Below are 52803 nucleotides of genomic sequence, written 5' to 3'. Positions count from 1 at the left end.
CGGAGACGTTGAGGGCGGCGATGACGCGGCCGCGGGAGTTGTGGATGGGGACGGCGATGGAGCGGAGGCCTAGTTCGAGCTCTTGGTCGACCAGGGAGTAGCCGTCGGCGCGGGCCGCGGTGATGGCCGGCTACGCCTTCGCCAAGAAGCGCTTCCCCGGCCGCGAGCTGATCTTCTGGGCCTTCCTGGCCACGCTGATGGTCCCGTTCCAGGCGACGCTGATCCCGTCGTACATCCTGGTCTCCCGGCTGGACTGGGTGGACAGCTACTGGGGCCTGATCGTCCCGACGCTGGCCAACTCCCAGGCAGTCTTCCTGCTCCGCCAGTTCATCAGCCAACTCCCGGACGAGCTCTTCGAGGCCGCCGAGATCGACGGCGCCCCCGAGTGGAAGATCTTCACGCTGATCGTGATGCCGCTGATCCGGCCGGCGCTGGCGACCCTCGGCATCTTCGTCTTCCTCTGGCACTGGAACGACTTCCTCTGGCCGCTCGTGATCGGCCAGTCGAACAACATGCAGACCCTGACCGTCGGCCTGGCCACCCTGCAGACCCAATCCGTCCCGATCAACCAGATCATGGCCGGCGCAACCATCACCGTCGTCCCCAGCCTCCTCGTGTTCGGCCTCCTCCAGCGCTACCTGACCGACAGCATCGCCATGTCCGGCCTGAAGAGCTAGGCGTCCAAGGGGTTCTGCACGATCCGGCCGACCAGGCCGGAGCCGATCGCGCGGCCGGCCGAGCTGGTCGGTTTGCGGTCGGCCTGCGCCTGGAAGCAGCTGAGGAACTCGGTCGCGAGATCGAGGCGGGGGTACCGCGCGAGGACCTCGGCGCGGCACTCCGCGGTCAGGACGTCGTGGTCCCGGCCGACGATGTCGAGGGCGGCCGCGCGGGAGATCAGGTACTCGATGCCGTTGTGCTCGACGAGCGCGGCGGCCCAGCGGTAGACCCGCTGCGAGTGGCTGAGCAGTGCGCCAGACTCGTAAGCGGTCGCCACCTCCAGCGCCGCCCGGGCTGCCGTGGTGTCGGGTACCGTAATGTCGTTCATAGTTCAACCATAGGCTCGGGGTAGCCCGTTCGGAGGGTCCAATCCGGCGGCGCGATCGGGGGCCAATCGTCAGGCGGGAGCGGGGCCATGCGGGCTGTCGTTGTTGGGGATCGCGAGGCCGGGGTCGACGGGCTGACGGTGGGCGAGCGGCCGTACCCGCATGCGGCCGAGAACGACGTCGTCGTCCGCGTACATGCGGCCGGCTTCACCCGCGGCGAGCTGGACTGGCCGGGGACATGGACGGACCGCGCCGGGCGGGACCGGGCGCCGAGTATCCCCGGGCACGAGGTCGCGGGTGTGGTGGCCGAACTGGGCTACGGAACGACCGGGTTGACCGTCGGGCAGCGAGTGTTCGGGCTGACCGACTGGACGCGGGACGGCACGCTGGCGGAGTACGTCGCCGTCGAGGCCCGCAACCTGGCCCCGCTCCCCGCCTCGATCGACTACGTGACTGCGGCCGCGCTACCGATCTCCGGGCTGACGGCCTGGCAGGGCCTGTTCGACCACGGCCGCTTGCAGCCGGGACAGAGCGTGCTGATCCACGGCGCCGGCGGAGCCGTGGGCTCGGTCGCCGTCCAGCTGGCGCGGGAGGTCGGCGCGCACATCATCGGCACCGGCCGCGCCGCCGACCGGAGCCGCGCGGCGGAGCTCGGCGTCCACCAGTTCATCGACCTGGAGAACGAGGACCTGGACGACGAGGTCGACGTCATCTTCGACGTGATCGGCGGCGCCGTCCGCGACCAGTCGCTGCAGTTCCTGCGCTCCGGCGGCACCCTCGTAACGATCGCCGACCCGCCCACCGTGCACTCGCAGTCCGGCCGCGACATCTTCTTCGTCGTCGAACCCAACCGCCCCCAACTCACCGAACTCGCCACCCGCCTCCAATCCGGCCGCCTCACCCCCTTGATCACCACCGTCGCAGACCTAGCCGAAGCCCCCGCCGCCTTCGCCACCCGCGGCCGCACCATCATCACCATCGCCCCGACCAACGGGTAATAGTCGACCGACAGCCGCCCGCCCACGCTCAGCCGCCGCGGGCTGACTGCGCCACTACCCGTTCGTCGGTACGCATCGGCGGGTAGCGTCTGGCGGCATGGGTCAGCTTGAGCGGGAGACGGTTGCGGCGGCCGGCGACGCGTGGGTGTTGTCGGCGGACGAGATGGCGGTTGTCGAAACCGCGGAGTACCGGCTGGTCCGCTTCCCGCAGCCGGCTGCTGACCCGCTTCAACTGTCCTGGGTACGCACGACGCGCCCGGCTGCTGAGGTTTTGACGGAGGCCGTCGTCCGGGCTCGGGAGTTCAAGCTGCCCGAGCTCTTCGTCTACGCCAAGATCAGCGCGCCGGACGGTCTGGCCGACGCTCTGCTGAGCCGCGGCGCCGTACTGGTCGACGCCTGCGACCTCCTCGCCATGCCGCTACCGGCCGACGTCAAATCCCCCGAACTCCCCGGCCTCGACATCCGCTGGCGCACGACGCTGGACGTGGCCCGCGATGCCAACGCGATCGGCGCGGAGGTCTTCGGCGGCCCGATCGCGGACGACGAGCTCCTCCTACCGCGCGTCGAAGCCGACCGCGCCGCCCAGGACCGCCTCACCTGGGCACAGGATCGAGCTGCCACGATGACGCTGACGTACGGCCGCACCACCACGAGCTCTCCGATCCTGCAGCGCCTCGGCTTCACGACCTATGGGCAGGAGCGGATGTACAAGCTCCCGCTCTAGATCCGGACCAGGATTTCGTCCAGGGGGACGAGGTCGGCCTTTCTGGTCTCGGCTTTGGGGTATCCGACCGAGAGGACGGCGAAGGCCTCCTCGCTGGTTGGCCGGCCGAGCATTCGGGCGAGGAGCGTCGTCATCACCGAGACCGGGTGCACGACCGCGCCCAGTCCGGCGTCGTACAGGGCCGCCATCAACAGGCCGACCGCGATCCCGACCGATTCGTCGGCGAAGTAGCGCCGCTGGAAGACGACCAGGAGGTACGGCGCTTCGACCAGCGGAGCCCCGTGGACCTCGGCCCGCTCCGCGATCTCCCGCCGTACTCCGGGGTCCGTCACGATCGCGAACGTCCACGGCAGCGCCGTCCCGGTCGGCGCGGTCGCCGCGGCGGCAATCGCGTCGAGCAGCACCTGCTCCGGCACCGGCTCGTCCGCCATCCGGCCGACCGCACGCCGTTGCTCGGCCCGATCCCGGAACTGCGCGGCCCGGCTCAGCGACTCGGCATGGTGCCGCTGGTACGGGACGGGCTCGCCCGGAAGCGGGTGATACGGCTCGTCCGGCGTCCAGCCGTCGAAAGCCCATGGGTCATGCAAGGTTGCCTCGTCTTCTCGGTCGGTTGCGCATGGCACCCAAGCTATGAACCCCGGGGGCCCAGCAAAAGAAGGCACTTCGAAGTGCCTTGCTCAGGGGCGCCAGATCCAGTTGGCGCGCGCGTAGAGCGGTTGCAGACCGGCGCGGACGAGGTTGTTGAGCGACGGGTTCGACTCCCCCGGCGCCGGCTGCCCCGCCTCGGCGACCACCCAGCGGCACCCGGCGTCCCGGGCGGCGTCGAGCCGGGCGGCGATGATCGCCGACTGCGCACCCCGATTGCGATGGGTCGGCGCGGTGGCGCCGGCGTTCACCACACCGACCGACTCGTGCAGATAGAGGTTGCCGCCGGCCACCAGTTGGTCGCCGTCCCACGCGGCGAAGGCCCGGAAGCCCGGGTGCGTCACGGTCGCGCCCAGCATCGCGGCCAGACCGCCGTCGACGGGCATCCCGAAAGTTTCGACGACGAGCCGGCCCCAGGCGTCGGCGTCCCGCGGCTCGACCGGCCCGACCCGGAGATCGGTCGTGCCGGCCGCCGGCTCGATCTCGTCGAGCGGCGACAGGAGCTTGGCGATCTTGCCGCCCTCGGTCAGACCGTGTTTCGCGGCGATCTCCGCCCAGTCGTCCGGGAGGAGATCCGGCGCGAACTGCAGCACCGCCACCGGCGCCTGCTCGGCGCGATAGATGTCGAGAATCTCCCCGACCAACTCCTCGGTGACCACGCTGAAGCCGAGCGCTTTGCTCCAGTAGCCGGTCGGATCGTGGCGCATCGACAGTACGACGCCGTCCTCGAGCCGGTGCGTGTTGACGCCGAGCGCCGCCGCGGCAGCAGCCGGCATCCCACTCTCGTACTGGAACATGAATTCGGCTTCACTTTGCTCGGCCAGCTGCGTCAGGCGGGTTCGATCGATGTCAGAGGTCATACGGACAAGATGCGGGCGCCCCGGCCCGAGTTCGATCGCCTTGAGGATTCTTTTTCGCGACCGGTACTTTGGCCCCGTGACCAGCCCTCCCCCGCTCGATCCGGCGTCCGAGCGGGCAACCGACGCCGAGCTGGTCCGGGCCGCCCAACTGGGCGAAGTGGAGCAACTCGGCCTCCTCCTCAGCCGTCACCAGGCCCCGATGCGCGCCGTCGCCGTCGCCTTCCACGGCCACCGGCCCGCCGCCGAGGACGCCGTCCAAGAAGCCGCCCTGATCGCGCTGCGCCAGATCGGCGCCCTCCGCGACCCGGCCGCCGTCGGCCCCTGGCTCCGCATGCTGGTCCGCAACGTTTGCCGGATGCAACTACGACGCCGGCCCGCGATCCCGGTCAGCGACCCCGGCGTCTTCCTCCCCGCCGCCCCCGACCCGGCCCAGCTGATCGACGCCAACGCCAACCGCGACTGGATCTGGACCGCGATCGGCCACCTCACCCCCACCCTCCAGCTCCCGGTCATGCTGCGCTACTTCACCGAAGTAACGGCCTACGACGACATCGCCACCCTCTGCGGTGTCCCCGTCGGCACCATCCGCAGCCGCCTGAACCAGGCCCGCAAGAAACTCGCCGAAGCCCTCCTCGCCACCGCCGTCCAGCCCCACGACAGCATCGCCGCCCTCACCGCCCAGCACCGCGAAGAAGCCCTCGCCATCCTCGAAGCCCCCTACACCGGCCAACTCGCCGCCGTCCTCGCCAACTCCTGGCGCCCCACCGTAGAAACCTTCTGGTCCACCGGCCGCCACACCATCGGCTACCACGACATGGTCGCCGCCATGGACCGCGACCTCACCGCCGGCGTCCGCCACCAACTCACCTCAGTAGTAGCCAGCCACACCACAGTCCTCTGGGAAGCCAACCTCATCAACCCACCCGAAGACCCACACCACTGCCCACCCGCCGTCCTCTGGGCCCTCCACCTAACCGCCAACCGCGTAACCACCCTCCGCCTCCACCACACCCCCCGCCCCACCTCCTTGCCGGTCCACCCGTAGTTGTGCAACCATATTCGAACGTTACGAACGCATGTTCGGAACATTCATTGGGAGCGCAATGACTGCTGAACTACTCGAATCGCAGACGTATCTGCCGGACGAGCACGAGCAACTGGCCTCGGTCGCGAGTTTCCTCGACGCACACCACCGCAAGAGCGGCGACTCACTGCGCTCCCGCTACCTACTGGTCGGCGCTGACGAGGGCGAGCAGATCGAGCTCCCGGAGTCACTGCACAAGGTCCTCGTCCAGGCTGTCGCCGCGCTCACCGCGGGCAAAGCCGTCACGATCTCACCGACCATGCCCAAGGTGACGACCCAGCAGGCCGCAGACCTCCTGGGTGTCAGCCGGCCAACGGTAGTTCGGCTGATCGACGCCGGTGAGCTGCGCTGCGAACGCATCGGCAATCGACGCAAAATCCTGCTCGCCGACCTCCTCGCCTACCGCGAAACCCGCCGGCAACGGCAGTACCAGGCCATCGCCGACACCTCGGTCGACATCGACGAGAACACCGACCCCGCACTGCTGAACGAACGCCTGAAGCGAATCCGGAAACAACTCGCCGAGCAACGGCGCAACTCCACCGGCAACTGAGAGTTATCGACGAGTGTTCGCCGCACTCCTCGATACCTGCGTCCTCTGGCCCAGCCGGCAACGAGACTTCCTCCTGAGCCTCGCCGTCGAGAATCTCTATCGCCCGCTGTGGAGCAGCGCCATCCTCGACGAGCTCCGCTACCACGAGATCGAGAAGCTCGTCGTCGACCGCGGCTATCTCCAACTCGACGCCGAGCGGCAGGCCGCACGCCTCATCGAACAGATGCGCACCAGCTTCGACGACGCCGAAGTACCGAACTGGCAACCCTACGAAGGCACCTTCGGCCTCCCCGATCCGGACGACGAACACGTCGTCGCAGCCGCCGTAGCAGGTCACGCGGGCGCGATCGTCACGGCCAACCTCAAGGACTTCCCACCGAAGCAGATGCCACCAGGCATCGAGGTCGTCCCCCGAACGAGTTCGCCGCGAACACGGTCGCCATCTCCCCCGAAAGCGCTCTCGAAGCCGTACTGAAACTGACCCAGAGACGCAGAAACCCACCAGTCTCCGTAGCCGACTTCCTCACCACACTGCAGCACAAGTACGCCATGCACGAAGCCGTCGCTCTGATCAACGAGATCCGCTAACCAGACGCGACTACCGCGTCTGCACCCCGACGACCACACCGAGTGCGGGCGTTGTCGTCCAGCAATCCGGCCCGCGCACCAGGCCCGAAAGCGCGTCGACCAGAGCCGACTCGCGACGCCACAGCCCCATCATGCGCGGCAGCGCAGCAGCCCGGCGGTAGCCGGCAGCTCCCGGGCGGCAGCCCGGGACGACGACTCAGGGCGGGAGGGGAGCGGGCGGGACGGGAGCGCAGCGCACGGCGCGCACGCGGGGAACACGCGGGCGACAGCCCGCAACACCCGCGCGGGAGCGCGGCGGCGTACGGGGATTAGAGGTTGAGGGCGTAGATGGTGGGTGGGCGGCCGGTGCGGCCGTGTTGTTGGGTGGCGGTGGGGACGGCGAGGCCGGCGCGTTCGAGGCGTTTGAGGACTCGGCGGGCGGTGCGGAGCTGGACGGCGAGGTGGTCGGCGACGTCTTGGGTGGTGAGGCCGTCGGGGCGGGTGGCGGTGAGTTCGCGCATGCGGGAGAGGGTTTGGGGGTTGAGGCCGACGCGGCGGGCGAGCAGGGGGAGGCTTTCGGCGCCGCGGGGGACGGCGGCGTGGTCGCCGGTGGGCTCGATGACGATCTCGATGTCGTCGGACATGGAGACGACGCCGGCGACGGCGCCGATGGAGCCGGCGCGGCCGACGGCGCGGCGGGCGAGGGCTTCGGCTTCGGCGGCGGTGCGGCCGACTCCGAAGCCGACGTACGCCGTGCTGTGGCGGGCGGCGAGGTGGTCGAGGAGGGGCATCCGGGTGAACTGCTCGGTGGCTTGTTCGAGGAGGCCGCGGGTGGTGACGACGAGGTGCCGGCCGTCGGGGAGGAGGGCAAGGCTGCCGCCGAGGGTGGTGAGGTCGGCGGCTAGGGCGTCGTCCGGTTCGGGGAGGTCGATGACGCCGAGGGCGACCTGGGCGTCGCCGATGTGCCGGCCGCTGGTGGTCAGCACCAGCGCCTGCAGGGTCGAGCGGATCGAGTAGCGGGACGGGACGAGCCGGACGGACGGCATCTCGGTCTCGAGCAGGTGGAACGCCGACCCCAGGCAGCTGATCGCGATCTTGGTGTCGTGCTTGGCGCGGGCGCCGCGATGGAAGGCGACGATGTCATCGGAGTTGAGCCCCGGCCGGTACGGCAACACCTGGATCTGATCGGTCGGCAGCTTCGCCTCGATCAGCGTCTCCAGCACTTCGCTGCGCCGCAGGGTGTCGATGGAGAACTGCGTGACGTTGTGCCCCAGCCGCAGCAGCTCGACCAGCGCCCGCAGCAAGGTCGCGCCGTCGTACGAGACGTACATCGCGGGCCGATCGACGACGCCGGCCTCGGTCGCGATCGTGTACGGGACGACGCCGGTGAACAGCAACGCGTCGACGCGGGACTGCGAGACGACGGCAACGGTCTCGCTCTCATGCCGATAGGCCAGCGGCTGCAGCGTCGCGCCGCTCGCGGGGCCGGTCGCGATCACCCGCTGGACGACGTCCTCCGGACCGACGACACCGACCACGACGGCCATCAGCGCACCGCGTCCAGAACACTGTGTATCCGCACGGCCACTCCTAGGTGACTTCCGGCCAGGCCCACAACGCGCACGATAACGCAGAGTGGGGTAACCCCTTGACGATCGTCGCCAGCTCTCTTAGTTTCGGTCAAGACCATAATAGCTGCCACCTGCTGGGCGGCGGTCGGCCGAGGACGAGGTGTGGTGGAGCGACGGAGGGAGCGCGCCACCGCACTGGCTGCGCTTCCTCCACTTTTCCGCCCTCGAGGAGCTACTGGTGGAGCTCCTCGAGGCAGCGGATGACCGCGTCACGTTCCGCGGGTAACGCCGGCCCGTACGGGTCGTACGCCGCCTCCTCCGGGATCAGCCCCTCCCACACCGCGGCCCAGATCATCCGCTGCACATAGCCCTCGATCGGCGCGTAGAACGTCACCGCGGCGAAGCGATCCAGCCGGTCCGATGCGGCGACGAACTGGGCAGCATCGCCAGCAGACCAAGCCCGCAGGACGGCGACCGACAGCTCAACCTGCGCAGCCGCGATCCCGACCAGAGCCGTGTCAGCACCCCACATGAACGACGGACCGTACATCCGGTCCTCACCGGTGATCAGCAGCTTCCCGCTGTCCCGCCCGGCCCAGATGGCGTCCTGACACCCGATAGCCCGGTCCAGCGTCGCAGTCTTGACTCCGAGCATCGCATCCAGGCTCAGCAGGTCCCGGATCAGCTCCGGCGAGTACGGGTATCCACCAGCCTCGCCGTGCAAGTAGAACCCGACCAACGGCAGCCCACTCTCCGCAGCGACCCGTTCGTGGAGCTCTACCGCCTTTGCGTGCCCATCCGGCAGTTCTCCCAGCGCTGCCAGCGGATAGACCATCACCGCGTCCGCACCGCCGTCAGCAGCCTGCAGCGCCATCGCCACAGTCAGATCGATCGCCTCACCCAGGCCATCGACGGACGCCGACCGCGGTACGCCGACACCGGCAACAATCGGCCGGTCCGTCGCCGCACGCCACGTCTCCAGCACCTTCGACCGGTCTGCGGCCGACAGATAGAGCCCACGACCGGTGTGCGCCCAGACGGCGATCCCACCAACGTCCTGGGCGGCGATAGCCCCGGCGTACGCCGTCAGTGCGTCGTACGCGACCACGCCGGCGGAGTCCATCGGGGTGAAGACGGCTGGGAGCACCGAGCCGCGCAGTTGGGAGACGAGGGGATGCATGTGACCTCTCAGACGTCGTGGCCGAGGCCAGGTCGGGTGGGTACGTCGATCCAGCCGTTGCAGTCGGCAAACACAGTGGGGGCCAACGGGTCCGCCAGAACCATCAACGGACCGACCAGGTCGGCCGCAACGGTCGCACCGGGTACGGCGGCCGCCAGATGCACGGCCGCGAGCGTCGCGACCCCCAGCTCAGGCATAGACCCGATTTTGACCGCCAGACCAGCCGCCTCAGCCACATGGGCGATCTGCAACGCCCTGTGCAGCCCACCGACCTTGAGGATCTTGATGTTCAGTACGTCGGCCGCACCGCGCCGTACGATCTCCAGCGCGTCGTGCAGTGAGTGCATGCTCTCGTCGGCCATCAGCCGGACGTCGAGCCGCTCCCGCAGCCGGACCATGCCCGCCAGGTCCCAGCGCGGTAGCGGCTGCTCCAGCAGCGTCATACCGGCCGCACTCATCTTCGCCAGGTACGGCAGTGCGACAGTCGCGTCGTACCCCTCGTTGGCGTCCAGACAGAGCTCAGCATCCGCAGGCAGCGCGGAACGAACCGCACGGATCAGCTCCAGGTCCTGAGCCGGGTCATGCCCGCCCTTGACCTTGATGTGCCGAAAACCGCGCGCTGCGTACTCCGCCGCCTCCGCGGCCATCTCGTCGAGCGTACCGAGCCCTACTACCCACGTGGTCTGCACACGGTCCCGAATGCTGCCGCCGAGCAGCGCATGTACCGGCCAGCCGCTCAGCCGGCCGGCCAGGTCGTGCAGTGCGATGTCGAGACCGCTCTTGGCCACGGACTGCCCGCGCAGAACGGCGTCCATCACCAGGTGGGCGCCGGCCCGGTCGAGCGGATCCCGGCCGATCAGGGCCGGTGCGAGGTGCTCCTCGATGGCTGCGGTGACGCCTGCCAGCGTCTCCCCGGTGTACGCCGTCATCGGCGACGTCTCCCCGATCCCGACCACGCCGTCCGCCGTGTGCACCTCCACGACCAGGCTGATCAGGTCCTTGCTGACGCCGCTGCTGATCCGGAACGGACGCCGGTACGGCGCACTGACCACCCGGGTGCGGACAGCGCTGATCGGGGCGGATCCGGTACCGGCCGGCAGGCCGACCGGATGCGATAGAACACTCATGGTCGGCTCCTTAAGGACACCAAGTGACGGTTAGGGGTCGCGTTCCGACGCAAAAGGACTTACGGTCAAGACCGTAAATACCCCGAGTGCTCTCTGTCAACGGAAGGTGGCACCCTGATGCGGCTGGGTCTCTATCTCAATCTGTACGGCGCCCCCGGCGAGCGGCCGCAGCTGGCCGACGCCGTCGAGCAGGCCCAGCTCGCCGAGCAGGCCGGATTCGAGTGGATCGTCCTCGGTGAGCGGCACCTGCACCGCCCCGGCTACCACGAGATCCTCACCTCGCTGACCTGGCTGGCCGCCCACACGTCCCGGATCGGGATCGCGACCTCGGGCATCGTGGCCCCTTTGTACCAGCCGGTCGTCTTGGCCGAGACGCTCGCACACCTCGACATCCTGTCCGGTGGGCGGCTCACAGCCGGCTTCGTCCTCGGCTACCGCCCGGAGGAGTTCGCGCTGTACGGCGTCCGGCAGCGCGAGCGGGTGGCCCGATTCGAGGAGTGCATCGACATCGTGACGCGGCTGTGGACGGAGGAGACCGTCACCTACGAGGGCCGCTTCACCAGCCTGCACGACGCCTATCTCTCGCCGCGTCCGCTGCAAAAACCCCGCCCCAAGCTCTGGAACGGCGGCCGCGTCTCAGCCGTCCTCGAACGCACCGCCCGGACATGTGACGGCTGGACGACGTCCTTCAACGAACTGGACGCCGACCTGCCCGAAAAGATCGCTGAGTACCAGTCCTACCCCCGTGGTGCCGGAACGCTCGGCAACGAGGTCATCCTCTGCCGCGAGGGTTTCTGCGCCCCCGCCTCCCAGGACGCGCGCAAGTCGCTCGAAGAGCCGCTGCGCGACCTGTACGACGCCTACACCGGCTGGAAGCGGACATCGACGGACGCCGCCCGCTACACGCAGGGCTGGGACGACATCACCGATCGGAGCGTCATCGGCTCACCGGCCGAGTGCGCCGACCGGATCGCCCACTACGACGCCATGGGCGCCGACGGGATCATCCTGCGCATCCAACCGCCGGGGATGCCGCAGTCCGAGGCCCTGAAGGCGATCGAGGCGTTCGGGAACCTTTAAGGGGTGATGACCGTGACACCTGCCGGAGTGCCGTGTGACAGCGCGGCCAGGGCGGCGGGGGTCTCGTCGAGCGAGATGGTCCGGGTGATCAGCGCTGCCGGGTTGAGGTTGCCGGCAGCAACCAGCTCCAGCATTTCCGGGTAGGCGTGGGCCGGCATCCCATGGCTGCCCAGCCACTGCAGCTCCTGGCCGATGAGCCGACCCACATCGAGCTGGACGCCGTCCGGAAGCAGACCGATCTGGACGTGCCGGCCACGTGGCCGCAACGCCCGCAGCGCCTGCTGAACCAGCTCGTTCGATCCCAACGCGTCAAACGTGATGTCCACTCCACGCAGCTCGCTGGCGTCCGTCAGCGTCTCGGCAGCGCCGTACTGCCGCGCCAGCTCCAGAGCCGCCGGATTGGTGTCGACTGCGATCACACGGGCACCAGCCGCCGCAGCGATCATCACAGCGGACAGCCCGACCCCACCACACCCCAGAACGACCGCAGTCTCCCCCGGCTGTACCTGCCCGACCTGACGGACCGCACGGAACGACGTGGCGAACCGACAGCCGAGGCCGGCCGCCGTACCGAAGTCCATCGCGTCCGGCAGCCGGACCAGGTTCACCTGCGCGAACGGGATCGCAACGTACTCCGCGAACGACCCCCAGTAGTTGAACCCCGGCTGCAGCTGATTCGGACACACCTGCTGATTGCCGGCCAGACACTGCTCGCACGTCCCACAAGCGCAGATGAACGGCGTGGTGACCCGGTCCCCGACCTGCCACCCGTCGACGCCAGCACCGACCGCAGCGACCGTCCCAGCCAGCTCGTGCCCCGGGACATGCGGCAACACGATGTCGGAGTCGTGCCCCATCCACCCGTGCCAGTCACTCCGGCACAACCCGGTCGCCTCGACCTTCAGGACGACGGACCCCGGCGCCACCTCCGGCTCCGCAACCTCCTGGACCACCGGCAGTACGCCGTACTCAGTCACCACCACTGCGCGCATGGCGGTCAGCCTACGCAGAACTCGTTACCCTCCGGGTCCAGCATGACGATGTGACCGAGCTCCGGCCCGTAGAACTCCTCCCGGACCTGTGTGGCGCCCAGAGCGACCAGCTCAGCCGCCTTGGTCCGCATGCGCTCGGCCGAGGCCGCATCGCGCTCCCCCAGGCCGGCAACCCGGATGTCCAGGTGCAGCCGGTTCTTGGCCGTCTTGCCCTCCGGTACGCGCAGCCAGCCGATGGCCGGGCCGACGCCGTCCGGATCGATGATGCCGGAGCCGTCGGGCTCGTCGAAGCCCGGCTCGAGCACATAGCCGAGCGCTGCCGCCCAGAACCGGGACAGCAGCTGCGGGTCGGCGGCATCCGCGCCGATCGTCCATTTCGTCGCCATACCGGCGACGGTAGCGGTGGTTCCGGACGATCTACGCCCGGAACCACCGGAAAAACTAGCAGCCGCCGGCGACCGCGGGGATGATCGAGACCTGTCCGCCGTCCTTGATCGCGGTCTGCAGGCCCTCGGCGAAGCGGACGTCGTCGTCGTCGACGTACACGTTCACGAAGCGGCGCAGCTCACCGGACTCGTCGAGCACGCGGCTCTTGATCCCCGGGTACGACGCGTCGAGCGAGTCGAGCACCTCGGTCAGCGTGGCCCCCTCGGCGGAGACCTCGGAGACGCCCTGGGTGTAGGGACGCAGGATGGTCGGGACGCGGACGCTCACACTCACTGCAGGCCTGCCTTCACGAAGGCGTCGTAGGACGCGGGGATGGTCACCTTCGGGCCGACCCGGTCGGCCACGGCGTCGAGCGTCTTGAGCCCGTCGCCGGAGTTGATGATCACCGTCTCGGCCTCGGGGTCGAGCTGCCCGGTCTCGACCAGCTTCTTCAGCGTCGCGACCGTCACCCCGCCAGCGGTCTCGGTGAAGATGCCCTCGGTCCGGGCGAGTAGCTGGATCCCCTCGACGACCTCGTCGTCCGAGACGTCCTCGATCACGCCGTTGGTGCGGCGGGCGACATCCAGCACGTAGGGCCCGTCGGCCGGGTTGCCGATCGCGAGCGACTTGGCGATGGTGTCCGGTTTGACCGGCTTGACGACGTCGTGGCCGTCGCGGAACGCCTGGGCGACCGGCGAGCAGCCGGTGGCCTGCGCGCCGTACACCTTGTAGTCGGTGGCGTCGACGAGCCCGAGTTTGCCGAGCTCGGTGAAGCCCTTGTCGATCTTGGTCAGCTGCGAGCCGGAGGCGACCGGCACGACGATCTGCTGCGGCAGCCGCCAGCCGAGCTGCTCGGCGATCTCGAAGGCCAGCGTCTTGGAACCCTCGGAGTAGTAGGGGCGGACGTTGACGTTGACGAACGCCCAGCCCTCCTCCTCACCGGCGATCTCGGAGGCCAGCTTGTTCACGTCGTCGTAGTTGCCGTCGACGGCGACCAGCGTCCCGCCGTAGACGGCGGTGGTGATGATCTTGGGCCGCTCGAGGTCCTTCGGGACGAAGACGACCGAGCGGATCCCGGCGCGGGCGGCGGCCGCGGCGACGGCGTTCGCGAGGTTGCCGGTGGAGGGGCAGGCGAAGACCTTCATGCCGAGCTCGCGGGTGGCGCTCAGGGCACTGGCCACGACCCGGTCCTTGAAGGAGTGGGTCGGGTTGCCGGAGTCGTCCTTCACCCAGAGCTTCTTCAGGCCGAGGGCCTTGGCGAGGTTCTGCGCGTCGATGAGCCGGGTGTAGCCGGGCTCGGTGTTCGGGAAGCTCGCCACGTCGACCGGGACGGGGAGCAGCGGCTGGTAGCGCCAGATGTTCTTGGGTCCGGCCTCGATCTGCTCACGGGTGATGGTCGGGAACTCGTACCCGACCTCGAGCGGACCGAAGCACTCCATACAGGCGTAGAACGGGCCGAGCGGCGACTTGGCTCCACACGCGCGACAGCTCAGGTGCGTACCGTTGCCGAAGGCACCTTCACGGATGGTGTGGGTGGCGGCCTGGCTCATGAGTGAGGTTCCCCTCTCATCTTCCCCGCGGGCACCGGATCTCGATGGCGGGACGGATTTGGCACCGTTCCACCGCGAGTCGCCCCCGGGCGGGGTCTCGACGGGGAGGGTTGCCGGGACTTCAACGGGCCGTTTCCCTCAGTCCCTCTGGATGAGCTGCCTTCGAGATTACCCAATCGGGTCCATATTGTGTCTTGTGATCCCATCATCCGAGACGCCGTATCTCAGCTCCGGCGCTCCAGGAACCGCATCACCGGCGTGGCGGCGACACCGTGCAGGACAACGCTGACAACGACCGTGAAGCCCAGGGTCGCCCACAGCCACGGCAGGTCCGCGGCGAAGCTCGCGCCGACCGCCGCGAGATAGTAGATCGACGACACCCCGCGGACGCCGAACGCCGCCGTCGCCCACGCCTCGGTCCGGCTCAGCTCCGTCCCGATCAGGCTGAGCCGCCCGATCACCGGGCGGACGACGGCCACGAGCAGGACGCCGATCAGCACACCGGCCCAGTCGAGCGGTTCGAGCAGCCCAGCGGTCACTGCGACGCCGAGCAGCAGCAGAATGCCCCAGGTCAGGATGTGCTCGAGCTGACCGATGAAATCATGCAACTGGTTGTGGAAGTCGTGGCTGCGCTCGGCCGACCGCAGTGTGAGTGCAGCCACGAAGACAGCGATGAATCCGTAGCCGTGCAGCACCTCGGTGAGCCCGTAGACCCCCAGCGTCATGGCCAGCGCCAGAACCGGCTCCCGGGAGTCAGCTAGCCGGAGGCTCTGCGCTGGTGCCGAGAAGGTCATTCGCCCGAGCAGCCAGCCCGCTCCGAAGCCGACTGCGACGCCGATCGCGGTTTTACCCAGCAAGTCCCAGGCGACCCACTCGACCGGCGAGAAGCTCTTGGTGGCGAGGAAAACGGCCAGATAGACCAGCGGTGCAGCCAGACCGTCATTGAGCCCGGCCTCTGACGTCAGCGCGAACCGTACTTCGTCCTCTTCGTCCAGCTCGGCGTCTTCACCGGTCGTCGGCCCACCCACCTGGACGTCGGACGCCAGCACCGGATCCGTGGGCGCCAGCACCGCTGCGATCAGCAGGGCGGTCACCGGGGCCACACCGAGTAGCCAACCGACGCCGGTCAGCGCTGCGACCCCAGCAGGCATCGCAACGAAGAGGAGCCGCCAGGTCACTCGCCACTGCAGGAGGCTGACCGGACGGTCGATGGCCAGTCCAACACCCATCAGCGCGATGATGACGGTCAGTTCGGCCAGGTGCTTCGTCAGCTCGGGCTCAGCCAACGGACTGAGGTGCGTTCGGTCGACGACCAGCCCCAGCAGCAGGCCACCACCGAGGAACGCGATCGGTGCGGAGACGGCGTACCGGGACAGCAGCCGGGGCAGGACAGCGCCGAGCAGGAGCGCGAGCCCTGCCACGAGGTAGAGCCCGTCGCCGTCGATCACAGGCATCTAGTGCCCAGCGTCACCGCAGCCGATGCGTGGCCCCAGGCGTGTGGGTCGGCAGCGACTTGCGCGGGCCGTAGCGCGGGTGCGTGATGCCGGCCAGCTCCAGCAGGCGCTGCACGCGGAAGCGGTGACCGCGGTAGGGCTCGATCAGCTCAGCACAGCCGTCGTCGTCCAGCTCCTCGCCGATCAGTGCGTAGGAGACGTTTCGCGAGACGTGGTAGTCGGCGAACGAGAACGCGTCGGCGTCCCCATGGGCGCGCTGGCGCACCTCGGCCGCCGTCCAGACACCGACACCGGGCAGCGACCGCAGCCGCCGCTCGATCTCGGCCGAGTCGGTCAGCTCGAGCGTGCGCTCCAGCGCACGCGCCCGCGTCGCCGCGGTGACCACCACTCGCGACCGCCGGCCTTCGACGCCGGCTCGCAGCCACTGCCAGGACGGGATCAGCCGCCACTCCTCAGGCGCCGGCGGGACCTTCATCGGCCGCCCTGCGGGCCCACCTGGCCCCGGCGCCGGTTCGCCGTACTCCTGCAGCAGCGACCGCCAGCCGCGGAATGCCTCCTTACCGGTGACCACCTGCTCGATACCCGCCGCAGCCATCGCCTCGAAGACGGCTCTGGTCCGCGGCACGCGTACATGCGGGAAGCGCCGAGCGGCGTCCACCAACGCCCTGTGCGCCGGGAGCGGCTCGAAACCCTCCCAGCTGTCGGCATCACCCAACAGCTCCGGCACGCCATCCAGAGCCCAAGCAGAACCCGGCCCCCAGGCCTCGGCCTCCACCTCGGCGCCTCTGGGCGTCAGCCGCAGCAGCACCGCGCCCTCCGGCGTCCGCGTGGCCCGCCACACCGTCCGCCGAGCCGCGTCGAAGACGTACGCCGGATCGCCCGGGCCCTTGCGCAGCCCGCCGATGACCGAGTGCGGATCCACCACCCGCCCCGCTCGCCAGACCCGCACCGTCGACTCCACGCGCCCAAGTCTTACCCACGCCGCCGACAGAACCGCATACTGAGCCTCATGACCGGGTGGCTGTGGGTGAAGCTGGTGGGCAACTTCGTGAACCTGTCCACACTGGCCGGCTTCCTGGTGGCCGGGCTCGGCCGGGCGAAGGTCACCCGCGGGCCGCGCGGGTTGTTCTTCGCGAATGGATACCGGCTGGGCTTCCCGATCGCCGGGGCGTTCACGATCGGCAACGTCGTCCTGAGCAAGCACGACCGGAGCTACTTCGACAACGAGCTGCTGCTGAAACACGAGGAGCGGCACTCCTGGCAGTACCTCTGCCTGCTGGGCCTGCCGATGCTGCCGCTGTACGTCGTCTGCGTCGTGGCCTCGTGGCTGCTGACCGGTGACCCGGCGTCGCGGAACCCGTTCGAGCGGCTGGCCAGCCTCAAGGACGGCGGGTACGTCGAACGGCCGATCCAGCCGATGACTCGGACGGTGACCCAGGCCTTCAGCGCGCTGCGATCGCGTCCGAAAGCGCAGTGAGCACGGTAACGACACCAGTGGGGTCGTCCACGACGATGTCAGCGGCAGCAATCAGGTCAGCCGCGCCAGAAGAGCGAGTGGCCAGCAGTACGGCGTTCATCCCGGTCTTGCGGTGCTCCTCGATCGCTCGGAACGCAGCGAGATCGCCGAGGTCGTCACCGGCGTAGAGGATCGACTGCGCGCCGGTGGACTCCAGAAGGCGGCGCAACGCGATGCCCTTGTCCACACCGGGCGGGCGCAGCTCCAGAACCAGATTGCCGGGCTCGAGGCGCAGCTCGGTCGCATCGGCCAGCTCGGTGAGCGGCGTCCGCAGCCGGTCGAATGCTCCGGTCGGATCGGGTAGCCGGCGCGTATGCACGGCCAGCGAGCTCTCTTTGTCCTCGACGAACGCATCCGGCAGCCCCGCCGCCTGCAAGATGCCCGGGATGCGCTCACGAGCTACGGCGACGCCTGGCGGCACCGCGTCCGAGGTGACCTTGCCGGTCGCGGCGTCCCATTGCTCCAGCCCGTAATGCCCCAGGACGACCAGACTGGCCAGGCCGGCGTGCGCAGTGACGCCTGTGAGCTCAGTAGCGACCAGCGCGGGCCGACCGGTCACGATCGCGACCTGACGGACCGAGCGGGCCAGCCGGGCCAGTGCGTCCAGACCGCCGTCGACGGGCCGGGCGCGGGCCGGGTCCTCGACGAGGGGTGACAGGGTGCCGTCGAAATCGGTGGCGATCACCGCTGCGGCCGGATCGGCGACGATCGCCTGCCAGCCCGCGTGACCGAGGTCGGTCTGGATGACCGGCGTGCTCATCCGGGGTAGTCCCCGGTCAGGATCACCGTGAGGCGGTCCTTCTTCATGTTGTCGAGGGCGTCCTTGGTCCGGCTGATGCCGAGGTCCTTGGCGAGCTGTGCGGCCGCCGCTGCCATCCCGGGCGGGTAGTAGACCGTGCTGCCGACGACCTTGCCGCGCCAGTTGTCGACGCCGGACACCGTCCAGCCGGCCTGTCGCGCGCGGCCGGCAACCGAGTCGGCCAGCCCCTTGCGCGGAGTGTTGTTGTAGACCTCGATCCCGGGGCGCTGCGCCGGCGGGATCGTCGTCGGGCCGCTGGCCGGTGGCTGCGGGGGCTCCGTCGTCTTCGGCGGTTCAGTCGTCCTGGGCGGCTCACTGGTCGGCACCGGAGTGGTCTTCGGCGGCTCGGTGGTTTTCGGCGCCTCGGTGGGCTTCTGGGTCGGCTTCTGGGGCACGCTGGCCCCGACCGTCGACTTCGCGTCCGTGGGCTTCGGCGTACTGGTGCTCTTCTTGGGCTCGTCGGCACTGCTGTCGTTCCCGCGGGTGCCGAACAGCACCAGCAGGCCGCCGACGATCGCGACAACGGCGACCACAGCGACCAGGGAGGACAGGACCTGGCCGTAGTCGCCCTTCGGGCGGCGCATAGTACTCAGACCTCGATACCCAGACGACGTGCCGAGCGGGCGCGCTGACGGGCCGCGCGCAGCCGGCGCAGCCGCTTCACCAGCAGCGGGTCGTGCACCAGGGCTTCCGGCCGGTCGATCAGCGCGTTCAGAACCTGGTAGTACCTGGTCGCGGACATCTGGAACTGGTCCCGGATCGCCTGCTCCTTGGCACCGGCGTATTTCCACCAGTGGCGCTCGAAAGCGAGGATCTGCCCGTCACGCTCCGACAGCCCGGCGATGAGCGGCTGCGCAGCCTCGGCGGGGCCGGGAGAGCTGGCGTTGGCGCTGTCCATCTGCTGCTGACTCCTGTGCGGTCGGTGATCGTCCGTCCGCGCTCCACTGTACGTGCAGAACAACAGCCATGTCATTCACCGGTCCTACGACACGGAGCGTGTCGTGGGCGGGCGGCCGGACCGGGGCAACTCTGGCAGGATCAAGGCGTGAGCTCAACTGTTTCCGCCCAGGCGCTGGTGGACGAGCTGCAGGCCAGGAGCCGTGGGGTGGAGCCGCTGGTCAACGCCATCTGCACACCGAACCCCGCCGCCCGCACCGAGGCGGCCCGTCTCGACACCGAGCGTGACGACGGACGGGTACGCGGCCCGTTGCACGGCGTACCGGTCCTGGTGAAGGACAACGTCGACACCGCCGACTTGCGCACCACTGCGGGCTCGCTGGCGCTGGCTGAGCAGCCACCGCCACCTCAGGACGCCCCCATCGTCCGTCGGCTGCGCGAGGCAGGCTGCATTATCCTCGGCAAGACCAACCTGAGCGAGTGGGCGAACTTCCGCGGTTCGTCGTCCAGCTCCGGCTGGAGCGCGTACGGCGGTCTCACTCGGAACCCGTATGCGCTCAACCGCTCCGCCGGCGGCTCGTCGAGCGGCTCCGGTGCCGCAGTGGCCGCAGGGCTCGCCGACTTCGCCATCGGCACCGAAACCAACGGTTCGATCGTCTGTCCGGCCGCACTGAACGGCGTCGTCGGCCTGAAGCCGACAGTGGGGCTGGTCCCGCAGCAGGGCATCGTGCCGATCTCGCACTCGCAGGACACCGCCGGTCCGATGACCAGGACCGTTGAACAGGCCGCAGCGCTGCTGAATGTGCTCGCCGACGGCGACACCGACTACACGGCGTCCTGTCGCGGTGAAGACCTCAGCGGCGTGCGCATCGGCGTACCGCGCGGGCCGCTGTGGGGCTACTCAGTTGGCCTCGACCAGGTGACCGAGCAAGCGCTGGAGATCCTGAGTCGTTGCGGCGCGACGCTGGTCGACCACCTCTCGTTACCGGCCCCAGGTGGCGACGAGGACCAACTGCAGGTGCTCGCACATGAAATGAAGGTCGATATGGCCGCGTACCTCGGTACGCGCGCGCCGGGCGGTCCACGCACGCTGGACGACCTGATCGCCTTCAACCGCGCACATGCGGACCAGGAGTTGCAGTGGTTCGGTCAGGATCTGCTTGAGCGCTCTGCTGCCACCCAAGGGCTGGACGCCGCGGAGTACGTCGCCGCCCGACTCACCGCAGTGCAGGCCGGCCGCGGGGGTATCGACGACCTGCTCCGCGCCAACGACCTCGATGCGCTGGTCTGCCCGGCGTACTCACCGGCCTGGAGTATCGACCTGGTCAACGGCGACCAGGTGCTCGGAAGTTGCTCGTCGCACGCCGCGCTGGCCGGCTACCCCTTGCTCTCCGTGCCGTCCGGGCTGGTAGGCGGACTGCCCGTCGGCCTGGCCTTCAGCGGGACCGGCGGGAGTGATGCCACGCTCATTCGCTTGGCTCACGCCTTCGAAACCGCGAGAATCAGGGCCAACGGACCGTTCCCGACCCCGGAGTTCACACAGTGGGTGTAGATCGCGTCAGATGGGGCATCGTTGCTACGGGCAACATCTCCACCTCGTTCACCAAGGACCTGCGGCTCCTCGACGACGCGGTCGCCACCGCCGTCGCGTCGCGGTCGCAGGACAGCGCCGACCGGTTCGCCGCCGAGTTCGGCATCGAGCACGCGTACGACGACTACCGCCGGCTCATCGAGTCCGGCACCGTCGACGTGATCTACATCGGCACTCCGCACCCGCAGCACTACGAGATCGCTCGGACGGCGCTGCAGGCCGGCGTCGCGGTGCTGTGCGAGAAGCCGGTGACGCTGACCGCCAAACAGGCGCAGGATCTGGTAGCGGTCGCCGCCGAGCACAAGACGCTGTTCGCCGAAGCCATGTGGATGCGGACCAATCCGGTCATTCAGGCGCTGTTCGCCGATCTGGCGACCGGTGTGGTCGGCGAGCCGCAGCAGGTCGTCGCCGACTTCGCCTTCCACAAACCGGCGCTACCGGCCCGGCTGCTCGATCCAGCGCTCGGCGGCGGCTCCCTGATGGACGGCGGCATCTACCCGATGACGTTCGCCTACATGGCGCTGGGCCGTCCGGCCGAGCTGAAGGCGGTCGGATCGCTCAATGCCGACGGGATCGACCTGAACGTCGCCATGGCCTGGCGCTACGACTCCGGCGCCGTCGCCGCGCTCACCTGTGGTCTGAAGTCGCAGAACCCGTGGGTCGCGTCGGTCAGCGGGCCGGAGGGCAGCCTGCAGGTGCCGCACCGGTTCCACCACCCTGAGTACTACGTCCGTCACACCGCTGCCGGCGCGGAGCGGATCGACGTCCCGACGCATGGGCTTGGGTACCACTACGAGGCCGCCGCTGTGATGCGCGCGCTGCGTGACGGACACATCGAGGTGCCGTCGCTGCCACACACCGCGACCCTCGAGATCCTCGAACTGCTCGACGAGACGCGGAGCCAGATCGGGGTCCGTTACCCCGGTGACGACGACGACCTGACTGGATGAACAAAAACATGCCCGACGGACGAAGTTCCTTCGTAGTGGTGGCCAACCGGCTGCCTGTCGACCGAATCGAGATGCCCGACGGCAGTACGGCGTGGCGGCGCAGTCCGGGCGGTCTGGTCACCGCGCTGCACCCGGTGATGCAGGCGCACGACGGCGCCTGGATCGGCTGGACCGGCAGCGCCGACGAGAAGGTGGACCCGTTCGACAACGACGGGATGCATCTGGTCCCGGTGATGCTGACCGCCGAGGACGTCGAGCTCTACTACGAGGGCTTCTCCAACGCGACGCTGTGGCCGCTGTACCACGACGTGATCGTCGCACCGGAGTTCCACCGCGAGTGGTGGGAGTCGTACGTCGCAGTGAACCGCCGCTTCGCCGAGGCGGCCGCAGAAGCGGCTGACGAGGGCGCTGACGTCTGGGTGCACGACTACCAGCTGCAGCTCGTTCCGGCGATGCTGCGGCGGCTGCGTCCCGACGTCCGGATCGGCTTCTTCCTGCACATCCCGTTCCCGCCGACCGAGTTGTTCGCGCAGATGCCGTGGCGCCGGCAGATTCTGGACGGTCTGATGGGTGCGGACCTGGTCGGCTTCCAGCGGCCGGGCGCCGCGTCGAACTTCGCCCGCCTCGCCCGCAACCGGATGGGCCTGCGCACCCGCGGTGACCGGATCCACCTGCCCGACGACCGGATCGTGCGCGCCAAGGCGTTCCCGATCTCGATCGACGTCGGCGAGCTGGAGCAGCTGGCCCGCCAGCCCGAGACCGAGCAGCGCGCCCGCGAGATCCGCGACGAGGTCGGCAACCCGGCGCACGTGCTGCTCGGCGTCGACCGGCTCGACTACACCAAGGGCATCCGGCAGCGGCTGCGAGCGTTCGGCGAGCTGCTGGACGAGAAGCGGATCTCCGTCGACGAGGCGGTCTTCGTGCAGGTGGCGACGCCGTCCCGCGAGCGCGTCGAGCAGTACCGCGTGCTGCGCGACGAGATCGAGCTGCTGGTCGGCCGCATCAACGGCGAGCACGGCCGGATCGGTACGCCCGCGATCAACTACCTGCACACGTCGTACTCGCGGACCGAGATGGCCGCGCTGTTCCGGGCCGCGGACGTCGCCGTGGTGACGCCGCTGCGGGACGGGATGAACCTGGTCGCCAAGGAGTACGTCGCGACCCGGTACGACGACACCGGCGCGCTGGTGCTCAGCGAGTTCGCCGGCGCGGCCGACGAGTTCCGGCAGGCTTTCCTGGTGAACCCGCACGACATCAACGGCATGAAGGACACCATCGTCGACGCGATGAACACCGACGACCGCCAGCTCGGCCGCCGGATGAAGGCGATGCGCAAGCATCTCGCCGCGCACGACGTGAACCTGTGGGCCGCGACGTTCCTGAAGGCGCTGCATGACGAAGACTGACGGGCGCATCCTCGCGCTGGACCTCGGCACCTCGTCGACCCGTGCGCTGGTGCTGACCGCAGCCGACGCCGCACCGGTGCCAGGTGCGCTCGCCCGGCACAAGATCAGCCCGACGTACGGCGCTGACGGTTCTGCCGTGCTTGACCTGCACGAGTACGTCGAGGGCCTGCTGGGCTGTTTCGACGAGCTGCAGCAGGGCGGTCACCTCGAAGGGATCGAGGCGATCGTGCTGTCCACGCAGTGGCACTCGATCGTTGCCCTGGGCCCTCGTGGCGAGGCCCTCACCCCGGTGATCACCTGGGCCGACACCCGATCGATCCCGGCCACGCCGGGGCCGTCGTTCGACGAGCAGGCGTTTCACGCCCGTACGGGCGCCTGGCTGCACCGGCTGTACTGGCCGCGGCGCATCCCGTGGCTGCTCTCCGAAGTCTCTGCTGCCGGTTTCGCCGGGCTGCCGGACCTCGTGCTGGAGCGGCTGACCGGTGAGCGCGTCACCTCCGTGTCTGTCGCGTCCGGCACCGGTTCGCTCGACCTGGCCACCGGTGCGTACGACGAAGAGGCGTTGGCGATCGCCGGCGTCAAAGCGGATCAACTGCCCGCGATCGTCCCGTCCGGCTGGGCCGGGCGAATCGCGGCGGAGTACGAACGCCGCTGGCCCGGGCTGGTCGGCGTACCGGTGCATCCGCCGACCGGTGACGGCGCGGCGTCCAATGTTGGCACCGGTGCGTACGACGTCACGACCGCAGCAGTCACGATCGGTACGTCGGCCGCGGTGCGCGTCGTACACCCGATCGACAACGCTCCCGAGCTGCCCTGGGAGCTCTGGCGGTACCGGGTCGACGACAAGCACGCAGTGACCGGTATGGCCTTTTCCGCGGCCGGAAACATGCATGCGTGGCTGACCGACGTACTGCGGCTCCAGCACGAGGAGCCGACCACAGTCGAGATCGGTGCGCCCGGCCTGATCGCCGTCCCGTTCCAGGCTGGTACTCGGCCGCCGGCCACCGTTCCTGGTGGATCCGGCGCCTACTTCGGGCTCTCCTTCGACGACACCGCGGAGTCCATGCTCGCTGCGTCCCTACAGGGCGTTTCGCTTGAAGTGGACCGCGGACTGCGCATGCTCGACGACCTCTTCGGACACCAACTGTCCGTCGTCCTGGGCGGCGGCGGTATCGACGCATCCGCCTGGTGGCGCCGCTGCCTCACCGCCACCTTCGCCCGCCCCACCGACGTCTGCGCCGAAGCCGAAGTGGGCGCCCGCGGCGCCGCCGCCATCGCCCTCGGCCTCTCCCCCGAGCCCGGCGGCGAACACCTCGACCCCGTCCCCGCCGACGTAGACCGCGTGGCCGCCCTACGCCCCCGCTACGAGTCCCTCCGAGCCCTCACCATCCAATCCGCGAGCCTCTGACCCCACTTCTGCAGGAAGCGGCAAGTTGCTGGCGTGATTGCGGCGGGCGCGACTACGTTGCGAGAGAGACCGTGTTCGCAACGTAGGGGGTCGCTCGATGCGTTACCGCTTGCCCGTTGTCGCCGCCGCGACGCTTGCTCTGATCGCACCGGTTGCGCCTGCCACAGCCACAGCCGCGGCCGCTCCGGCGCCGAGCTCGCTGGTTTTCGGGGCCTGCCCGGCTGACATCGCCACGCCGTACCCGGCGCTGACCTGTGCGACGCTGCAGGTCCCGGTGGACTACAGGCGCCCGCAGGGCCCGACTCTGGAGCTGCTGATCACCAAGCACGCCGCGAAAGACCCGGCGAAGCGGCTGGGGTCGCTTCTGGTCAATCCGGGTGGTCCTGGCGGCTACGGCTCGTTCCTGGCCGGCTCACTCACCCGTCCGGACGCCACCGGCTTCACGCGCCTGCAGCCCGCCGTACTGGACGCGTACGACGTGATCGGCTTCGACCCCCGCGGAGTCGGGCACAGCACGCCGATCAGCTGTGTCGAGCCGACGTACTTCCCCACCCCGCAGCCGGATCCGGACGCGCCGTCGAGCCGTGGGCCGCTGTGGAAACTCTGGAGCGGCTTCGCCGACGGCTGTGGCACCAAGTCCGGGGCGCTGATCCCCCACCTCGGTACGGCGAACGTCGCGCGCGACATGGACCGCATCCGCGCCGCACTGGGCGACCAGAAGCTCAATTACGTCGGCTTCTCCTACGGCACCTATCTGGGCACGGTGTACGGCGAGCTGTTCCGGCACCGCGTCGGCCGGATGATTCTGGACGGCAACATCGACCCGACCCCGAAGGACGTCTGGTACCAGGCCGGGCTTGCACAGGCTCCGGGTATCCAGAAGCGGTTCGACAGCTACCTCGGCTGGGTGGCGAAGTACGACTCTGTCTTCCACCTGGGCAGCACGGTGGACGCCGTCCGCGCCAACTGGAACAAGACGCTGACCGACTTCCGCACCAGGCCGCACGGCGCCGTCGGCGGCCACGAGCTGCTCAGCCTGGCCGGCGGTGTGATGTTCTCGGAGAGCAACTGGATCGCCTTCACCCGAGCGCTCAGCAGCTATGTGGTGAACGGCGACGACGCCGACCTGGTCGACTTCGCGGCGCCGGACACCAGCGTCGAGGGCGAGCAGTCCAACGCGATCTTCAACGCGGTGATCTGTGCCGACTCCCGCTGGCCGGCCACCAAGGCCGGCTACGAGCGGGACGCCGCCCGGCTCGCGAAGACGTCGCAGTTCGCGTGGGACGGCATCTGGGCCAACGGCAGCGCCTGCCGCGACTGGCCGACCGGCCCGCAGAACCCGCTGCACATCAGCGGCCGCGGTCTGCCCGGCATCCTGCTGTTCAACACGGTCGGCGACCCGTCGACGCCGTACGCCGGTGCGCTCAAACTGCACAAGGTGCTGAAGGGCTCGGTGCTCGTCACCGAGAAGGACTCCGGTAAGCACTGCGTCTTCTCGAACTCCCGGCTGCTGGTGAACACCGCAGCGAACGACATCGGCACGAAGTACCTGCTGACCGGTGAGTTGCCGGCCGGCGACGTCACCATCCCCGGTCATGCACTGCCGGTGCCGACTCCGGCCGCGCTGCGTGCGCCGATGGCGAAGGTCTCGCTACTGGACGGCTAGCCGACGCAGCGAGTTCGCATAGCGGCGAGCTGCCAGCCTCTGCACCGTGCGTGTGGCCGGTCCGCCCAGGCGGGCGTACCAGGCCGCCGCACGGCTGTAGGCCTTCACGGTGAAGTAGATGCCGCCGACCTCACGAGTGACGACGAAGGACTCCTCACCGGCCTCCGGATGCCCCTGCAGCGACCCGTACGCGAAACCGATCCGATCCGGCTCCTCGACGGTCCACACCACTCGACAGGGGATCGGCAGCCCGACCAGCGCCAGCGGGACGGCGGTGCGCAGCCGACCGACAACCATGCCGACTCCGAGCTGCCCTAGCGCATTGACGCCGGCGTCCGCACGGCCGTCCGCGGTGAAGGGCAACCCGGCGCGGCGTTGCATCCGCCAGGTCATCAGCGCCTCGCCGGCACGCTGGAACACCTCATTGCCGGCGCCGAGCCGGGCCCGGTGCTCCAGCCGGTGGTAGCCGGCCGGAGTCTCGTCGTACCGGGTCGAACCGATGGCGTCGTAGTTGAAACGCGCCTGGCGCAGGTCGTCGAGCCGCATCGGTCAGGAGCTCTTCAGACCGGTGGTGTCCCCAGCTTTGAGTGCCTTGAAGAGCGCACGGGCCTTCGGCTCGTCCCAGCCGACACCGACCCCGCCACCGGCCACCCGGACGCTGTCGTCGCCGATCGGCACGGTCAGCGTGACACCACCGCTGCCGGAGACCGCACGCATGCCCTGGGCGAACTTCACGAAGTCGAGCAGGCCCATCTCCTTGTCGACCGTCAGCGCGTCCACACCCTTGGTGGCGACGTTGTAGAAGCGCACCGGGTTCAGGAACGTCGACGGCGAGCTGGCCTTCTTCGCGACCGCGCCCACCATCTGCCGCTGCCGCTCGACCCGGCCGAAGTCGTTCTTGCCGTCAGCATGCCGCGAGCGCACGTAACCGAGCGCGTTGACGCCGTCCAGCTCCTGGCAGCCGGCCTTCAGGTCGATGTGGGCGTCCTTGTCCTTCATCGCCTTCGGCAGGCACATCTCGATCCCGCCGACACTGTCGATGATGGACGCGAAACCGCCGAAGCCGACCTCGACGAAGTGGTCGATGCGCAGACCGGTCTTGTTCTCCAGCGTGCGGATCAGCAGCGCCGGATTGCCCTTTCCGTAAGCGAAAGCGGCGTTCACCTTGTTCTTGCCGTGCCCAGGGATCGCCATCACGCTGTCGCGCGGGATGCTGACCAGAACGGTCGGACCGGAGTCCGGGACGTGCATCAGCATGATCGAGTCGGTCCGCGACCCGGCAGCCTTACCGGTGTGCAGGCGGGCCCGCTCGGCCCGGCTCAGGTTCTCGCGGCCATCGGAGCCGACCATCAGGTACGTCGTCCCGGACGACGCCGCCGGGCGCTCGCCGGACGTGGGCATCGCATCGATCTTGTCGATCCGGCTCCACGCGTACAGCGGCACGGTGACCAGCATCAGCACGAACAGCAGCAGAAGCAGTCCGACGGTCCTCAGGAACCAGTTCTTCCGCTTCTTCGGGCGGCGCCCCTGTGGGCGGCTCACGAAGCGGGGGTCGATGGGCTGCGGTTGACTCATACCCACGACCGTATCGGTGCCCAGCTCCGGACACGTCACTCCCGTGGACGAATCTAACGGTCGGAAAGTCGCTACCGCCTCCTTCAGAAGGAGGAAATCGCTCCCGCGATCGAACCAGACCTCCTGAACGCGCGCGGTGACGATCCGGTACGCGCTGTGAACAGCCGGCTGAAGTACGCCGGGTCGTCGTACCCGACCCGCCTGGCGACCGCAGCAACCGACAGCTCCTCTTCGACGAGCAGCGCCTTGGCCGTGCTTAGTCTGGTCCGCAGCACAAGCTCCTGCGGGGTCACACCCGCTTCTCGGCGTACGACGTCGCGCAACTCCCTGACAGTGAGGCCAAGCGCCGCGGCGTACCCCTGGACGCTGAGCGCAGTACAAGCGAGACCTGCGAGCCGATCCGCCACACCATCCCCTCCTGGCACTGCAGCCGTTGCAATCAGCTCATAGAGCGCAGCCACAGTCTGCGCCGTGTTGTGGCCGACGGCGACGCGCAGCAGCCGCTGGAACGCACGGTCGACCGGCCTGGCGTCCGCGTAGATCGTCACGGGTCGGCTCTGATCGAGGTGACCCAGCTCCTCCAGAGCTGTGGTCGCTGTGCCGCCGAAGAGCGCCCACGCCTGCCGCCACCGGGTCGCCGGGCGGTAGCCGTGCAGTACGCCTGGGTAGAGCCAGAGCAGCGCCGGAGCGCGCACCTCGAACAGCTGACGCTCTGGGCCGTGCAGGAGCTGACCGCGGCCTTCCTTGAGCCAAACGAGGGCGTGGCAACCCAACGCGCGTTCCTGGGCGGCAGTGTGCGTCTGCTCGCCGACACCGAGGCAGAAGAGTCCAAGTCCGCGTTCAGAGGGCCCAGGAGTCAGGTAGGTCGACCAGTCCGGCATGTGCACAAGAGTCCAAGAATTCACGCCCGGCGTCCATTCCGCCGTCCGACTGTGCGGGTTGGAATGGATGCGTGCTGACATCCAATGGGTATGTGCTGGACGAGCGACGAGTGGGCGAGCTGCGAGTCGTTCCGGAGCGGGAGCGGGGCGAGCGGGAGCGACTGCGCGATCGGCTGGAGCGGGACGGGTATCTGTTTCTGACCGGGCTGCTGGACGCCGAGGTGGTGCGGGCGTTTCGTGAGTACTACATCGCGACGACGGGGGCCGCGACCGAGCGAGCGGCGTACCGGCGGCTGCTGTTCGAGGAGGTCGTGCCGGGGCCGGAGTACGCCGCGTTCTGCACTCAGCCGGCCCTCAAGGGGTGGTTCGAATGGTTTCTGGGTGGGGAGCCGTTTCTGCACAAGCGGAAGATCATCCGGCAGACGGCGCCTGGCGAGAACGGCATCGGGACCGCCACTCAGGCCCACTACGACCTGGTCTATCTGCGTGGCGGCAGCGACCAGGTGCTGTCGGCGTGGATCCCACTGGGGGACTGTCCGGTCAGCCGCGGCGGTCTGACCTACCTGGAGGGTAGTCACCACCGAGTCCGGGCTGAGGAGGCGCAGGGGCCACTCAAACGACCTGCGGCGTCGATCACGGCCGACCTGCCGGCACTGGCCGCGGAGTACGACGCCAAGTGGCTGGTGGCCGACTATTCCGCGGGAGACGTGGTGATTCACACCGCGCACACCGTCCACGCGGCTCTGGACAACGTGTCGACCGAAATGCGGCTCTCGACCGACATCCGGTACCAGCTCGCGGAGGAGCCCATCGACCGCCGTTGGCAGGCCCACTGGCACGACCGCGACGGGCTGTGACTGACCGGATACCGAACAGCTTCTCGCTAACGACAATCATTTCGGTTAAGGTTCCGGTCGAACCGTCAGTCGAGTCGTGAGTGAGGAGAGCCGTGAACCGCAACGAGTTGGTCGCCGGAGTGGCGCAGAAGGCGGGCATCCCGCGGAACCAGGCCGAAAAGGTGCTCGACGCGCTCGGCGACGTCGTCACCGAGGCCGTCCACAAGGGGGACAAGGTCTCGCTGACCGGCCTGCTGAGCATCGAGCGCGTCATGCGCGCGCCGCGGACCGGCCGCAACCCGCAGACCGGTGAGCCGCTTTCGATCCCGGCCGGCTACTCCGTGCGGCTCTCCTGCGGAAGCCGCCTGAAGGCCGCCGCTCGCGGCGACCTCCGGACGGTCTCCTGAGCTACCGCCGGACCGCGGTCACCCAGTAGGGCGTGGTCGGGGTCGGTGTGGTGGTGAAGCGGGCGTTGGGCAGGTAGAGACGGTCGCCGAAGGCGGCGGCCGTCGTGGGGACGTCGAAGTCCGGGCTGGTGATCTCACGCAGCACGCGACCCGCCGTACCGGCCTTGTCCAGCCCGATCACTGCGATCTTGTTCAGCCGGTTCTGGACGACGTACAGCGTCCGGCCGCTCAGCAGCAGACCGTCGCCGTTCGTCATCACTGCGCCGCCGAGCTCGACCTTTCGGGCCACTCCGGTCCGGGTGTCGACGCGGAGCAGGAGGCCGGTCGAGGACTGGACGATGATCAGCGCCCGGCCGTCCGGCGTCAGAGCGATGCCGTTGCCGTTGTTGCCCTCGGTGTGCTGGTAGTCGCCGCTCAGCGGGATGGTCTCGGCCTTCGCCGGCAGTTTGCCGTGCTTGCCGAACGGGAGCTTGTAGAGAACCGGCTGCCGCGAGTCGGTGAACCACGCCGCGTCCTTGCCGAGGACGACGTCGTTCACGAAGGTCGGAGTGCTCGTGGTGAAGGTGTACCTCGCGAGCACCTTGCCGGACTTGGTGTCGATCACGCGGCCGTTGCCGCCGGCCGCGCCGGCCACGAAGAGCCGGCCGCGCTCGTCGACCTTCAGCCCGAGCGAACCGGTGCCTGGGCCGGGGCTGAGCACCTTGCCGGCGCCGGTGCGCAGCTCGGCGGCATAGATGTCGCCGGTCAGCCGGGAGCCGAAGTACGCCGTCCCGCGGGCGATCGCGATGCCCTCGGGCTGGAAACCGGCCGGGAGCTCGATCCGGGCCGGGAAGCGGTCGTGGCGGGGAGTCGCGGTGGCGGCCGGGGCGTTCACCAGGCCGAGCACGAGTGCGGGTACGCCGACGAGAACTGCGAGCCGGCGGACGAGGTGTGACATGGGCGGGTCCTCCTGATTCAGGGGTCTCCTCCAGGAGAACGGGATTGCCCTGTGGAAAGTTCAGGAGGGCGTGCGGCGACCGGGTATGTTCACTGTCAGCAACGTCGACTCGAGAACTTTGGGGCAGGGATGACAGCAGACAGCAACGGCTCCGGCCCGGTCCGGCCGCAGGACGATCTGTACCAGTTCGTGAACGGGGCATGGCTCGCCGAGCACGACATCCCCGCGGACAAGGCCATCTACGGCGCGTTCCACGTGCTGCGCGACACCGCCGAGCAGGATGTCCGCGCGATCGTCGAGAAGGCCGTCGCCGCCGGTCATCCCGAGGGCAGTGACGCGCGGAAGATCGCCGATCTCTACACCAGCTTCCTGGATGCCGAGACCGTCGAGCGGCTGGGTGCGGAGCCGATCGCCGATCAGCTCGCGCTGGCCGATGCGGTCAGCGACGTGCCGGGGCTGGTCGCGGCGCTCGGGCAGCTCGAGCTCGAGGGCGTCACCGGCGTCTTCCGGGTCTGGGTCGACGGCGACGCGAAGAAGTCCGACGAGTACATCGTGTACCTGATGCAGGGCGGGCTGAGCCTGCCCGACGAGTCGTACTACCGCGAGGAGGAGCGGGCCGACGTGCGCGCGGCGTACGTCGCGCATGTCGCCAAGCTCCTCGAGCTGGCCGGGCGGCCCGATCCGGCCGGGGCCGCCGAGCGCATCCTCGCGCTGGAGACCCGGCTCGCCGCCAACCACTGGGACCGGGTGCGCGAGCGCGACGTCACCCAGACCTACAACAAACTCGACCGGGCCGCGCTCGAAGCGCTCACCCCTGGGCTCGGCTGGTCCCGCTGGCTGGCCGCGTCGACCGTGCCGGAGAGCGCGTTCGCGCAGGTCGTCGTCCGTGAGCCGTCGTTCTTCACCGCGGCGGCCGCCGCGCTGCAGGAGATCCCGCTCGCGGAGTGGAAGGAGTGGCTGAGCTGGCGGATCGTGCACTCGGCCGCGCCGTACCTGAGCTCGGCCTTCGTCGAGGAGAACTTCGCCTTCTACGGCAAGACGCTGACCGGCGCGCCCGAGCTGCGCGACCGCTGGAAGCGCGGTATCGACGTCGTCGAGGGCTCTCTCGGCGAGGCGCTCGGCCAGCTGTACGTCGCCGAGCACTTCCCGCCGGCCGCGAAGTCGCGGATGGTCGAGCTCGTCGCCAACCTGGTCGAGGCCTACCGGCAGCGGATCGAGGGCCTCGACTGGATGGGCCCGGAGACCAGGCAGCGCGCGCTCGACAAACTCGGGACGTTCGTGCCGAAGATCGGCTACCCGGACAAGTGGAAGGACTACAGCGCCCTCGAGGTCGACCCGGCCGACCTGATCGGCAACCTGCGCCGCTCAGTCGCTGTCGAGACCGCCCGCGAGCTGGCGAAACTCGGCACCCCGGTCGACCGCGACGAGTGGCACATGCCGCCGCAGACCGTGAACGCCTACTACAACCCCCGGCAGAACGAGATCGTCTTCCCAGCCGGCATCCTGCACCCGCCGTTCTTCGACCTGGACGCCGACGACGCGGTCAACTACGGCGCGATCGGCGCCGTCATCGGCCACGAGATCGGTCACGGCTTCGACGACCAGGGCTCCCGCTACGACGGCGCCGGCAACCTCAACGACTGGTGGACCGACGAGGACCGCGCCGCCTTCGAGGCCCGCACCGACAAACTCGTCGCCCAGTACGACGCCCTCTCCCCCGCCGAAACCCCGGGCCAGCACGTCAACGGCAAACTCACCCTCGGCGAGAACATCGGCGATCTCGGCGGCCTGGCCATCGCCTACGTCGCCTACCAACTCTCCCTGGCCGGCGCCGAAGCCCCCACCATCGACAACACCACCGGCCCCGAACGCTTCTTCGCCGCCTGGGCCTTCGCCTGGGCCACCAAAACCCGCCCCGAAGAAGCCGCCCGCCGCCTCACCATCGACCCCCACTCCCCACCCGAATTCCGCTGCAACGCCGTAGTCAAGAACATCGACGCCTTCCACGACACCTACCAAACCACCGAAGGCGACGCCATGTACCTCCCTCCCGAAGACCGAGTCCGCATCTGGTAACCCCAGCACCCCACTGCGCCCGCTCACCACCCGAGCGGGCGCAGCCAATTCCTTGCCCCAAGCAACCACACTCGCGGCCCCCACCCCGCTCTCCCAACACGTCGTACGCTCCCCAGGCACCCCCACGCCCGTCGTACGAGTCAGCACACGCACAGCCGCCGTACAGCCGTCGATCTGCGCGGCCCATTGGGCATCCCGTCGTACCGGCGCACCTTCTCGCCTCCCGACGTACAACCGCAGCAGGCCGCCCACCCACGTCGAGCGAGCGGCAATCACGCGACAGCCGCCGCACGACCAGCACTCGGCTGGAACGCGTCGTGCAGCTGTCGGTTGGGTACGGCTCGTCGTACTCCACTCGTTTCGCCGCTCGGCTCGTCGAACATGCTCGGCGTCGTGCGGTCGTGTCCGCAGTTGTTGCTCGTGGTGGGAGTGGGGGGCGAGCCCGCGGGGGTTAGGAGGACATCCAGGTTTGGATGGCTTCGGGGGTTCGGGGCATGGCTTCGGAGAGGTTTTCGGTGCCGGTGGGGGTGACGAGGATGTCGTCCTCGATGCGGATGCCGATGCCGCGGAGGTCTTCGGGGACGGTGAGGTCGTCGGACTGGAAGTAGAGGCCTGGTTCGACGGTGAGGACGTAGCCGGCTTCGAGGTTGCCCTGGCGGTACTTCTCGTTGCGGGCGGCGGCGCAGTCGTGGACGTCGATGCCCAGCATGTGGCTGACGTTGTGGAGGGTGTAGCGCTGGTAGAGGCGGCTTTCGGGGTCGAGGGCTTCTTCGACGGAGACGGGCAGGAGCTCCATCGCGTCGAGGCCGCGGACGATGACCTCCATCGAGGCCTCGTGGCCGGCGCGGAAGGGGGTGCCGGGTTTGAGGGCGGCGATCCCCGCGTTCTGGGAGTCGAGGACGAGTTGGTAGAGCTCGCGCTGGCGCGGGGTGAACTCGCCGTTGACGGGCAGCGTGCGGGTGATGTCGGCGGTGTAGAGCTGCCGGTTCTCGACGCCCATGTCGAGGAGCATCAGGGTGCCGTCGTCGACGCTGCCGTCGTTCTCGATCCAGTGCAGGGTGGTGGCGTGCGGTCCGGCGGCGGCGATCGAGGTGTAGCCGACGTCGTTGCCCTCGGCGCGGGCTCGGCGCCAGAAGGTGCCTTCGATCCAGCGCTCGCCGTACTTGCGGACGTTCGCCATGTCGGCCAGCACGTCGGAGAAGCCGCGGTGGGTGATCGCGACCGCCTCCCGCAGCTGCTCGATCTCGAACGCGTCCTTCACCAGCCGCAGCTCGGACAGCGTCGCGGCGAGCTCGCCGTCGCGCCCGGCGTCGGTGCTGACGCCGCTCAGCAGCGCGGCGATCGAGGCGTCCTCGCCCCGGCGAACGCGCGTCGGCACGTCGTTCTTCAGCGCATCCGCGAGCTGGTCGACATGCCGCGTCTCGATCCCGAACTCCTTGGCGGTCTCGGCCAGCGACGGACGGCGGCCGGCCCACAGCTCGCCGTACATCCGGTCGCGCCAGAACTCCTCGCCCTCGCTGCGGTCCGAGCGCGGGCGGAAGTAGAGGACCGAGTCGTGCCCGCTGGTCCCGTTCGGCTCGAGGACGAGGACGGCGTCCGACGTCTGGTCGCCGGCCAGCCACGCGTAGTCGGTGTGCGGGCGGAAGACGTAGTCGGTGTCGTTCGACCGGACCTTGTACGTCCCCGCCGGAACCACCAGGCGCTCACCGGGGAAGGCCTGTGACAACGCGTCCCGGCGCTTGGCCGCCCAGACGCCGACGTCGCTCAGCGTGATGTCGTCGCGCTCGGAGTCGGCCCAGCCGGAGTTCATGAACGCGCGGAGTTTCGCGCTCGGCTCGGAGTCGTGCGACGCGGTCTTCGGCGCGGTGGCGCCGGCAGCGGTCGGTTCGGTCATCGTCGACCAGTCCTCATCTCAAGCGGGGGTGATGTGCCAGAAAGCGCACTGTGCTCGTCAACGAAGACTACGGGCAGACAAAGGCCTCGCAAGCTCATACCCTGCGAGGCCGCATCCTTTCTACCCAGCCCACCCGGACCGCCGCTCGACCGACACGCGAACAGAGAGCGACATCACAGCGACCAGGTGATTGGCGGGGACGGTCGGCGGGCTGCCATGCTGTGGCGGGTGAGCCCGAAGTCGTTGACGGATTTGGTGGCGCCCGACTGGGCGGAGGCGCTGGCACCGGTGGAGGACACCGTCAGCCGGATGGGAGAGTTTCTCCGCGGGGAGATCGCGGCCGGGCGGCCGTACCTACCGGCCGGTGAGAACGTACTGCGCGCATTCAAGAGCCCGTTGGAGCGGGTGCGCGTGCTGGTCGTCGGCCAGGACCCGTATCCGACGCCCGGGCACCCGGTGGGCCTGAGCTTCTCGGTCGCCCCCGACGTCCGCCCCATCCCGCGCAGCCTGCAGAACATCTACAAGGAGCTCATGGCGGACGTCGGCGTCCCAGCGCCGTCGAACGGCGATCTGACGCCGTGGGCCGAGCAGGGCGTGCTGATGCTCAACAGAGTGCTGACCGTGCAGCCGGGCAAGTCCGGCGCGCACCGCGGCAAGGGCTGGGAGACGGTCACCGAGCAGGCCATCCACGCCCTCGTGAACCGCGGCGGCCCACTGGTCGCCATCCTCTGGGGCCGTGACGCTCAGACCCTCAAACCGATGCTCGGCACCATCCCGTACGTCGAGAGCGCGCACCCGAGCCCGATGTCGGCCGACCGCGGCTTCTTCGGCTCCCGCCCCTTCAGCCGCGTCAACACCCTCCTGGCCGAACAAGGCGCCGACCCCATCGACTGGCGCCTGCCCTAACCGCACAGCCCCCGGAGACCGCATCTCCTGGGGCACTCTGAGGTGCATGACGCGATTCACCATCGATGCACCCACTCTGCTGCACCTGGTCGACGCCGAGCTGAGCGTCGACCAGGCTCATCAGCTGGTCGCTCCGAGCTCGATCCGCTCGGAGGCGCTCACCCTCCTGCTGCACGAGGTCCGCGACGAGCGGCGTACCGAGCAGGACGCCCGCCGGCTGCACACCCGGATGACCGAGCTGAAGATCCGCGTCCTCGGCGACCGGATGTCCCGCTGGACCGCCTGGCAGCTCGCCCGCGAGCACGGCTGGGACACGCTGCGCGACGCCGAGTACCTGGCCGTGACGAAGCTGCAGGCCGACGCCTTGGCGACAGTCGACCCGGCGCTCGCGGCCAAGGCCCAGGGCGTGGTGCCCACCGCCGAGGTCGATCAGCTGCTCACCTGACATGACAACTTGTTCGAATGATCTATTGCAGGATCGTTCAACAATCTCCTATGGTGACGTGAATCGCACCGTCCGTCCCTGGGAGGAACCATGTGGGTTCTGCTCGCCATCGCGGTGGTCGTCGTCGGATTCGCGCTCCGGCTGAACTCGATGCTGGTCGTCACCGCGGCCGGGATCGTCGCCGGGCTGATCGGCGGTCTGTCGCCGGTCAAGATCCTGAACGCGTTCGGCGAGGGGTTCGCCGGCAGCCGTTCCGTCACCGTCTTCATCGTCACGCTGCCCGTGATCGGGCTGATCGAGCGGTACGGCCTGCAGCAGCAGGCCCGCAAGCTGATCGGCAAACTCGCGGTCGTCACGACCGGCCGGCTGCTGGCCGTCTACCTGCTGATCCGGCAGGGCACGGCCGCGCTCGGTCTGACCAGTATCGGCGGGCCCGCGCAGGCGGTCCGGCCGCTGGTGTACCCGATGGCCGCCGGCGCCGCCGAACGCCGCTACGGCAAACTCCCGGAGAAACTGCAGGAGAAGATCAAGGGCTTCGCGGCCAGCGCCGACACGGTCGGGCTGTTCTTCGGCGAGGACATCTTCGTCGCGATCGGCTCGATCCTGCTGATCACCGGTTTCGTCGACGCGACGTACGGGTTGCAACTGGAGGCGATCGACATCGCGCTCTGGGCGATCCCGACCGGTATCTGCGCGTTGCTCATCCACGGCGCCCGGTTGCTCTATCTCGATCGCCAGCTCGACAACCTCGCGGCGACCGCCAAGGCCGAGGCGAAGCCGGAGGTGGCCAAGTGATCAAGGTCGAGTGGTTCTACTGGCTCTGCGGGATCTTCTTCGTGCTGATCGCGCTGCAGGTGCTCAACGACCGCAGCAACCCGAAGCGGATCGGCTCCGCGGTCTTCTGGGGTATCCTCGGCATCTCGTTCGGCTACGGCACGTTCGTGGTCAACAAGCAGGCTCCGGCCTGGCTGCTTGGTATTGCGGTCATCGGCCTTGCAGTGCTGGCCGGCTCCGGTTTCCCCGGCAAAGGCCAGGAGCGGACGACGACACCCGCACAGCGAATCCAGTTCGCCGACCGGTTCGGCAACAAGCTCTTTCTGCCCGCACTGGTGATTCCGGTCGTCGCAGCCCTCTTCGGCGCCTGGCTGGCCAAGGTGAAACTCGGTGACGGCAAGCCGCTGCTGCAGACCGGCTCGGCCACGATCATCGGTCTCGGCGTCGCCTCACTGCTCGCACTGGCCGTCGGCATGGCGCTATTGCGCCCACGCTCACCCGCAGTGCCCCTGCACGAAGGACGCCGATTGCTGGAGCACATCGGCTGGGCGGCGATTCTGCCGCAGATGCTGGCCACACTGGGCCTGCTGTTCAACGCCTCCGGTGTCGGCAAAGCAGTCGGCCGCGTCACAGACCATCTGGTCCCCAAGGGTTCTCTGATCGCCGCAGTCGCCCTCTACTGCATCGGTATGGCGGTGTTCACGATCATCATGGGCAACGCGTTCGCAGCGTTCCCAGTGATGACGGCAGCGGTCGGCTGGCCGCTGTTGGTCGAGCAGTTCAACGGGACGCCGGCGATCGTGTTCGCCATCGGCATGCTGGCCGGCTTCTGCGGCACTCTCTGCACACCGATGGCCGCCAACTTCAACCTGGTCCCAGCAGCCCTACTGGAGATGAAGGACCAGTACGGCCCGATCAAGGCCCAGATCCCGACCGCAATCCCCTTGCTGGGCTGCAACATCGCCCTGATGTACGTCTTCGCCTTCTAAGGAGCCCTGATGGAGTACGCCGCCAGCTGGTCCGCCATCGCCTGCGAGGTCCTCGAGACGCCATACCCGTACGGCGCCGCGCACGCCTCGAAAGGACCAGATGACGTCGATGTGACCCCGGAGCGCCTGCACCCCGCGTTCCACGGGTCCTACGACTGGCACTCCAGCGCGCACATGCAGTGGTCGCTGGTCCGGTTGCTGACCTTGGCGCCGGACCAGGTCGGCCCTCGGCCGCTCGAACTGCTCAACGAGCGGCTGACACCAGAGGCGATCGCGACCGAGGCGGCGTACCTGCGCGACCGCCCGTCGTACGAGCGTCCGTACGGCTGGGCGTGGGCGGCGATGCTGGTCGCGGCCGGCCACGACCGCTGGCCGTTGAAGCCACTCGGTGATGTGATCGCCGATCTGGTGCTGGACTGGCTGCCTCGCCAGGCGTACCCGGTCCGGCACGGCGCTCACCTCAACTCAGCCTTCGCCCTCTCCCTACTGATCGAGGCGTACGCCGAACTCGGCCGTAGCGATGTGGTGGACGCAGTCCGGGCCCGTGCGCTCGATTGGTTCGGCCGGGACTCGGCGTACGACACGCGCTTCGAACCGTCCGGCACCGACTTCCTGTCGCCGGCGCTGTCGGAAGCCGAGCTGATGCGACGTGTCCTCAGCCCAGAGCAGTTCGCCGACTGGTTGCCCGCCTTTCTCCCCGGCCTGGGCAGCACGAATCACCAGCATTTACTGGAGCTTCCGGTCACCGATGACTCCGGCGACGGGCAGCTCGCCCACCTGTCCGGTCTGGCGCTATCCCGCGCCTGGCAGCTCCGCACGCTCGCACCGAGCCTTCCGGACGTCGCCGACATCCTGCGCGCCGGCGCCGACCGTCAGATCGAGCCCGTGCTGCCAACTGTCACCGAAGGCGACTTCATGTCGACGCATTGGCTGGTGTCGTTCGCCCTCCTGGCTCACCAGGCTTGAAGCCCGTCCAGCTGTGCCACAACTGGGCATAGCGGCCGCCGCTGGCCAGCAGAGCCGTGTGAGTTCCGGTCTCAACCACTCGACCGTGGTCGAGGACGACGATCCGGTCTGCCTGCTCTGCCTGGGTGAGTCGGTGCGCGACGATCAGCGTCGTCCGCCCAGCGGTTGCGGCCACGCTGGCGCGTTCAAGCTCACGCGCGCCGGCGCTGCCGGCCTCCGCGGTCGCCTCATCGAGTACGGCGACTGGCGGGTCAGCCAGTACCAGACGCGCAAACGCGAGCTGCTGCGACTGTGCACCCGTCAGCTGATGCCCTTCTTCACCGACAACGGTCTCCAGCCCATCCGGAAGCGCCCGTACCCAGGCCAGCGCACCGACGGTTTCCAGCGCCGCTTCGATCGCAGCGTCAGTCGCTTCGGGCCGTGCCAGCCGGACGTCCTCCGCCAGCGTCCCAGAGAAGACGTGAACCTCCTGGCTCAGCAGAGCAACCTGTGCACGCGTCCGGTCCTCACCAAGCGCCTGCACGTCCACACCACCCAGCTTCACCACGCCGGCAGTCGGAGTCAGTACGCCGGCCGCCAGCGCCGCCAGCGTGGTCTTCCCAGCGCCGCTGGCCCCGACGAGCGCAACCCGCTCACCCGGCTCCAGCCGTAGCGATACCCCATCAACGACGAGCGGCCCGTCGTACGCGTGCCCGATCCCCACCAACTCGATCGACGCATCGGCCGGCCCAGCCCCGGGTGGCGGCGCCGTGATCTGCTCCATCTCCAGCACACCAGCCAGCCGGGCCATACCGGCGGCAGCCGTCTGCACCTCGTCGAACAGCATCAGGACGGCGCCGATCGGGTTGAACAACCGGTGGAAGTACAGCGCCGCGGCCGTCACCGCACCGATCGTCACCGCATCCGCCCGAACCAGGAAGAAGCCCGCGACCAAGATGCCTGCCAGCCCGGTGAACTCGGCGTGGTTGATCCGCGAGGTGAAGAAGCTGAAGTAGCGGAACACGCGGATCGACAGATCACGGGCGTTCGCGGAGGTGGCATCGATCTTCGCCAGCTGCACGTCCTCCAGCTGGTACGCGCGAACGGTCGCACTGCCGCGCAGTGACGCGATGATCGCCTCGGACCGCTCGCCCATCGCGACGCGCTCCTGGCTGTAGAACGGCGCTGAACGCGGCAGATACCAACGCAGAGCCCAGATATACATCGGCACCGCGAGCAGACCAGCCAGACCAAGCCGCCAGTCGAGGGCAAACAGCCCACCGACCGTCAGAATGATGGTTAGCGCGGCACCGAGGAGCATCGGCCCGACATCAGTCAGCGCGGATGCCACAGTGGCCACGTCGTCACCAACACGGGACAGCAGGTCACCTGTGCGCACCTTGTCGAGCACCGGTGCCGGCAACTGCAGAACGCGGTCGAGCACCTTCTCCCGGATGCGCGCGAGAACCGTCTCCCCCACTCGCGCAACGAGCAGGACGCCAAGCGCAGTCAGCAGACCGGTCAGCAATGCAGCACCGCCGATCAGCAGCACCACCTGGACGATCGCGGACCGATCGGCACCACCAGAGATGTCGTCGACGAGAACGCCCAGCGCCCACGGCGCGACCAGGCCGGCCGCACTGCCGCCAGTAATCACGATCGCCGCAACAATCGACAGAACCGGCAGCTTGCGGATCTCGCTCCACAGCAGCGACCACGTGGCCCGCGGGCCGGCAATCGGCAACAGATTCATCGGAGCACCGCTTCCTGGTACGTCGCATCCGTCTCAGCGAGCTCAGCGTGCGCGCCCTCGGTCACCACCGCACCGTCGGCCAACACGACCACCCGGTCCATCTTCCCGAGCAGAGCCGGGCTGCTCGTCAGTACGAGCGTCGTCAGCCCAGAGCGGACTTCAGCCAGCCCTTCCGCGAGCAGCTCCTCAGTGACGGCATCGACCGCCGTACTGGGGTCGTGTAGGACCAGCAGCGGCGGTTCGGCGAGCAGCGCGCGGGCAAGACCGAGGCGCTGGCGTTGCCCACCAGACAAGGCCTGCCCACGGTCGGCCAACGGCCGGTCCAGCTCCTCGATCAGATCGGCAGCACCAGCGGCCGTCATGACCCGCTCCAGCGACGGCGACTCGACCAGCAGGTTGGTCCGCAGCGTCCCCTCGAACAGGTCGGTCTCGTGTCGCTCCAGCAGCACGGTGTTCCGCAGTACGTCGATGTCCAGCTCGTCAATCGCCGTACCGCCAACACGAACCGCACCGGAGTACTCCAGCGCTCGACCAGCCACGACGGTCAGCAACGCGTCCGCGTCCCGTGGGTCGTAACAGAGGACGCCAACCGACTCACCGGGCCGCAACGTCAGGTCGACGTCCGCCAACGTCTTGTAGGACACGCCATCCAGCTGGAGCAACGGCTGCGCCGGGTCGACGACAGTCGTCGTACCGGACTCGACCAGCGGAGGTGAGGACAGCACCGAAGCGAGGCGGCCGGCGGACGCGCGGGACCCCGCAAGCACCTGGCTGGCATATCCGAGCGTGCCGACCGGCTCGGCGATGAACTGCGCCAGCCCGACCACAGTGATCAACTCACCAATGCTGATCCGCCCATTCAGCGCGAACCAACCAGCGACGCCAGCCACCGCAGCGAGCAGCAAACCGCTCAGCGCGATGCTCACGCCGTCCTGCAGACCAGCTGTGGACACAGCCCGCAGAGTGGCGCGCAGAGTGTCCTGACTGGACCGCCGGTACCGCGCTGCCGCGTTGTGCTGCGCACCGATCCCCCGCAACGTGCGCAGGCCGCCAACCAGGTCAGTCGCCAGCGCTGTCGTCTGCGCGACCGCCTCCTGCTGCGTCGACGTACGCCGAGTCAGCAGCGGCGACAAGCCCTGAATCCCCAGCACCACCAGCGGTACGCCGATGAGCACGCCGATGCCGAGCGGGACGTCGACCAGCAACAGGGAGACCGACGAGACCAGCAACGCCGTCCCCGCGGCACAGCCGAGCGATAGCGCCCGCATCACCAGAGCGGCCTTCTCCGCATCGGACGTCGCGATCGACAAGAGCTCACCGGATCGCAGCCCGGTCCGCTGCCCGCGCGGGTCGAGGACCCGCTGCGCGATCTCCAGCCGCAGCTCGTGCGTCTCGAACTCGATCGCCCGCACGATCTGCCGCGCCCCCAGCTTCCAGGCGTTCGACAGCACGGCGAACAACGCGAACAGCATCACCACGCACCACACCAGCGGCATCAGCTCTCCGCTCGCGACGGCCTGGTCCACGAAGATGCCGATCGTCACCGGCACCGCGGCCTCGGTGGCCTGATGCAGCGCTGTCAGCAGGATTCCGACCGTCATCCGCCCCCGGTGCCGCCGGATCGCCCGCCTCAGCAACTCTCCTGTCGACATATTAGGTAACCCTAACTGATTGTCAGTGATTGACACCTGGGATCGAGCACCGTACGGTCTCGCGGTAATAGGAAAGTTTCCTAACAGTTGACTCGATTGCGTCTTACGCAGCGAGCCGACGCCACGAGAACCGCGAGGGGAGGCAGGGTTATCCCATGGCGACAACACCTGGAACACCCCGGCTGCTCCGCGCGATGAACGACCGGGCCGCCCTGGACCTGCTGCTCTCGCAAGGCCCGCTGTCCCGCACCACGCTGGGACACCTGACCGGCCTGTCCAAGCCGACGGCCTCCCAGCTGCTGGCGCGCCTCGAGGCCGCCAACCTGGTCCGCGCCAGCGGCACCACAGCCGGCCGGCCCGGCCCGAACGCCCAGCTCTACGAGATCAACGGCGGGATCGCGTACGTCGCCGGTCTCGACGTCACCCCGGCCCGGATCCGGTCCGCGATCGCCGACATCACCGGCAAGGTCGTCGGCCGCTACGAGCTGCCCACGCCGGGCCGCAGCGCCAAGGGCACCGTCGAGCGGGTCATCAAAGCCCTCGACGGCGCCGCCGGCGAGGCCGGCCTGAACCGGGCGCGGCTGCACCGGGTCGCGATCGGCACCCCCGGTGGTTTCGACCCGACGACCGGCCGCCTGCGGTACGCGACCCACCTGCCCGGCTGGCACGCGCCGCACCTGCTCGACGAGCTGGCCTCCGCGATCGAGGCGCCGCTCGAGGTCGACAACGACGTCAACATGGCCGCCGTCGCCGAGCGCCAGATCGGCCATGCCCAGGACAGCGACAATTTCGTGCTGCTATGGGGCGAGGAAGGTATCGGCGCCGCGATCGTCGTGAACGGCCGGCTGCACCGCGGCGCGACCGGCGGCGCCGGCGAGGTCGCGTTCATGCCGCTGCCCGGGACGCCGCTGGTGCGCAACGTCGGCCGCAACAACGCGGGAGGTTTCCAGGAGCTGGCCGGTGGCGAACCGGTCCTGAACCTGGCCCGGTCGCACGGCCTCAAGGCCCGGACGCCGGAGGCGGCGATCGCCGCCGCACTACATGGTCAGGACGCCGGCGACGCCGTCCTGAACGAGTTCGCCCATCGGCTCGCCGTCGGTCTGGCCGCGATCGTCGCGGTCGTCGACCCGGAGCTGATCGTGCTCGCCGGCGGTGTGATCACCGCCGGTGGCGAGCGCCTGCGCGGCCTGGTCCAGGACGAGCTGGCCGGTCTCGCCGTCCCCCGGCCGCGGTTGCTGATGACCGCGATCCACACGGACCCAGTTCTGTCGGGTGCACTGCAGTCCGCCCTGAGCACCACCCGCGACGAAGTCTTCGACACCGCAAGTCCACCCATCCCCTAGGAGTCAACGGATGCAACGCCTGTCTCTCGCCGCCATCGGCACCGCCGCGGTGGCCCTCCTGGCCACCGCCTGCACCGGTTCGTCGCCGGCCCCGCAGGCCAACGACGACGCCACCAAGCCCGTGACCATCACCTTCTGGCACGGCTGGAGCGCACCCAGCGAAGCCGCCGCGATCGACGCCAACGTGAAGGCGTTCGAGGCGAAGCATCCGAATATCAAGGTCAAGGTCGTCGGCAACATCAACGACGACAAGATCAAGCAGGCGCTGCGCGCCGGCGGCCCGAACTCCCCCGACGTCGTCTCCTCGTTCACCACCGACAACGTCGGCTCGTTCTGCACCTCGAACGTGTTCGCGGACCTGAAGCCGTTCCTGGACAAGTCCGGGATCGACGTCGACAAGACGTTCCCGAAGGCGCTGCAGGACTACACGCAGTACGAGGGCAAGCGCTGCGCGCTGCCGCTGCTGAACGACGCCTACGGCCTGTACTACAACAAGGACGCGTTCAAGGCCGCCGGGATCACCGCGCCGCCGAAGACGCTGTCGGAGTTCGACAAGATCGCCAAGCAGCTGACCAAGGAGAAGGGCGACACCTACTCCCAGCTCGGCTTCATGCCGAACTTCCACGGCTACGAGTCGACCACCGGTCACTTCGCCGCGATGTGGAACCCGACGTACCTGACCCCCGAGGGCAAGTCGAACCTGGCCGGCGACCCGGCGTTCGCGAACATGCTGAAGTGGCAGAAGAACCTGGTCGAATCGCTCGGCGGCTACGCCAAGCTGGAGAAGTACCGCAACACCTTCGGCGACGAGTGGGGCGCGAAGAACCCGTTCCACACCGGTCAGACGGTGATGTCGATCGACGGTGAGTGGCGGCTCGGGATGGCCAAGGACGCGGGCGTGAAGTTCGACATCGGCGTCGCGCCGTTCCCGGTGCCGGACGACCAGGCCGACAGCTACGGCAAGGGCTACCTGGCCGGCACGATCATCGGTATCGCCACCCCGAGCACCAAGCAGAACGCCGCCTGGGAGCTGGTCAAGTACATGACCACCGACACCGAGGCCGTGGTCAACTTCTCCAACGGCATCCGCAACATCCCGTCGACGCTGGAGGCGCTGAAGTCGCCGAACCTGAAGGTCGACGAGAACTTCAAGGTCTTCCTGGACATCGCCCAGCACCCGAAGAGCAACACGACACCGGCCAGCCCGAACGGCGGCGCGTACCAGCTCACCTTCCAGGGCTTCGCCTACCAGCACGAGGCCGGCAAGGTGCCGGACCTGGCCGCCGGTCTGAAGAAGACCGACGAGCAGATCGACAAGGATCTGGCCCAGAGCCGATGACGTCACCCGGACTGCGACGCAAGCATCGTCAGGACGCGCTGCGCACCGTAGCGTTCCTGTCGCCCTGGCTGATCGGGGTCAGCGTCTTCTTCCTCTACCCGCTGATCTCGACCGTCTACTTCAGCTTCATGCGGTACGACGGGTTCACGCCGCCGGTCTGGACCGGCCTGAAGAACTGGAGTTACGTCTTCTCGGACTACCCGTTCTTCTGGCCGGCGCTGCGCAACACGCTCTGGCTCGTGATCGTGATGGTCTCGCTGCGCGTCGTGTTCGGGCTCGGGATCGGGATGCTCATCACCAAGGTGAAGACCGGTGCGGGTTTCTTCCGCACCGCCTTCTACCTGCCTTACCTGGCGCCGCCGGTCGCGGCGACGATGTCGTTCGTCTTCCTGCTCAACCCGGGCACCGGTCCGGCGAACAACATCCTCGGCGCGATCGGGCTCCCGCAGCCCGGCTGGTTCAACGACCCGGCGTGGTCGAAGCCGGCGCTGACGCTGCTGGCGCTGTGGGGGATCGGCGACCTGATGGTGATCTTCATGGCGTCGCTGCTCGACGTCCCGCTGGAGCAGTACGAGGCGGCGTCGCTGGACGGCGCCGGCGCGTGGCAGCGGTTCTGGTTCGTCACGCTGCCGAACATCTCGCCGATCGTGCTGTTCGCGGTCGTCACCGGCGTGATCGCGACCATGCAGTACTACACGCAACCCTTGGTGGCCGGAAAAGTGGCGAGCGGCGTGATCGGCGGCTCGGGCCAGCAGTTCGAGCCCGGCTACCCGGAGAAGTCCACGCTGACCTTGCCGCAGCTCGTCTACAACCTCGGCTTCCAGCGGTTCGACACCGGTGGCGCCTCGGTGGTCGCGCTCGTGCTGTTCGCGCTGGCCATGCTCTTCACCGCCATCCTGATGCGCCGCCGCAGCGGCTTCCTCGGTAACGACTGAAAGGGGTCTCGTCATGACAAGCACCACCCTGACCTCTCCGGTCACCCTCAGCACGGCCGGCCGTGAGGCCCGGCGGACGCGCTTCCTGCACTGGGTCGCCGTGCATTCGCTCGCCATCGCGGCCGCGCTGTTCTTCGTCCTCCCGTTCGTGTTCGTCGCACTCACCGCGCTGATGTCCGACCAGCAGGCCCTCACCCGGGACCTCTGGCCGGACACCTGGCACTGGGAGAACCTCAAGACGGTCTGGAACACCCCGGGCTTCCTGACCTGGTGGAAGAACACCTTGATGTACGCCGTCCTCGGCACCACCTTCACGCTGGTGTCGAGTATCCCGGTGGCCTACGCGCTGGCGCGGTTCAAGTTCCGCGGCCGCAACGTCGCGCTGATGCTGGTGATCGCGACGATGATGCTCCCGCCCCAGGTGGTCATCGTCCCGATGTACCTGTTCTGGGCCAAGGAGCTGCAGCTGTCCGGGACGCTGTGGCCGCTGATCATACCGATGGCCTTCACCGACGCGTTCTCGATCTTCCTGCTTCGCCAGTTCCTGCTGACGATCCCGAAGGACTACGTGGACGCCGCCAAGGTCGACGGCTGCGGCGAGTTCAAGGCCCTGGTCCGGATCGTGCTGCCGATGGCCCGCCCGGCCATCGCGGCGGTCGCGCTGTTCCAGTTCTTCTACTGCTGGAACGACTACTTCGGCCCGCAGATCTACGCCAGCGAGAATCCGGCCGCCTGGACCCTCAGCTACGGCCTGGAATCCTTCAAGGGCGCGCACCACACCAACTGGAACCTCACCATGGCCGCCACCTTGCTGGTGATGGCCCCGGTGATCATCTTGTTCTTCTTCGCTCAGAAGGCCTTCATCGAAGGCGTCACACTCACAGGGGTCAAAGGTTGAAACTCACAGTCGTAGGCGGCGGATCCACCTACACTCCCGAACTCGTCGACGGTTTCGCCCGGCTGCGTGACACGCTGCCGGTGACCGAGCTGGTCCTGGTCGACCCGGCCGAGGACCGCCTGAAACTCGTCGGCGGGCTCGCGGAGCGGATCTTCGCGAAACAAGGTCACCCCGGGCGCGTCGTCACCACCACCGACGTCGACGCCGGAATCGACGGTGCGGACGCCGTACTGCTGCAGCTGCGGGTCGGCGGGCAGGCGGCACGCAACGAAGACGAGACCTGGCCGCTGGAGTGCGGCTGTGTCGGACAGGAGACGACGGGGGCCGGTGGTCTGGCCAAGGCGCTGCGGACGGTGCCGGTGGTGCTGGACATCGCCGAGCGGGTCCGCAAGACCAACCCGAACGCCTGGATCATCGACTTCACCAACCCGGTCGGCATCGTGACCCGGGCGCTGCTGTCGCACGGTCACAAGGCGGTCGGGCTGTGCAACGTGGCCATCGGCTTCCAGCGGCGGTTCGCGAAGCTGCTGGGCGTCCAGCCGAGTGAGGTGCAGCTGGACCACGTCGGCCTGAACCACCTCACCTGGGAGCGCGCAGTCCGCGTCAATGGTGAGGACATGCTGCCGAAGCTGTTCGAAGGGCACGTGGCCGAGCTGGCTGCGGATCTGAAGCTTCCGGCCGAGTTGCTGCTGCAGCTGGGTGTCGTACCGTCGTACTACCTGCGCTACTTCTACCAGCACGACGAGGTGGTGCAGGAGCTCCTGACCAAGCCGTCGCGCGCTGCGGAGGTGGCCGCGTTGGAAACCCAGCTGCTGGAGATGTACGCCGACCCACAGCTCGACGAGAAGCCTGCCCTGCTCGAGAAGCGCGGCGGTGCGTACTACTCCGAAGCCGCTGTGGACCTGGCGTCGTCGCTGCTGAACGACGTCGGCGACGTACAGGTCGTGAACACGCTGAACGACGGCACGTTCCCGTTCCTGGCCGACGACGCCGTCATCGAGGTCCCGGCGACGGTTGGCGCGGACGGCGCCATGCCGGTCGCGGTGTCGCCGCTGGAGCCGCTGTACGCCGGTCTGATCGCGCACGTGACGGCGTACGAGGATCTGGCTCTGCAGGCGGCCATCAAGGGCGGCCGGGAGCGCGTCTTCGAGGCGCTGCTGGCGCACCCGCTGGTCGGGCAGATCTCGATCGCCGAGCAGCTCACCGACAAGCTGATCGCCCATAACAAGGCGCATCTGCCGTGGGCGCAATGAGCACCGCACAGGTGCCCGGCGGCGTCCTCGCCTTCGATGCCGGCAACAGCAAGACGGACGTCGCGCTGGTGTCAGCGGACGGCCGAGTGCTGGGCACCGCCCGCGGTGGCGGCTTCGAGCCGCACGTGATCGGTGCCGACGCCGCAGTGGCCGGGCTGGAGCCGCTGGTGCGGGCTGCAGCCGCCGCTGCGGGTCTGGCATTGGGCGGGCGTCCTCTGGTGCAACAGATCTCGGCCTGTCTGGCGAACGCCGACCTCCCGATCGAGGAGGAGCGGCTCAGTATCGCGTTCGAGTCGTTCGGCTGGGCGGAGTCGGTGTACGTCACCAACGACACCTTTGCGCTGCTGCGCTCCGGCGTGGACGAACCGCGCGGTGTGGCAGTGGTGTGCGGCGCCGGGATCAACTGCGCCGGCCTGCTGCCGGACGGTCGTACTGCGCGCTTCCCAGCCGTCGGAAAGATCTCCGGCGACTGGGGTGGTGGCGCACAGCTGGCTGACGAGGCGTTCTCGGCCGCAGCACGTGCGGACGACGGGCGCGGCCCGGCGACTGCGCTCGCAACCGTACTGCCGGCGCACTACGGCGTCGACTCGGTGACCGCGCTGATCGAGGCGCTGCACCTCGGCGACATCCCGTACAACCGGCGTCTCGAGGCAGGGCCGGTGCTGTTCCAGGTAGCCGCGGCAGGCGACGCCATCGCACGCAGTGTGGTGCACCGGCAGGCCGAAGAGGTCGTCACGATGGCTGTCGTGGCCATGCGCCGGCTGGACATCCTGGACGAGCCGACCGACGTCATCCTCGGCGGCGGCGTTCTGACCGCCGGCCACCCGCTGTTGATGGAGACGGTGATCCGTCTGCTCCAGGCGGCCGCTCCGAAGGCGGTCGCGCGCGTGATCGACGTACCGCCAGTAGTAGGTGCGGCGCTTCTCGGCCTGGACCACACCCACGCCGAAGCCTCCGCACACCTCACCCTCAGATCCGCCTACGCGTCATCCCCTGCCGCATAGGCGACCGCAGGCGGTTCGGCCCAGGCCCCGTTACCGGACCGAACCGCCTGTCCCCTGTTACGCCGTCGCGCACACCGCGTAGGCCGTGATCGACCAGGCGTTGGTCGTGCCGTCCTGGTCCTCGAACGCCTCGGCCCGGACCGAGGACAGGTCAGAGCTGGGCACTACGTCGTCCAGCACCACCTGACCCTTGCCGTTGGCGATCTCATGGCCGGTGCCGACGACCTTCTTACCCGCCGGGCAGGTAGCCGTGACGCTCTTGCTGACGGCGGAGTCCGTAGCTGAGGTCGCTGCGACGCGCTGAAGGCCCGGCAGCGGCGCTCCACAGCGGGCTGCCGCGTTGACCATCCAGGAGTCGACCCGGCCGCCCTGCGCCTCGAAAACGTCGACTGTGACGCTGGTGAGGTCAGCACTCGGGGCAGCGTCGTCCAGGACCAGTTGGCCGCCGCTGGAGACGCCCGCGCCCGCACCGGTGGTGACGGTGCCCGCCGGGCAGCGCACTGTGACCGCCTTCTGCGGCGACGAGTCGTACGCCGAGAACTCGCCGAGCGACTGCCGGTGCGGACCGGACGTGCAGATCGCGAACGCCGTCAGGCTCCACGCGTTCGGCGTCCCGTCCGCGTCCTCGTCGGCGTCCGCCGAGCCCCACTCGCGCTCGAACTGGGTGTAGGTCGAAACGCCGGCCTGACCGCGGGCACCGACCAACTCGGCGCCCGCGCCGAGGATCGAACGGCCGAGCGGGCAGTCGGCGATGACGGTCTGGGACTGCGTCGACGCGGGACCGACGGTCCGGCTGACGAGTTGAAGGTCGGGGACGGCGGCCTGGGCCGGGGCGGTGGGGACGACAAGGGCGGCGAGCAGAAGGCCGCCGGCGAGCATCGTTCGGGACGAGGTCATCCGGTCAGCCTCATCGAGGATTGTGGCCTGAACCAGCTTTTGCGTTCTCCGTGAAGTGTTCTTGAGTAAGTGTGTAATCATGATTACATGAGTACAGAGTCGGATGTCGCGAGGGTAAGGGGCTGGTTGACCGGTCGCTTGCCGGGTGAGTGGTTCGAGGGGGCGCCGGAGCTGACGATCGATCGGGACGAGATCCTGATCGTGGGTCGGGTGGCGGCGCCTGAGCAGAGCGGCGAGGTGAGTGCCGCGGAGAAGTCGGCTGCCGTAGAGGGGCGGATCAAGCAGTTCCGGGAGGAAACCCGGGAGCGCCGGATCGAGATCGCGCGGGAGCTGGAGCACGCGACGCGGCGTAAGGTCGCGTGGGGGCTGGAGGTCGGCGAGACTCGCAAGGTCTTCACGTCGCTGTCGGCGCCGGTGATGACGCGGTTGCGGCAGCCGGAGCGGCAGGTGCTCGACACGCTGGTGGACGCCGGTGTCGCGCGGTCGCGCAGCGATGCGCTGGCGTGGTGCGTGAAGCTCGTCGCGCAACACTCGGACACCTGGCTGGCCGATCTGCGCGAGGCGCTGACCAAGGTCGAGGACGTGCGTCGCTCGGGGCCTGATTCCCAGTAGGCACGGCAACGGGCGGCAACTCTGTGGAGTTGCCGCCCGCCCTTGAGGAGAACTGGTTAGTGCTGTCCGCCCTGCCAGTTCCCGTTCTGGGGTGTGCCGTTCGACCAGCCGCCCTGCTGAGCACCCTGCGCGGCCGGGTACTGCGGGTCGGCCGTCGCCGGGTACTGCGGGTCCTGGTACGCCGTACCGTTCGACCCGTTGGCCGCCGTCCCGTTAGATGCGGCCGGCTTGATGTTGTCCTTGCTGAACAGGTTGTTCAACGCGCGGCCGGCCATCTCGCGGCCGCCCAGGCCGAACGCAAGACCGAGCGCGAGCGCGGCGCCGGCGAGCACGATCAGCAGGGTGTTCCCGGTCAGCTGGACGGCGATCCCCAGCTGGGTCAGCGCGGCGAAGGCGGCGTACACCAGGATCGCGTACTTACCGACCTTGGCGAGTGTCTCGTTCCCCGTCGCGCCCCGGATGATCGCGGCCAGGAAGTTCGCGAACAGCGCGGCCAGGCAGATGATCACGATCGCCGCGAAGATCCGCGGAATGTAGCCGAGCATGTCGCTCATGAACGCCGAGATCTCCGGCACGCCGAGCGCCGAGGCGAACATCGTGAAGCTGATCAGGAACACGAACCAGAACACGACCTTGCCGAGCATCGCCGAAGCGGTCAGCCCCGTGCCGGACCGCTGCAGCACCCCGGAGACTCCGGCGCGTTCCATCCACTGGTCGAAGCCGACCCGGCCGAGCAGCTTCCCCACCAGCTTCCCGAGCACCTTGGCGACGAAGTAGCCGACCACCAGGATGACCAGGCCGCCGAGCAGGTTCGGGATGAACCCGAGCAACTTGCTGAACGCGTCCTCGAACGGCTGGGTGAAGTCGATCGCTAACGGACTCATCGGACTTTCCTTCCGACTGGCCCGCACCCGCCGTCGCGCAGCACCGCACACGACTCCGGCCACGGGCGGATGCAGTGGTGTCTAGTATCACCCGTTCCCCTCGTTGCTCAGGGCAAACGGTCGTCACACCCGGGTAATCGTTGGATTACAACGAAAAGTCTCTGCATAAACTGCACCCATGACCGCCGACCTCGTGATCCGCCGCGCCACCGCCGCCGACGTCCCCGGCATCCTCGCAATGCTCGCCGACGACCCGCTCGGCGCCACCCGCGAGTCCCCCGCCGACCTGACGCCGTACCAGCAGGCCTTCGCCGCGATCGATGCCGACCCCAACCAGTTCCTCGCCGTTGCCGAACGCAACGACACCCTGCTCGGCACCCTCCAGCTCACCTTCGTCCCCGGCCTCTCCCGCCGCGGCGCCACCCGGGCCCTCGTCGAAGCCGTCCGCGTCGCCGCCCCCGCCCGCGGCCAAGGCCTCGGCACCACCCTCATCCACTGGGCCATCGCCGAAGCCCGCACCCGCGGCGCCACCCTCCTCCAACTCACCTCCGACAAAACCCGCACCGAAGCCCACCGCTTCTACCTCAACCTAGGCTTCGACCAATCCCACGAAGGCTTCAAACTCCCCCTCTAACTGACCCGCTTCGGCGCGGCAGTGAAGGTGTTGCAGGCACCGGGCGAGGCGGCCGCGAAGGCAGGGATGGTCCAGTAGGCGTGCGACTTGTAGGAGCCGTGGTCGCGAATCTTGAGCGTGTTGTTCTCGTCGCCCACATGCCGAACGATCGACTTCCAGGTGGCGAGCCGGCGCCCGGTGAGCTTGAAGGCGACCCGATTGGCGCCAAGAAAGGCCGCGCCAAGACAGCTGGCCTGAAGCTCCTTACGCCGCTCGTTCTCCAGCTCGACGGCCTTGGAGGGAGCCTTGCGGGCGCGGTTCGCCTGGAGGATGCCGGCCAGGTTCTGGACGTGGTGGCCGTACTCGTGGGCGATCAACTGCTCGAGGTCGACCAGGTCGCGCATCGGCTCGCCGTCGGCGAACTTCTTCCACTCGAAGCAGATCAGGCCGTCGCGGTAGAACGCGGCCATGTTCGCGGCCGGCAGTCCGCACTCGGCCGTCGGCTTGCGGAGGTCGTACGCGTACACACTGGTCACCGGCCAGAAACGGGCCTTGGCCCGTTTCATCACCGGATCCCAGGCCCGATTCATACACGCGACCATCCCCCGCGCATAAGCCTGCAGCTCGTCCTTGTCGCGCGCACTCTCCGGCAACACGCACCGAGCCACCCCCACCCGCCCCGCCGCGTACAACTTGTTCACGGCCGGCGACTGCGGCACGGTCCTGGTCGCAGTCGGTGTCACCTTCGGCGTTGAAGCAGGGCTCACCGTCGGCGCACTGACAACCGGCGGGGACGACGTCGTCGTCGCACACCCGGCGCCCACCGCCAGCACCACCAGACCGATCCCCCAGCGCATCATCAGCTCAC

General features: G+C 68.7%; 57 protein-coding genes and 1 riboswitch (1 of these 58 cut by a window edge). Of the genes, 30 read left to right on the top strand and 27 right to left on the bottom strand.

Annotated features, from left to right (window positions below; all coding sequences use genetic code 11):
* Positions 1-94 (bottom strand): IclR family transcriptional regulator domain-containing protein (locus HPO96_RS39810; RefSeq protein ID WP_337796940.1); only part of this gene is annotated, 94 nt, incomplete at its 3' end.
* A gap of 28 nt (positions 95-122) precedes the next feature.
* On the opposite strand from HPO96_RS39810, the gene HPO96_RS35525 reads away from it, so the two are divergent.
* The gene (locus HPO96_RS35525) at positions 123-677 is read left to right on the top strand and encodes a carbohydrate ABC transporter permease (protein WP_238355863.1); all 555 of its coding nucleotides are present in this window, start codon (positions 123-125) and stop codon (positions 675-677) included.
* Here HPO96_RS35525 and HPO96_RS35520 read toward each other — a convergent pair.
* A complete protein-coding gene (locus HPO96_RS35520; RefSeq protein WP_171678866.1) occupies positions 674-1045 on the bottom strand; it encodes a hypothetical protein in 372 nt (123 codons plus the stop codon). The two genes, HPO96_RS35525 and HPO96_RS35520, sit on opposite strands and share 4 nt — an antisense overlap.
* An 87-nt stretch (positions 1046-1132) precedes the next feature.
* Here HPO96_RS35520 and HPO96_RS35515 point away from each other — a divergent pair, with 87 nt between their 5' ends.
* Complete coding sequence (locus HPO96_RS35515; RefSeq protein WP_171678865.1) at positions 1133-2041, top strand: NADP-dependent oxidoreductase; 909 nt, start codon at positions 1133-1135, stop codon at positions 2039-2041.
* 97 nt (positions 2042-2138) lie between these two features.
* The gene (locus tag HPO96_RS35510; protein WP_171678864.1) at positions 2139-2765 is read left to right on the top strand and encodes an N-acetyltransferase; all 627 of its coding nucleotides are present in this window, start codon (positions 2139-2141) and stop codon (positions 2763-2765) included.
* Here HPO96_RS35510 and HPO96_RS35505 read toward each other — a convergent pair.
* A complete protein-coding gene (locus HPO96_RS35505; RefSeq protein ID WP_202886813.1) occupies positions 2762-3352 on the bottom strand; it encodes a nitroreductase family protein in 591 nt (196 codons plus the stop codon). The two genes, HPO96_RS35510 and HPO96_RS35505, sit on opposite strands and share 4 nt — an antisense overlap.
* A 90-nt stretch (positions 3353-3442) precedes the next feature.
* Positions 3443-4270: a GNAT family N-acetyltransferase gene (locus HPO96_RS35500; RefSeq protein ID WP_171678863.1), complete on the bottom strand. Its 828-nt coding sequence runs from the start codon at positions 4268-4270 to the stop codon at positions 3443-3445.
* Between the two features lie 76 nt (positions 4271-4346).
* Between HPO96_RS35500 and HPO96_RS35495 the strand changes: the two genes are divergently transcribed.
* Genes HPO96_RS35495 through HPO96_RS39995 form a run of 4 tightly spaced genes read left to right on the top strand, consistent with a single transcriptional unit; the run spans position 4347 to position 6495 of the window.
* Positions 4347-5315 (top strand): sigma-70 family RNA polymerase sigma factor, encoded by a 969-nt coding sequence (locus HPO96_RS35495; protein ID WP_202886812.1) that lies wholly within the window; start codon positions 4347-4349, stop codon positions 5313-5315.
* A 58-nt stretch (positions 5316-5373) separates the two neighbouring features.
* Entirely contained in the window at positions 5374-5907 is a 534-nt protein-coding gene (locus HPO96_RS35490) for a helix-turn-helix domain-containing protein (protein WP_171678861.1), read from the top strand.
* A gap of 13 nt (positions 5908-5920) precedes the next feature.
* Positions 5921-6382, top strand: a complete 462-nt coding sequence (locus HPO96_RS35485) for a PIN domain-containing protein (protein WP_202886811.1) — start codon at positions 5921-5923, stop codon at positions 6380-6382.
* The gene (locus HPO96_RS39995) at positions 6349-6495 is read left to right on the top strand and encodes a VapC50 family PIN domain-containing toxin (protein WP_475422019.1); all 147 of its coding nucleotides are present in this window, start codon (positions 6349-6351) and stop codon (positions 6493-6495) included. Before HPO96_RS35485 ends, HPO96_RS39995 begins: the two co-directional genes overlap by 34 nt.
* A 308-nt stretch (positions 6496-6803) precedes the next feature.
* On the opposite strand, the gene HPO96_RS35480 is transcribed toward HPO96_RS39995, so the two are convergent.
* From HPO96_RS35480 to HPO96_RS35470, 3 genes are all read right to left on the bottom strand, one after another.
* Complete coding sequence (locus HPO96_RS35480) at positions 6804-8021, bottom strand: helix-turn-helix domain-containing protein (RefSeq protein WP_171678860.1); 1218 nt, start codon at positions 8019-8021, stop codon at positions 6804-6806.
* Positions 8022-8277: 256 nt separating this feature from the next.
* Complete coding sequence (locus HPO96_RS35475; protein WP_171678859.1) at positions 8278-9225, bottom strand: dihydrodipicolinate synthase family protein; 948 nt, start codon at positions 9223-9225, stop codon at positions 8278-8280.
* Positions 9226-9233: 8 nt separating this feature from the next.
* Complete coding sequence (locus tag HPO96_RS35470; protein WP_171678858.1) at positions 9234-10352, bottom strand: mandelate racemase/muconate lactonizing enzyme family protein; 1119 nt, start codon at positions 10350-10352, stop codon at positions 9234-9236.
* Between the two features lie 117 nt (positions 10353-10469).
* Between HPO96_RS35470 and HPO96_RS35465 the strand changes: the two genes are divergently transcribed.
* Positions 10470-11432 carry an LLM class flavin-dependent oxidoreductase gene (locus tag HPO96_RS35465; protein WP_171678857.1) on the top strand — a complete coding sequence of 321 codons (963 nt, stop codon included), beginning with the start codon at positions 10470-10472 and terminating at the stop codon, positions 11430-11432.
* Here the strand turns inward: HPO96_RS35465 and HPO96_RS35460 are convergent.
* The 6 genes from HPO96_RS35460 to HPO96_RS35435 form a co-directional block, all read right to left on the bottom strand.
* On the bottom strand, positions 11429-12424 hold the full coding sequence (locus HPO96_RS35460) for an alcohol dehydrogenase catalytic domain-containing protein (RefSeq protein ID WP_171678856.1): 996 nt from the start codon (positions 12422-12424) through the stop codon (positions 11429-11431). The genes HPO96_RS35465 and HPO96_RS35460 overlap by 4 nt on opposite strands.
* Positions 12425-12429: 5 nt before the next feature.
* Positions 12430-12810, bottom strand: a complete 381-nt coding sequence (locus HPO96_RS35455; RefSeq protein ID WP_171678855.1) for a VOC family protein — start codon at positions 12808-12810, stop codon at positions 12430-12432.
* 55 nt (positions 12811-12865) lie between these two features.
* A complete protein-coding gene (locus HPO96_RS35450; protein WP_171678854.1) occupies positions 12866-13144 on the bottom strand; it encodes a ubiquitin-like small modifier protein 1 in 279 nt (92 codons plus the stop codon).
* Positions 13141-14400 carry a threonine synthase gene (thrC, locus tag HPO96_RS35445; protein ID WP_171678853.1) on the bottom strand — a complete coding sequence of 420 codons (1260 nt, stop codon included), beginning with the start codon at positions 14398-14400 and terminating at the stop codon, positions 13141-13143. The genes HPO96_RS35450 and thrC overlap by 4 nt, the downstream gene beginning before the upstream one ends.
* Before the next feature lie 13 nt (positions 14401-14413).
* A riboswitch (SAM riboswitch) is annotated at positions 14414-14558 on the bottom strand.
* Between the two features lie 66 nt (positions 14559-14624).
* On the bottom strand, positions 14625-15854 hold the full coding sequence (locus tag HPO96_RS35440; RefSeq protein ID WP_171678852.1) for a cation:proton antiporter: 1230 nt from the start codon (positions 15852-15854) through the stop codon (positions 14625-14627).
* A gap of 13 nt (positions 15855-15867) precedes the next feature.
* Complete coding sequence (locus tag HPO96_RS35435; RefSeq protein WP_337796939.1) at positions 15868-16815, bottom strand: DNA-3-methyladenine glycosylase family protein; 948 nt, start codon at positions 16813-16815, stop codon at positions 15868-15870.
* Between the two features lie 48 nt (positions 16816-16863).
* Between HPO96_RS35435 and HPO96_RS35430 the strand changes: the two genes are divergently transcribed.
* Positions 16864-17331 (top strand): hypothetical protein, encoded by a 468-nt coding sequence (locus tag HPO96_RS35430; RefSeq protein WP_171678851.1) that lies wholly within the window; start codon positions 16864-16866, stop codon positions 17329-17331.
* Here HPO96_RS35430 and otsB read toward each other — a convergent pair.
* Genes otsB through HPO96_RS35415 form a run of 3 tightly spaced genes read right to left on the bottom strand, consistent with a single transcriptional unit; the run spans position 17297 to position 19067 of the window.
* Positions 17297-18130: a trehalose-phosphatase gene (otsB, locus tag HPO96_RS35425; RefSeq protein ID WP_171678850.1), complete on the bottom strand. Its 834-nt coding sequence runs from the start codon at positions 18128-18130 to the stop codon at positions 17297-17299. The two genes, HPO96_RS35430 and otsB, sit on opposite strands and share 35 nt — an antisense overlap.
* The gene (locus tag HPO96_RS35420) at positions 18127-18753 is read right to left on the bottom strand and encodes a LytR C-terminal domain-containing protein (protein WP_171678849.1); all 627 of its coding nucleotides are present in this window, start codon (positions 18751-18753) and stop codon (positions 18127-18129) included. Before HPO96_RS35420 ends, otsB begins: the two co-directional genes overlap by 4 nt.
* Before the next feature lie 5 nt (positions 18754-18758).
* On the bottom strand, positions 18759-19067 hold the full coding sequence (locus HPO96_RS35415; RefSeq protein ID WP_171678848.1) for a DUF3263 domain-containing protein: 309 nt from the start codon (positions 19065-19067) through the stop codon (positions 18759-18761).
* A gap of 147 nt (positions 19068-19214) precedes the next feature.
* On the opposite strand from HPO96_RS35415, the gene HPO96_RS35410 reads away from it, so the two are divergent.
* The 5 genes from HPO96_RS35410 to HPO96_RS35390 all read left to right on the top strand — a co-directional run bounded on the left by HPO96_RS35410 (position 19215) and on the right by HPO96_RS35390 (position 26087).
* A complete protein-coding gene (locus HPO96_RS35410) occupies positions 19215-20618 on the top strand; it encodes an amidase (protein ID WP_171678847.1) in 1404 nt (467 codons plus the stop codon).
* Positions 20609-21607, top strand: a complete 999-nt coding sequence (locus HPO96_RS35405) for a Gfo/Idh/MocA family oxidoreductase (protein ID WP_171678846.1) — start codon at positions 20609-20611, stop codon at positions 21605-21607. Before HPO96_RS35410 ends, HPO96_RS35405 begins: the two co-directional genes overlap by 10 nt.
* Complete coding sequence (locus HPO96_RS35400; RefSeq protein WP_238355862.1) at positions 21604-23013, top strand: alpha,alpha-trehalose-phosphate synthase (UDP-forming); 1410 nt, start codon at positions 21604-21606, stop codon at positions 23011-23013. The genes HPO96_RS35405 and HPO96_RS35400 overlap by 4 nt, the downstream gene beginning before the upstream one ends.
* Positions 23000-24421, top strand: coding sequence for an FGGY family carbohydrate kinase (locus HPO96_RS35395; protein WP_171678844.1), 1422 nt, complete (start codon positions 23000-23002; stop codon positions 24419-24421). Before HPO96_RS35400 ends, HPO96_RS35395 begins: the two co-directional genes overlap by 14 nt.
* Before the next feature lie 97 nt (positions 24422-24518).
* Complete coding sequence (locus HPO96_RS35390; protein WP_171678843.1) at positions 24519-26087, top strand: alpha/beta hydrolase; 1569 nt, start codon at positions 24519-24521, stop codon at positions 26085-26087.
* Here HPO96_RS35390 and HPO96_RS35385 read toward each other — a convergent pair.
* The 3 genes from HPO96_RS35385 to HPO96_RS38760 form a co-directional block, all read right to left on the bottom strand.
* Positions 26073-26633 carry a DUF1990 family protein gene (locus tag HPO96_RS35385; protein WP_171678842.1) on the bottom strand — a complete coding sequence of 187 codons (561 nt, stop codon included), beginning with the start codon at positions 26631-26633 and terminating at the stop codon, positions 26073-26075. The two genes, HPO96_RS35390 and HPO96_RS35385, sit on opposite strands and share 15 nt — an antisense overlap.
* A 3-nt stretch (positions 26634-26636) precedes the next feature.
* Complete coding sequence (locus HPO96_RS35380) at positions 26637-27662, bottom strand: LCP family protein (protein WP_171678841.1); 1026 nt, start codon at positions 27660-27662, stop codon at positions 26637-26639.
* An 83-nt stretch (positions 27663-27745) separates the two neighbouring features.
* The gene (locus HPO96_RS38760) at positions 27746-28543 is read right to left on the bottom strand and encodes a helix-turn-helix transcriptional regulator (protein WP_171678840.1); all 798 of its coding nucleotides are present in this window, start codon (positions 28541-28543) and stop codon (positions 27746-27748) included.
* Positions 28544-28614: 71 nt separating this feature from the next.
* On the opposite strand from HPO96_RS38760, the gene HPO96_RS35370 reads away from it, so the two are divergent.
* On the top strand, positions 28615-29400 hold the full coding sequence (locus HPO96_RS35370) for a phytanoyl-CoA dioxygenase family protein (protein ID WP_171678839.1): 786 nt from the start codon (positions 28615-28617) through the stop codon (positions 29398-29400).
* A gap of 92 nt (positions 29401-29492) precedes the next feature.
* Positions 29493-29786, top strand: a complete 294-nt coding sequence (locus HPO96_RS35365; RefSeq protein ID WP_171678838.1) for an HU family DNA-binding protein — start codon at positions 29493-29495, stop codon at positions 29784-29786.
* Position 29787: 1 nt separating this feature from the next.
* Here the strand turns inward: HPO96_RS35365 and HPO96_RS35360 are convergent, their stop codons facing one another.
* Positions 29788-30723, bottom strand: a complete 936-nt coding sequence (locus tag HPO96_RS35360) for an SMP-30/gluconolactonase/LRE family protein (protein ID WP_171678837.1) — start codon at positions 30721-30723, stop codon at positions 29788-29790.
* 129 nt (positions 30724-30852) lie between these two features.
* On the opposite strand from HPO96_RS35360, the gene HPO96_RS35355 reads away from it, so the two are divergent.
* Positions 30853-32799 (top strand): M13 family metallopeptidase, encoded by a 1947-nt coding sequence (locus HPO96_RS35355; protein WP_171678836.1) that lies wholly within the window; start codon positions 30853-30855, stop codon positions 32797-32799.
* A 451-nt stretch (positions 32800-33250) separates the two neighbouring features.
* Here the strand turns inward: HPO96_RS35355 and HPO96_RS35350 are convergent, their stop codons facing one another.
* Positions 33251-34693 (bottom strand): aminopeptidase P family protein, encoded by a 1443-nt coding sequence (locus HPO96_RS35350; protein WP_171678835.1) that lies wholly within the window; start codon positions 34691-34693, stop codon positions 33251-33253.
* Between the two features lie 216 nt (positions 34694-34909).
* On the opposite strand from HPO96_RS35350, the gene HPO96_RS35345 reads away from it, so the two are divergent.
* The 5 genes from HPO96_RS35345 to HPO96_RS35325 all read left to right on the top strand — a co-directional run bounded on the left by HPO96_RS35345 (position 34910) and on the right by HPO96_RS35325 (position 38773).
* Positions 34910-35599, top strand: coding sequence for a uracil-DNA glycosylase (locus tag HPO96_RS35345; RefSeq protein WP_171678834.1), 690 nt, complete (start codon positions 34910-34912; stop codon positions 35597-35599).
* A 46-nt stretch (positions 35600-35645) separates the two neighbouring features.
* Positions 35646-36044 (top strand): type II toxin-antitoxin system VapC family toxin, encoded by a 399-nt coding sequence (locus HPO96_RS35340; protein ID WP_171678833.1) that lies wholly within the window; start codon positions 35646-35648, stop codon positions 36042-36044.
* A gap of 90 nt (positions 36045-36134) precedes the next feature.
* The gene (locus HPO96_RS35335; RefSeq protein WP_171678832.1) at positions 36135-36839 is read left to right on the top strand and encodes a 5-oxoproline transporter, DUF969 family subunit; all 705 of its coding nucleotides are present in this window, start codon (positions 36135-36137) and stop codon (positions 36837-36839) included.
* Complete coding sequence (locus HPO96_RS35330; protein ID WP_171678831.1) at positions 36836-37807, top strand: 5-oxoproline transporter, DUF979 family subunit; 972 nt, start codon at positions 36836-36838, stop codon at positions 37805-37807. The genes HPO96_RS35335 and HPO96_RS35330 overlap by 4 nt, the downstream gene beginning before the upstream one ends.
* 9 nt (positions 37808-37816) lie before the next feature.
* On the top strand, positions 37817-38773 hold the full coding sequence (locus tag HPO96_RS35325) for a DUF2891 family protein (RefSeq protein ID WP_171678830.1): 957 nt from the start codon (positions 37817-37819) through the stop codon (positions 38771-38773).
* Here HPO96_RS35325 and HPO96_RS35320 read toward each other — a convergent pair.
* Both HPO96_RS35320 and HPO96_RS35315 read right to left on the bottom strand, forming a co-directional pair.
* Entirely contained in the window at positions 38721-40505 is a 1785-nt protein-coding gene (locus tag HPO96_RS35320) for an ABC transporter ATP-binding protein (RefSeq protein WP_171678829.1), read from the bottom strand. The two genes, HPO96_RS35325 and HPO96_RS35320, sit on opposite strands and share 53 nt — an antisense overlap.
* Complete coding sequence (locus HPO96_RS35315) at positions 40502-42106, bottom strand: ABC transporter ATP-binding protein (protein WP_238355861.1); 1605 nt, start codon at positions 42104-42106, stop codon at positions 40502-40504. The genes HPO96_RS35320 and HPO96_RS35315 overlap by 4 nt, the downstream gene beginning before the upstream one ends.
* Before the next feature lie 206 nt (positions 42107-42312).
* On the opposite strand from HPO96_RS35315, the gene HPO96_RS35310 reads away from it, so the two are divergent.
* Genes HPO96_RS35310 through HPO96_RS35285 form a run of 6 tightly spaced genes read left to right on the top strand, consistent with a single transcriptional unit; the run spans position 42313 to position 48929 of the window.
* The gene (locus HPO96_RS35310) at positions 42313-43500 is read left to right on the top strand and encodes an ROK family transcriptional regulator (RefSeq protein ID WP_171678827.1); all 1188 of its coding nucleotides are present in this window, start codon (positions 42313-42315) and stop codon (positions 43498-43500) included.
* Positions 43501-43510: 10 nt separating this feature from the next.
* Complete coding sequence (locus tag HPO96_RS35305) at positions 43511-44839, top strand: ABC transporter substrate-binding protein (protein ID WP_171678826.1); 1329 nt, start codon at positions 43511-43513, stop codon at positions 44837-44839.
* On the top strand, positions 44836-45774 hold the full coding sequence (locus HPO96_RS35300; RefSeq protein ID WP_171678825.1) for a carbohydrate ABC transporter permease: 939 nt from the start codon (positions 44836-44838) through the stop codon (positions 45772-45774). Before HPO96_RS35305 ends, HPO96_RS35300 begins: the two co-directional genes overlap by 4 nt.
* A gap of 13 nt (positions 45775-45787) precedes the next feature.
* Positions 45788-46672, top strand: coding sequence for a carbohydrate ABC transporter permease (locus HPO96_RS35295; protein ID WP_171678824.1), 885 nt, complete (start codon positions 45788-45790; stop codon positions 46670-46672).
* Positions 46669-47925 (top strand): 6-phospho-beta-glucosidase, encoded by a 1257-nt coding sequence (locus HPO96_RS35290; RefSeq protein ID WP_171678823.1) that lies wholly within the window; start codon positions 46669-46671, stop codon positions 47923-47925. Before HPO96_RS35295 ends, HPO96_RS35290 begins: the two co-directional genes overlap by 4 nt.
* Positions 47922-48929 (top strand): N-acetylglucosamine kinase, encoded by a 1008-nt coding sequence (locus HPO96_RS35285; RefSeq protein WP_171678822.1) that lies wholly within the window; start codon positions 47922-47924, stop codon positions 48927-48929. Before HPO96_RS35290 ends, HPO96_RS35285 begins: the two co-directional genes overlap by 4 nt.
* A gap of 57 nt (positions 48930-48986) precedes the next feature.
* Here the strand turns inward: HPO96_RS35285 and HPO96_RS35280 are convergent, their stop codons facing one another.
* Positions 48987-49826 (bottom strand): hypothetical protein, encoded by an 840-nt coding sequence (locus tag HPO96_RS35280; RefSeq protein WP_171678821.1) that lies wholly within the window; start codon positions 49824-49826, stop codon positions 48987-48989.
* Positions 49827-49913: 87 nt separating this feature from the next.
* Here HPO96_RS35280 and HPO96_RS35275 point away from each other — a divergent pair, with 87 nt between their 5' ends.
* The gene (locus HPO96_RS35275; protein ID WP_171678820.1) at positions 49914-50438 is read left to right on the top strand and encodes a hypothetical protein; all 525 of its coding nucleotides are present in this window, start codon (positions 49914-49916) and stop codon (positions 50436-50438) included.
* 56 nt (positions 50439-50494) lie between these two features.
* Here HPO96_RS35275 and HPO96_RS35270 read toward each other — a convergent pair whose 3' ends face one another.
* A complete protein-coding gene (locus tag HPO96_RS35270) occupies positions 50495-51322 on the bottom strand; it encodes a mechanosensitive ion channel family protein (protein ID WP_171678819.1) in 828 nt (275 codons plus the stop codon).
* A 178-nt stretch (positions 51323-51500) separates the two neighbouring features.
* Between HPO96_RS35270 and HPO96_RS35265 the strand changes: the two genes are divergently transcribed.
* Positions 51501-51956, top strand: coding sequence for a GNAT family N-acetyltransferase (locus HPO96_RS35265; RefSeq protein ID WP_171678818.1), 456 nt, complete (start codon positions 51501-51503; stop codon positions 51954-51956).
* Here HPO96_RS35265 and HPO96_RS35260 read toward each other — a convergent pair.
* A complete protein-coding gene (locus HPO96_RS35260) occupies positions 51953-52795 on the bottom strand; it encodes a neutral zinc metallopeptidase (protein ID WP_171678817.1) in 843 nt (280 codons plus the stop codon). The two genes, HPO96_RS35265 and HPO96_RS35260, sit on opposite strands and share 4 nt — an antisense overlap.
* On the bottom strand, positions 52795-52803 hold the 3' end of the coding sequence (locus HPO96_RS35255; RefSeq protein ID WP_171678816.1) for a neutral zinc metallopeptidase. It continues 1311 nt past the right edge of the window; 9 of the gene's 1320 nt are visible here — the last part of the coding sequence; the start codon falls outside the window, past its right edge; the stop codon is at positions 52795-52797. The genes HPO96_RS35260 and HPO96_RS35255 overlap by 1 nt, the downstream gene beginning before the upstream one ends.

This window comes from Kribbella sandramycini (assembly GCF_013131805.1).
In the GTDB taxonomy this organism is placed as follows: domain Bacteria; phylum Actinomycetota; class Actinomycetes; order Propionibacteriales; family Kribbellaceae; genus Kribbella; species Kribbella sandramycini.
This window is presented reverse-complemented; position numbering and strand designations above follow the sequence as displayed.

Excerpts from the sequence above, each read along its gene's own strand:
- HPO96_RS35280 (WP_171678821.1), bottom strand. The coding sequence starts at position 49,826 with ATGACCTCGTCCCGAACGATGCTCGCCGGCGGCCTTCTGCTCGCCGCC.
- HPO96_RS35455 (WP_171678855.1), bottom strand. The coding sequence starts at position 12,810 with ATGGCGACGAAATGGACGATCGGCGCGGATGCCGCCGACCCGCAGCTG.
- HPO96_RS35390 (WP_171678843.1), top strand. The coding sequence starts at position 24,519 with ATGCGTTACCGCTTGCCCGTTGTCGCCGCCGCGACGCTTGCTCTGATC.
- HPO96_RS35310 (WP_171678827.1), top strand. The coding sequence starts at position 42,313 with ATGGCGACAACACCTGGAACACCCCGGCTGCTCCGCGCGATGAACGAC.
- HPO96_RS35385 (WP_171678842.1), bottom strand. The coding sequence starts at position 26,633 with ATGCGGCTCGACGACCTGCGCCAGGCGCGTTTCAACTACGACGCCATC.
- HPO96_RS35420 (WP_171678849.1), bottom strand. The coding sequence starts at position 18,753 with ATGCGCCGCCCGAAGGGCGACTACGGCCAGGTCCTGTCCTCCCTGGTC.
- HPO96_RS35300 (WP_171678825.1), top strand. The coding sequence starts at position 44,836 with ATGACGTCACCCGGACTGCGACGCAAGCATCGTCAGGACGCGCTGCGC.
- HPO96_RS35525 (WP_238355863.1), top strand. The coding sequence starts at position 123 with ATGGCCGGCTACGCCTTCGCCAAGAAGCGCTTCCCCGGCCGCGAGCTG.
- HPO96_RS35500 (WP_171678863.1), bottom strand. The coding sequence starts at position 4,270 with ATGACCTCTGACATCGATCGAACCCGCCTGACGCAGCTGGCCGAGCAA.
- HPO96_RS35325 (WP_171678830.1), top strand. The coding sequence starts at position 37,817 with ATGGAGTACGCCGCCAGCTGGTCCGCCATCGCCTGCGAGGTCCTCGAG.
- HPO96_RS35490 (WP_171678861.1), top strand. The coding sequence starts at position 5,374 with ATGACTGCTGAACTACTCGAATCGCAGACGTATCTGCCGGACGAGCAC.
- HPO96_RS35470 (WP_171678858.1), bottom strand. The coding sequence starts at position 10,352 with ATGAGTGTTCTATCGCATCCGGTCGGCCTGCCGGCCGGTACCGGATCC.
- HPO96_RS35520 (WP_171678866.1), bottom strand. The coding sequence starts at position 1,045 with ATGAACGACATTACGGTACCCGACACCACGGCAGCCCGGGCGGCGCTG.
- HPO96_RS35260 (WP_171678817.1), bottom strand. The coding sequence starts at position 52,795 with ATGATGCGCTGGGGGATCGGTCTGGTGGTGCTGGCGGTGGGCGCCGGG.
- HPO96_RS35465 (WP_171678857.1), top strand. The coding sequence starts at position 10,470 with ATGCGGCTGGGTCTCTATCTCAATCTGTACGGCGCCCCCGGCGAGCGG.
- HPO96_RS35480 (WP_171678860.1), bottom strand. The coding sequence starts at position 8,021 with ATGGCCGTCGTGGTCGGTGTCGTCGGTCCGGAGGACGTCGTCCAGCGG.
- HPO96_RS35340 (WP_171678833.1), top strand. The coding sequence starts at position 35,646 with ATGACGCGATTCACCATCGATGCACCCACTCTGCTGCACCTGGTCGAC.
- HPO96_RS35415 (WP_171678848.1), bottom strand. The coding sequence starts at position 19,067 with ATGGACAGCGCCAACGCCAGCTCTCCCGGCCCCGCCGAGGCTGCGCAG.
- HPO96_RS35315 (WP_238355861.1), bottom strand. The coding sequence starts at position 42,106 with ATGACGGTCGGAATCCTGCTGACAGCGCTGCATCAGGCCACCGAGGCC.
- thrC (WP_171678853.1), bottom strand. The coding sequence starts at position 14,400 with ATGAGCCAGGCCGCCACCCACACCATCCGTGAAGGTGCCTTCGGCAAC.
- HPO96_RS35510 (WP_171678864.1), top strand. The coding sequence starts at position 2,139 with ATGGGTCAGCTTGAGCGGGAGACGGTTGCGGCGGCCGGCGACGCGTGG.
- HPO96_RS35320 (WP_171678829.1), bottom strand. The coding sequence starts at position 40,505 with ATGAATCTGTTGCCGATTGCCGGCCCGCGGGCCACGTGGTCGCTGCTG.
- HPO96_RS35430 (WP_171678851.1), top strand. The coding sequence starts at position 16,864 with ATGACCGGGTGGCTGTGGGTGAAGCTGGTGGGCAACTTCGTGAACCTG.
- HPO96_RS38760 (WP_171678840.1), bottom strand. The coding sequence starts at position 28,543 with ATGCCGGACTGGTCGACCTACCTGACTCCTGGGCCCTCTGAACGCGGA.
- HPO96_RS35270 (WP_171678819.1), bottom strand. The coding sequence starts at position 51,322 with ATGAGTCCGTTAGCGATCGACTTCACCCAGCCGTTCGAGGACGCGTTC.
- HPO96_RS35475 (WP_171678859.1), bottom strand. The coding sequence starts at position 9,225 with ATGCATCCCCTCGTCTCCCAACTGCGCGGCTCGGTGCTCCCAGCCGTC.
- HPO96_RS35360 (WP_171678837.1), bottom strand. The coding sequence starts at position 30,723 with ATGTCACACCTCGTCCGCCGGCTCGCAGTTCTCGTCGGCGTACCCGCA.
- HPO96_RS35395 (WP_171678844.1), top strand. The coding sequence starts at position 23,000 with ATGACGAAGACTGACGGGCGCATCCTCGCGCTGGACCTCGGCACCTCG.
- HPO96_RS35345 (WP_171678834.1), top strand. The coding sequence starts at position 34,910 with ATGCTGTGGCGGGTGAGCCCGAAGTCGTTGACGGATTTGGTGGCGCCC.
- HPO96_RS35440 (WP_171678852.1), bottom strand. The coding sequence starts at position 15,854 with ATGCCTGTGATCGACGGCGACGGGCTCTACCTCGTGGCAGGGCTCGCG.
- HPO96_RS35295 (WP_171678824.1), top strand. The coding sequence starts at position 45,788 with ATGACAAGCACCACCCTGACCTCTCCGGTCACCCTCAGCACGGCCGGC.
- otsB (WP_171678850.1), bottom strand. The coding sequence starts at position 18,130 with ATGAGCACGCCGGTCATCCAGACCGACCTCGGTCACGCGGGCTGGCAG.
- HPO96_RS35515 (WP_171678865.1), top strand. The coding sequence starts at position 1,133 with ATGCGGGCTGTCGTTGTTGGGGATCGCGAGGCCGGGGTCGACGGGCTG.
- HPO96_RS35265 (WP_171678818.1), top strand. The coding sequence starts at position 51,501 with ATGACCGCCGACCTCGTGATCCGCCGCGCCACCGCCGCCGACGTCCCC.
- HPO96_RS35350 (WP_171678835.1), bottom strand. The coding sequence starts at position 34,693 with ATGACCGAACCGACCGCTGCCGGCGCCACCGCGCCGAAGACCGCGTCG.
- HPO96_RS35355 (WP_171678836.1), top strand. The coding sequence starts at position 30,853 with ATGACAGCAGACAGCAACGGCTCCGGCCCGGTCCGGCCGCAGGACGAT.
- HPO96_RS35460 (WP_171678856.1), bottom strand. The coding sequence starts at position 12,424 with ATGCGCGCAGTGGTGGTGACTGAGTACGGCGTACTGCCGGTGGTCCAG.
- HPO96_RS35275 (WP_171678820.1), top strand. The coding sequence starts at position 49,914 with ATGAGTACAGAGTCGGATGTCGCGAGGGTAAGGGGCTGGTTGACCGGT.
- HPO96_RS35305 (WP_171678826.1), top strand. The coding sequence starts at position 43,511 with ATGCAACGCCTGTCTCTCGCCGCCATCGGCACCGCCGCGGTGGCCCTC.
- HPO96_RS35380 (WP_171678841.1), bottom strand. The coding sequence starts at position 27,662 with ATGAGTCAACCGCAGCCCATCGACCCCCGCTTCGTGAGCCGCCCACAG.
- HPO96_RS35400 (WP_238355862.1), top strand. The coding sequence starts at position 21,604 with ATGAACAAAAACATGCCCGACGGACGAAGTTCCTTCGTAGTGGTGGCC.
- HPO96_RS35335 (WP_171678832.1), top strand. The coding sequence starts at position 36,135 with ATGTGGGTTCTGCTCGCCATCGCGGTGGTCGTCGTCGGATTCGCGCTC.
- HPO96_RS35285 (WP_171678822.1), top strand. The coding sequence starts at position 47,922 with ATGAGCACCGCACAGGTGCCCGGCGGCGTCCTCGCCTTCGATGCCGGC.